This is a genomic window from Bradyrhizobium sp. 157, assembly GCF_023073815.1.
GTDB lineage: Bacteria > Pseudomonadota > Alphaproteobacteria > Rhizobiales > Xanthobacteraceae > Bradyrhizobium.
In genome coordinates this window covers 1-56,110 of sequence record NZ_JADPKF010000077.1, presented here as the reverse complement: position 1 = coordinate 56,110, position 56,110 = coordinate 1, and the positions used below count along the sequence as shown (strand labels likewise).

General features: G+C 62.7%; 54 protein-coding genes (1 of these 54 cut by a window edge). 29 read left to right on the top strand and 25 right to left on the bottom strand.

Features of this window, described 5'->3' with window-relative positions:
* The 6 genes from IVA95_RS19790 to IVA95_RS19765 form a co-directional block, all read left to right on the top strand.
* On the top strand, window positions 1-531 hold the end of the coding sequence (locus IVA95_RS19790; RefSeq protein ID WP_247511978.1) for an amidohydrolase family protein. The gene continues 639 nt to the left of window position 1, outside the view; 531 of the gene's 1,170 nt are visible here — the last part of the coding sequence; its start codon lies beyond the left edge, outside the window; the stop codon is at window positions 529-531.
* Complete coding sequence (locus tag IVA95_RS19785) at window positions 464-877, top strand: Rieske (2Fe-2S) protein (protein WP_247511977.1); 414 nt, start codon at window positions 464-466, stop codon at window positions 875-877. Before IVA95_RS19790 ends, IVA95_RS19785 begins: the two co-directional genes overlap by 68 nt.
* A 626-nt stretch (window positions 878-1,503) precedes the next feature.
* Entirely contained in the window at window positions 1,504-2,493 is a 990-nt protein-coding gene (locus tag IVA95_RS19780) for a C4-dicarboxylate TRAP transporter substrate-binding protein (protein ID WP_247511976.1), read from the top strand.
* Window positions 2,494-2,503: 10 nt separating this feature from the next.
* Complete coding sequence (locus tag IVA95_RS19775) at window positions 2,504-2,998, top strand: TRAP transporter small permease (protein ID WP_213248707.1); 495 nt, start codon at window positions 2,504-2,506, stop codon at window positions 2,996-2,998.
* Window positions 2,999-3,014: 16 nt separating this feature from the next.
* Entirely contained in the window at window positions 3,015-4,307 is a 1,293-nt protein-coding gene (locus IVA95_RS19770) for a TRAP transporter large permease (RefSeq protein ID WP_247511975.1), read from the top strand.
* A 175-nt stretch (window positions 4,308-4,482) separates the two neighbouring features.
* Window positions 4,483-5,088 carry a DedA family protein gene (locus tag IVA95_RS19765; protein WP_247511974.1) on the top strand — a complete coding sequence of 202 codons (606 nt, stop codon included), beginning with the start codon at window positions 4,483-4,485 and terminating at the stop codon, window positions 5,086-5,088.
* Between the two features lie 49 nt (window positions 5,089-5,137).
* Here the strand turns inward: IVA95_RS19765 and IVA95_RS19760 are convergent, their stop codons facing one another.
* The 8 genes from IVA95_RS19760 to IVA95_RS19725 all read right to left on the bottom strand — a co-directional run bounded on the left by IVA95_RS19760 (window position 5,138) and on the right by IVA95_RS19725 (window position 15,405).
* Window positions 5,138-7,114, bottom strand: a complete 1,977-nt coding sequence (locus IVA95_RS19760; RefSeq protein ID WP_247512136.1) for a cellulose synthase catalytic subunit — start codon at window positions 7,112-7,114, stop codon at window positions 5,138-5,140.
* On the bottom strand, window positions 7,114-8,307 hold the full coding sequence (locus tag IVA95_RS19755) for a hypothetical protein (RefSeq protein WP_247512135.1): 1,194 nt from the start codon (window positions 8,305-8,307) through the stop codon (window positions 7,114-7,116). The genes IVA95_RS19760 and IVA95_RS19755 overlap by 1 nt, the downstream gene beginning before the upstream one ends.
* A gap of 35 nt (window positions 8,308-8,342) precedes the next feature.
* Window positions 8,343-9,812 carry an HlyD family secretion protein gene (locus tag IVA95_RS19750; RefSeq protein WP_247511973.1) on the bottom strand — a complete coding sequence of 490 codons (1,470 nt, stop codon included), beginning with the start codon at window positions 9,810-9,812 and terminating at the stop codon, window positions 8,343-8,345.
* Between the two features lie 306 nt (window positions 9,813-10,118).
* Window positions 10,119-10,391: a hypothetical protein gene (locus IVA95_RS19745; RefSeq protein ID WP_346658026.1), complete on the bottom strand. Its 273-nt coding sequence runs from the start codon at window positions 10,389-10,391 to the stop codon at window positions 10,119-10,121.
* A 282-nt stretch (window positions 10,392-10,673) separates the two neighbouring features.
* Window positions 10,674-11,789 carry a tricarballylate utilization 4Fe-4S protein TcuB gene (gene tcuB / locus IVA95_RS19740; RefSeq protein ID WP_247511972.1) on the bottom strand — a complete coding sequence of 372 codons (1,116 nt, stop codon included), beginning with the start codon at window positions 11,787-11,789 and terminating at the stop codon, window positions 10,674-10,676.
* Between the two features lie 33 nt (window positions 11,790-11,822).
* Window positions 11,823-12,854: an esterase gene (locus tag IVA95_RS19735; protein ID WP_346658025.1), complete on the bottom strand. Its 1,032-nt coding sequence runs from the start codon at window positions 12,852-12,854 to the stop codon at window positions 11,823-11,825.
* Window positions 12,855-12,918: 64 nt separating this feature from the next.
* Window positions 12,919-14,310, bottom strand: coding sequence for an FAD-dependent tricarballylate dehydrogenase TcuA (gene tcuA, locus IVA95_RS19730; RefSeq protein ID WP_276577701.1), 1,392 nt, complete (start codon window positions 14,308-14,310; stop codon window positions 12,919-12,921).
* A 195-nt stretch (window positions 14,311-14,505) separates the two neighbouring features.
* Window positions 14,506-15,405 carry a transcriptional regulator GcvA gene (locus tag IVA95_RS19725; RefSeq protein ID WP_247511969.1) on the bottom strand — a complete coding sequence of 300 codons (900 nt, stop codon included), beginning with the start codon at window positions 15,403-15,405 and terminating at the stop codon, window positions 14,506-14,508.
* A gap of 114 nt (window positions 15,406-15,519) precedes the next feature.
* Here IVA95_RS19725 and IVA95_RS19720 point away from each other — a divergent pair, with 114 nt between their 5' ends.
* A complete protein-coding gene (locus tag IVA95_RS19720) occupies window positions 15,520-15,723 on the top strand; it encodes a DUF1127 domain-containing protein (RefSeq protein ID WP_028351757.1) in 204 nt (67 codons plus the stop codon).
* 73 nt (window positions 15,724-15,796) lie between these two features.
* Window positions 15,797-16,417, top strand: a complete 621-nt coding sequence (locus tag IVA95_RS19715; RefSeq protein WP_247511968.1) for a GNAT family N-acetyltransferase — start codon at window positions 15,797-15,799, stop codon at window positions 16,415-16,417.
* A 62-nt stretch (window positions 16,418-16,479) separates the two neighbouring features.
* On the opposite strand, the gene IVA95_RS19710 is transcribed toward IVA95_RS19715, so the two are convergent.
* Window positions 16,480-17,310 (bottom strand): enoyl-CoA hydratase, encoded by an 831-nt coding sequence (locus IVA95_RS19710; protein WP_247512133.1) that lies wholly within the window; start codon window positions 17,308-17,310, stop codon window positions 16,480-16,482.
* Between the two features lie 115 nt (window positions 17,311-17,425).
* Window positions 17,426-18,127, bottom strand: a complete 702-nt coding sequence (locus IVA95_RS19705) for an SDR family NAD(P)-dependent oxidoreductase (RefSeq protein WP_247511967.1) — start codon at window positions 18,125-18,127, stop codon at window positions 17,426-17,428.
* 244 nt (window positions 18,128-18,371) lie between these two features.
* On the opposite strand from IVA95_RS19705, the gene IVA95_RS19700 reads away from it, so the two are divergent.
* Both IVA95_RS19700 and IVA95_RS19695 read left to right on the top strand, forming a co-directional pair.
* Complete coding sequence (locus tag IVA95_RS19700; RefSeq protein WP_247511966.1) at window positions 18,372-20,153, top strand: acyl-CoA dehydrogenase family protein; 1,782 nt, start codon at window positions 18,372-18,374, stop codon at window positions 20,151-20,153.
* Window positions 20,154-20,201: 48 nt separating this feature from the next.
* A complete protein-coding gene (locus IVA95_RS19695) occupies window positions 20,202-21,290 on the top strand; it encodes a Zn-dependent alcohol dehydrogenase (RefSeq protein WP_247511965.1) in 1,089 nt (362 codons plus the stop codon).
* Between the two features lie 155 nt (window positions 21,291-21,445).
* Here the strand turns inward: IVA95_RS19695 and IVA95_RS19690 are convergent, their stop codons facing one another.
* From IVA95_RS19690 to IVA95_RS19665, 6 genes are all read right to left on the bottom strand, one after another.
* Window positions 21,446-21,799 (bottom strand): nuclear transport factor 2 family protein, encoded by a 354-nt coding sequence (locus tag IVA95_RS19690; RefSeq protein WP_247511964.1) that lies wholly within the window; start codon window positions 21,797-21,799, stop codon window positions 21,446-21,448.
* A gap of 38 nt (window positions 21,800-21,837) precedes the next feature.
* A complete protein-coding gene (locus IVA95_RS19685) occupies window positions 21,838-22,347 on the bottom strand; it encodes a hypothetical protein (protein WP_247511963.1) in 510 nt (169 codons plus the stop codon).
* Window positions 22,348-22,474: 127 nt separating this feature from the next.
* Window positions 22,475-23,947 carry an amidase gene (locus IVA95_RS19680; protein WP_247511962.1) on the bottom strand — a complete coding sequence of 491 codons (1,473 nt, stop codon included), beginning with the start codon at window positions 23,945-23,947 and terminating at the stop codon, window positions 22,475-22,477.
* Window positions 23,948-24,164: 217 nt separating this feature from the next.
* Window positions 24,165-25,352 (bottom strand): alpha/beta hydrolase, encoded by a 1,188-nt coding sequence (locus IVA95_RS19675; RefSeq protein WP_247511961.1) that lies wholly within the window; start codon window positions 25,350-25,352, stop codon window positions 24,165-24,167.
* A gap of 349 nt (window positions 25,353-25,701) precedes the next feature.
* Window positions 25,702-27,246 (bottom strand): acyl-CoA synthetase, encoded by a 1,545-nt coding sequence (locus IVA95_RS19670; RefSeq protein ID WP_247511960.1) that lies wholly within the window; start codon window positions 27,244-27,246, stop codon window positions 25,702-25,704.
* 156 nt (window positions 27,247-27,402) lie between these two features.
* Window positions 27,403-28,575, bottom strand: coding sequence for an acetyl-CoA C-acetyltransferase (locus IVA95_RS19665; RefSeq protein WP_247511959.1), 1,173 nt, complete (start codon window positions 28,573-28,575; stop codon window positions 27,403-27,405).
* A 145-nt stretch (window positions 28,576-28,720) separates the two neighbouring features.
* On the opposite strand from IVA95_RS19665, the gene IVA95_RS19660 reads away from it, so the two are divergent.
* From IVA95_RS19660 to IVA95_RS19625, 8 genes are all read left to right on the top strand, one after another.
* Window positions 28,721-29,386 carry a TetR family transcriptional regulator gene (locus IVA95_RS19660; RefSeq protein WP_247511958.1) on the top strand — a complete coding sequence of 222 codons (666 nt, stop codon included), beginning with the start codon at window positions 28,721-28,723 and terminating at the stop codon, window positions 29,384-29,386.
* Window positions 29,387-29,462: 76 nt separating this feature from the next.
* Window positions 29,463-30,221, top strand: a complete 759-nt coding sequence (locus IVA95_RS19655; RefSeq protein ID WP_065731824.1) for an SDR family NAD(P)-dependent oxidoreductase — start codon at window positions 29,463-29,465, stop codon at window positions 30,219-30,221.
* A 223-nt stretch (window positions 30,222-30,444) separates the two neighbouring features.
* Window positions 30,445-31,251, top strand: coding sequence for an enoyl-CoA hydratase/isomerase family protein (locus IVA95_RS19650; protein ID WP_247512132.1), 807 nt, complete (start codon window positions 30,445-30,447; stop codon window positions 31,249-31,251).
* 42 nt (window positions 31,252-31,293) lie between these two features.
* Complete coding sequence (locus tag IVA95_RS19645; protein ID WP_247511957.1) at window positions 31,294-33,165, top strand: AMP-binding protein; 1,872 nt, start codon at window positions 31,294-31,296, stop codon at window positions 33,163-33,165.
* A 110-nt stretch (window positions 33,166-33,275) separates the two neighbouring features.
* Entirely contained in the window at window positions 33,276-34,403 is a 1,128-nt protein-coding gene (locus IVA95_RS19640; protein ID WP_247511956.1) for an acyl-CoA dehydrogenase family protein, read from the top strand.
* Window positions 34,404-34,549: 146 nt separating this feature from the next.
* Window positions 34,550-35,797: an acyl-CoA dehydrogenase gene (locus IVA95_RS19635; RefSeq protein ID WP_247511955.1), complete on the top strand. Its 1,248-nt coding sequence runs from the start codon at window positions 34,550-34,552 to the stop codon at window positions 35,795-35,797.
* Window positions 35,798-35,942: 145 nt separating this feature from the next.
* Window positions 35,943-37,187 (top strand): acyl-CoA dehydrogenase, encoded by a 1,245-nt coding sequence (locus IVA95_RS19630; protein ID WP_247511954.1) that lies wholly within the window; start codon window positions 35,943-35,945, stop codon window positions 37,185-37,187.
* A 172-nt stretch (window positions 37,188-37,359) separates the two neighbouring features.
* Window positions 37,360-38,058: a nitroreductase gene (locus IVA95_RS19625; protein WP_247511953.1), complete on the top strand. Its 699-nt coding sequence runs from the start codon at window positions 37,360-37,362 to the stop codon at window positions 38,056-38,058.
* Window positions 38,059-38,200: 142 nt separating this feature from the next.
* Here IVA95_RS19625 and IVA95_RS19620 read toward each other — a convergent pair whose 3' ends face one another.
* From IVA95_RS19620 to IVA95_RS19610, 3 genes are all read right to left on the bottom strand, one after another.
* The gene (locus IVA95_RS19620) at window positions 38,201-39,835 is read right to left on the bottom strand and encodes a hypothetical protein (RefSeq protein ID WP_247511952.1); all 1,635 of its coding nucleotides are present in this window, start codon (window positions 39,833-39,835) and stop codon (window positions 38,201-38,203) included.
* A 230-nt stretch (window positions 39,836-40,065) separates the two neighbouring features.
* On the bottom strand, window positions 40,066-40,320 hold the full coding sequence (locus IVA95_RS19615; protein ID WP_247511951.1) for a hypothetical protein: 255 nt from the start codon (window positions 40,318-40,320) through the stop codon (window positions 40,066-40,068).
* Between the two features lie 297 nt (window positions 40,321-40,617).
* Window positions 40,618-41,403: an enoyl-CoA hydratase/isomerase family protein gene (locus IVA95_RS19610; RefSeq protein ID WP_247511950.1), complete on the bottom strand. Its 786-nt coding sequence runs from the start codon at window positions 41,401-41,403 to the stop codon at window positions 40,618-40,620.
* A gap of 272 nt (window positions 41,404-41,675) precedes the next feature.
* Between IVA95_RS19610 and IVA95_RS19605 the strand changes: the two genes are divergently transcribed.
* Window positions 41,676-42,341 (top strand): cyclic nucleotide-binding domain-containing protein, encoded by a 666-nt coding sequence (locus IVA95_RS19605; protein WP_028351732.1) that lies wholly within the window; start codon window positions 41,676-41,678, stop codon window positions 42,339-42,341.
* A 17-nt stretch (window positions 42,342-42,358) separates the two neighbouring features.
* The gene (locus IVA95_RS19600; protein ID WP_247511949.1) at window positions 42,359-43,237 is read left to right on the top strand and encodes a DUF6537 domain-containing protein; all 879 of its coding nucleotides are present in this window, start codon (window positions 42,359-42,361) and stop codon (window positions 43,235-43,237) included.
* 57 nt (window positions 43,238-43,294) lie between these two features.
* Here IVA95_RS19600 and IVA95_RS19595 read toward each other — a convergent pair whose 3' ends face one another.
* On the bottom strand, window positions 43,295-44,692 hold the full coding sequence (locus IVA95_RS19595) for a TAXI family TRAP transporter solute-binding subunit (RefSeq protein WP_247511948.1): 1,398 nt from the start codon (window positions 44,690-44,692) through the stop codon (window positions 43,295-43,297).
* A gap of 417 nt (window positions 44,693-45,109) precedes the next feature.
* Here IVA95_RS19595 and IVA95_RS19590 point away from each other — a divergent pair, with 417 nt between their 5' ends.
* Together IVA95_RS19590 and IVA95_RS19585 are read left to right on the top strand one after the other, a co-directional pair.
* Window positions 45,110-45,463, top strand: a complete 354-nt coding sequence (locus tag IVA95_RS19590; protein ID WP_213248848.1) for a DUF3307 domain-containing protein — start codon at window positions 45,110-45,112, stop codon at window positions 45,461-45,463.
* Window positions 45,464-45,644: 181 nt separating this feature from the next.
* Window positions 45,645-46,049 carry a hypothetical protein gene (locus IVA95_RS19585; protein WP_213248649.1) on the top strand — a complete coding sequence of 135 codons (405 nt, stop codon included), beginning with the start codon at window positions 45,645-45,647 and terminating at the stop codon, window positions 46,047-46,049.
* Between the two features lie 118 nt (window positions 46,050-46,167).
* Here IVA95_RS19585 and IVA95_RS19580 read toward each other — a convergent pair whose 3' ends face one another.
* Together IVA95_RS19580 and IVA95_RS19575 are read right to left on the bottom strand one after the other, a co-directional pair.
* A complete protein-coding gene (locus IVA95_RS19580; RefSeq protein ID WP_247511947.1) occupies window positions 46,168-46,482 on the bottom strand; it encodes a YkgJ family cysteine cluster protein in 315 nt (104 codons plus the stop codon).
* A 59-nt stretch (window positions 46,483-46,541) separates the two neighbouring features.
* Complete coding sequence (locus tag IVA95_RS19575) at window positions 46,542-47,240, bottom strand: YafY family protein (RefSeq protein ID WP_213248645.1); 699 nt, start codon at window positions 47,238-47,240, stop codon at window positions 46,542-46,544.
* A 102-nt stretch (window positions 47,241-47,342) separates the two neighbouring features.
* Between IVA95_RS19575 and IVA95_RS19570 the strand changes: the two genes are divergently transcribed.
* Both IVA95_RS19570 and IVA95_RS19565 read left to right on the top strand, forming a co-directional pair.
* Window positions 47,343-47,591 (top strand): hypothetical protein, encoded by a 249-nt coding sequence (locus IVA95_RS19570; protein WP_247511946.1) that lies wholly within the window; start codon window positions 47,343-47,345, stop codon window positions 47,589-47,591.
* A gap of 61 nt (window positions 47,592-47,652) precedes the next feature.
* Window positions 47,653-48,381, top strand: coding sequence for a glutathione S-transferase family protein (locus IVA95_RS19565; RefSeq protein ID WP_247511945.1), 729 nt, complete (start codon window positions 47,653-47,655; stop codon window positions 48,379-48,381).
* Here IVA95_RS19565 and IVA95_RS19560 read toward each other — a convergent pair whose 3' ends face one another.
* Window positions 48,382-49,014 (bottom strand): pyridoxamine 5'-phosphate oxidase family protein, encoded by a 633-nt coding sequence (locus IVA95_RS19560; RefSeq protein WP_247511944.1) that lies wholly within the window; start codon window positions 49,012-49,014, stop codon window positions 48,382-48,384.
* A gap of 119 nt (window positions 49,015-49,133) precedes the next feature.
* Here IVA95_RS19560 and IVA95_RS19555 point away from each other — a divergent pair, with 119 nt between their 5' ends.
* Window positions 49,134-50,027 carry a LysR family transcriptional regulator gene (locus IVA95_RS19555; protein WP_247511943.1) on the top strand — a complete coding sequence of 298 codons (894 nt, stop codon included), beginning with the start codon at window positions 49,134-49,136 and terminating at the stop codon, window positions 50,025-50,027.
* Window positions 50,028-50,115: 88 nt separating this feature from the next.
* Here IVA95_RS19555 and IVA95_RS19550 read toward each other — a convergent pair whose 3' ends face one another.
* Together IVA95_RS19550 and pobA are read right to left on the bottom strand one after the other, a co-directional pair.
* On the bottom strand, window positions 50,116-50,541 hold the full coding sequence (locus IVA95_RS19550; protein WP_247511942.1) for a PaaI family thioesterase: 426 nt from the start codon (window positions 50,539-50,541) through the stop codon (window positions 50,116-50,118).
* A gap of 226 nt (window positions 50,542-50,767) precedes the next feature.
* Entirely contained in the window at window positions 50,768-51,937 is a 1,170-nt protein-coding gene (gene pobA / locus IVA95_RS19545; protein ID WP_247511941.1) for a 4-hydroxybenzoate 3-monooxygenase, read from the bottom strand.
* Window positions 51,938-52,201: 264 nt separating this feature from the next.
* Between pobA and IVA95_RS19540 the strand changes: the two genes are divergently transcribed.
* The 4 genes from IVA95_RS19540 to IVA95_RS19525 all read left to right on the top strand — a co-directional run bounded on the left by IVA95_RS19540 (window position 52,202) and on the right by IVA95_RS19525 (window position 55,733).
* Window positions 52,202-53,218, top strand: a complete 1,017-nt coding sequence (locus IVA95_RS19540) for a TRAP transporter substrate-binding protein (RefSeq protein WP_247511940.1) — start codon at window positions 52,202-52,204, stop codon at window positions 53,216-53,218.
* A 215-nt stretch (window positions 53,219-53,433) separates the two neighbouring features.
* Entirely contained in the window at window positions 53,434-53,943 is a 510-nt protein-coding gene (locus IVA95_RS19535; protein ID WP_247511939.1) for a TRAP transporter small permease, read from the top strand.
* 5 nt (window positions 53,944-53,948) lie between these two features.
* Window positions 53,949-55,265 carry a TRAP transporter permease gene (locus IVA95_RS19530; RefSeq protein WP_247511938.1) on the top strand — a complete coding sequence of 439 codons (1,317 nt, stop codon included), beginning with the start codon at window positions 53,949-53,951 and terminating at the stop codon, window positions 55,263-55,265.
* A 9-nt stretch (window positions 55,266-55,274) separates the two neighbouring features.
* A complete protein-coding gene (locus IVA95_RS19525) occupies window positions 55,275-55,733 on the top strand; it encodes a DUF3237 domain-containing protein (protein ID WP_247511937.1) in 459 nt (152 codons plus the stop codon).
* Window positions 55,734-56,110 lie beyond the last annotated feature (377 nt).

Sequence of the window (56,110 nt, the reverse complement as noted above, 5' to 3'; positions counted from 1 at the left end):
ACCCCGTCCGGCTGGCCAAGCTTCTACATCGAGGAGATGGTCGGCCATTCTCAGTGTCAGCAGAGCGCGCTGGCGAGCCTCGTACTCGAAGGCGTGTTCGAGCGCTTCCCGAAGCTGAAGATGGTCATGATCGAGGCCGGCTTCGGCTGGGCGCCGTCACTTAGTTGGCGGCTCGACAAGACCTTTGAGAGACTGCACGGCGAGGTGCCGCATCTCAAGCGAAAGCCGTCGGAATATATCCGCGACCACATCTGGTGGACGACGCAGCCGATGGAAGATCCGGAGCGCCGCGATCACCTGTTCCAGACGATCGAATGGATCGGCTGGGACAAGCTGTTGTTCGCGACCGACTACCCGCATTGGGACTTTGATGAGCCGTCGCGCGTCCTGCCGGCCGGCGTCAGCGATACCAACCGCGAAGCGTTCTATCTCGGCAACGCGAAGAAGCTGTACGGAATTCTTGATGGTTCGGCACGTCATTGCCCCGGTGGACGAATTGCCGCCGGGGACGCGAAAATTCCTCGACATTGATGGCCGGCCGATCGCGATTTTCAACATCAAGGGCGAGTTCTTCGGCCTGTTGAATCGCTGCCCGCATCAGGGCGCGGCCTTGTGCGAGGGCCCGTTGATTGGCCTCGCGCAATCCTCCGATCCCGGCGAGATCGAGTATACCAGGCTAGGCGAAATCATCCGCTGCCCCTGGCACGGCTGGGAATTCGACATCCGCACCGGGCAGTCGTATTGCGATCCCAAGCGCTTTCGCGCGCGGGCCTACCCGGTCAATGTCGAGCCGGGAGCCGCCGTGGTGAAGGGGCCGTACGTGGCGGAGACGCTCGCCGTGTCGGTCGAGAGCGACTATGTCGTGGTCGATTTGTAGCGGCCGTCATTCCGGCGCGTCGAAGGCGCGAACCTGGACGTGCAATTGTACGTCCGGAAATCCCAAGATCCTGCTCAGGCCCTTCGAAAACGTCCTGGCTCTTTGCTGATTCCATTGAGTAGATGCCAAGGCATTCAGCAACGGCCAAGGGACCACGTATCCCGGCAGAGGCTAAGGTTCAAACCGTCCTGAGCGAAGTGGCAAGGCAAGGAGCAGTGCGTTAACGGCCCATGGTTGCAATGCACAAGTCGGATGCCGCACATCGCGTCATTCGCTGCGCTGCAAGCCGGTGCGACGTAACGCTTCCCGAGGCTGATCAGCGAACCGGTCGGCCGCGATCGTCTCGAGCACCTGCAATCGAAGCTCGAGTCACTGATGAGTTCCCCTCTGCGGCGGCGGTTCTTCAGCCGCGGACAAAGCTCTGGTCCGCATCTTTCTCGGAGCATTGACCGGCCGTGGAACGGACTTCGCCTTGGCGGAATTTACCCTCGAAAGCAAGGTCAACCTGATTTTTCATTTGGTTCAAGCATCGGCCTCGGCGACAAGCCATCGTGAGAATGGCCGCCGCAAGAAAAAGACGTGAGGCACGGGGCGGCACGCCGGCACGAAGCCGCAGGGAGGATGTGATGAAGAAGTTGGCTGCAATCACGTGTGCTGCGCTCGGCCTGTGGGCGCTCGGCTATTCGAATGTTTTGGCTCAGGCACCGAAAACATTCACGCTAAAATTCAATCACGTGCTTGGCCCGAAGGAGCCATACCACGACGGCTTCCTGAAGTGGGCCAAGGCCGTCGAGCAGCGCACCAATGGCCGTCTCAAGATCGATGTCTTCCATTCCGCGCAACTGGGTCTTGAGGAAGACATCATCGAGCAGATCAGGCAGGGAGCCAATATCGGCCAGAACACCGACGCCGCGCGTATGGGAAACTACGTTCCCGGCATAGCTGTGATGAACGGACCATATTTCGTCGAGACGCTGGAAGAGGTTGCCAAGCTGCGCAAAGCGCCGACTGTAGCAAAATGGCAGGCAGAACTCGCGACCAAGTTCGGGCTCAAGGTGGTGTCTTTCAACTGGGTGCAAGGCTATCGACACTTCTTTACGAACAAGCCGATAAAGACGCCGGATGATCTGAAGGGCCTGCGCATCCGCACGCCGCCGGCGCCAATTTGGCAAGAGTCGATACGCGCGCTTGGTGCCGTGCCGGTAGCGATGGCATTCGGCGAGATGTACCCGGGACTGCAGCAGCGGGCGATCGATGGTGTCGAGCTGGTTTACAACAACATTCCGGGTGGCCGCTTCTACGAGGTGCTTAAAGTCGCGAATGAAACAAGGCACATCATGCTGATAAACTTCGAAGTCGTCAGCGCCAAATGGTTCGACAGCCTGCCGAAGGAGTATCAGGACGCGTTGGTGGAAGAGGCCGATCGAGCCGGAGAGGAGACATCGCATCAGATCCTGAGGCTGGAAGCCGAAGTCGAGCAGCAATTGAAGTCTCGCGGCATGACGATCAACAAGGATGTCGATCTCGCCGCTTTCCGGAAGGCCGGCGAAAAGGCGTACGAGGTCCTGAAGATCACCGACGCCAAGAACGCGGTGCATAAGGAAATCGGTAAGTAGGTTCCGCCAAATGCAGAAAATCTACCAGCGTGTATGCGCCGCCGAGGCATGGATCGCCTCCGTGTTTCTCATCGTGATGGTAATCCTTATCTTTCTTGGCGGCGTTATGCGGATGCTGGGCCATCCGATCAACTGGTCGACGGATGTCTCGACCGCCCTGTTCGCCTGGGCCTGCTTTCTGTGCGCCGATATTGCCTGGCGGAAGAATAGCATGATGGCCATCGAAGTTTTCGCCAGTCGCCTGCCGGACAAGCTCCAGACCGCCCTCCGTATGGTGAACTACGCATTGATCACCGCGTTCCTGTTTTACCTACTCGTGATGGGCGCCTATTTATCGTGGATCAGTCGGGTACGCAGCTTCCAGGGCATTCCGGAAGTCAGCTACTCCTGGGTCACAATGAGCTTGCCGGTCGGCGCGGCGCTGCTGATCGTGACAACCGCGCTCAAGGTCCGCGGAGAACTCCGGGGCGAGCGCGCCGAATATCGCGCCGTCGACGTCATATGATCCGACGCGCATAGCCATGCTGATCGTAATCATTGCGTTCACGGTACTGCTGCTGATCGGAATGCCAGTTGCCTTCGCGATTGGAATTGCCGGCGCGCTGTTCTTCATCCAGCATCCGGAACTGCCGGCAACAATCCCGATACAGGTAACGGTAACCGAGACGCAGAATTTCGCGCTGCTTGCGGTTCCGCTGTTTATCCTCGCCGGCAATTTTCTCAACAACTCCGGCATCACGACCAACCTGCTCAAGCTGGCCACGGTACTGACAGGAAGGATGCACGGCAGTCTGGCGCAGACCTCTATTGCACTCTCAACGCTGATGAGCGGGGTGACCGGATCCTCGATTGCGGACGCCGCCATGAATGCCCGCATCATCGGTTTGCAGATGCTCAAGCGCGGCTATGCCCGTGGCTACGCGGCCGGCGTGATTTCGTACGGTTCTCTGCTGGCGCCAATCATTCCCCCCGGGATTGGTTTCATACTGTATGGCACAGTCGGCCAGGTCTCGATCGGACGGCTGTTTGCCGCCGGCATTATTCCGGGCCTCATGCTGTGGGCAGCTCTCGCCGTTGCGATCGCCATCACCGCCCGCCGCCGCGGCTACGGGCCGGAACGCGAGACGCGAGCGACTGGGCGTGAAATCCTGCTGGCGTCGTGGGGTGGGATCTGGGCGATCCTGTTTCCCATCATGCTGTTGGCGGGATTGCGCTACGGCGTCTTCACGCCATCGGAGATTGGAGCCTTCGCGGTCATCTATGCGGTGGCGGTGGGGTTCTTCGCTTACCGGATGCTGACGTTCGCGGGTTTCCGTGAAGCCATCGAGGGCGGCCTGGTCGATGTCGGGGCCGTGATGTTCCTGCTCGCGCTCTCGGCGATCTTTGGTTACGGCATCGTGTTTGAGCGAATACCCGAGGTGATTTCGGATTGGATGCTGGGTGTGACGGAAAACGCGCACGTTGTAATGGTGCTCATCGTGCTCTTCATCCTGATCGCTGGCACCTTCATGGAGGGCTCGGTGCTCATCATCATGCTGACGCCCATCTTCCTTCCGCTGGTGACGAATTACGGCATTGATCCGGTCCATTTCGGGCTCGTGTTCATTATTGCTGCCACGATCGGAAACTACACGCCGCCCGTCGGCGCCGCCATGTTCGTCACCTGCCAGGTGCTGCGTTGTCCCATCAGTGAGTACACCCGGGACTCGACGCCGTTCTTGATCGCCGTCACCGTGGTGACCTTGATACTGATCTTTGTCCCCTCACTGGTCTTGCTTGTCCCTGATATGATCTTCGGTGCCGATTTGCGATGAGATCGAACGGACGGTCGCTCCTGGCACATCGCGTCATTTCGCTGGCGCGCGTCACTTGCAAACACGCTCGGCGTGCAAAGCTGGCGCCTGCGGGCGTGCCTATTGGCTTCCCTGTGCTGCCGGGGAGTGATAGCGTTCCGACCGAACCCACTCATCTGGGGGAACTTTCACATGAGTGGGTGCGCTTACATTGCTGTTTCCGACCGATCTGACCTCGTTCCTCGACCTCATACGCCAGCACGGCGATGTGGCCTACAGCCTGATGTTTGCCTATGCGGCCTCGCATAGCCTGCTGCTTGCGCTCTTTGCGGGCTACGCGGCGCACTCGGGCGCGCTGGGTCTTGGTACGCTCATCGTGGTCTGCTGGTTCGGCAGTTTCGCCGGTGACGTCATTCGCTTTTGGATCGGGCGGCGTTACGGCGCCCGCCTGCTCGATCGTTTTCCGCGGTTCGAGCGGCCCGTGCAGACCGTTGTCCGCCTGACGGACCGCCATTATCTCTGGATGATCCTGTTTCACCGCTTCCCGCATGGCATCCGCGGGCTCGCGGGGTTTGCTTACGGGATATCGCGGCTGCCTTGGTCCACTTTCCTTGCGCTCAACTTCGTCGCGGCGGGCTTTTGGTCCGGAGCCGTTGTCTCGGCCGGCTATGCCTTCCGTCAATTCTCGGAGGCGTCCATCAACAACGCCTCTTCGGGCCTTGGCATCGTGATGTTGGTCGCGTTCCTCGGCCTTTCCTGGTTGCTGAGCAGGAAGCTCGATCAGATCGCAGAGCGGTACTGAAGCAAGATGTGCTCGCCTGTACTGACGTCGATGGGGCGTGCATACCGCCTCAGGCGCCGAGGAGTCCGCGGCGCAGCAACCCGGCCAGGGCGCCATGGAGGCTGGCTTTGCTTGCGATATTGCCGTGGGATGCGCTGAAAAGCCGAACTACCAGCCGCTGATATTGTTCGGTAGTAGGTTCAAGGCGCGCCAGCACTGTCTCGCGGAATCGCGAGACCATGGATATGTCTGTCCATCCCAGCCCCTCCAGATGAATCTGATACCGCCAGCCCGCAAGCTCGAGCTCGTCACCGGCCGGACCCGAAAAGCGCACCGAGGTCGGCGACACCGCAAGCAGGCGACACGACAGGATTTTACCTTCGCCCAACAGCCAGGCGGGCTCATCCGTTTCGAACATGTCGCCGGCGCGAGGCAATTCGAAGCAGACAAGAAACGCGACGAAGGCAATCAGCATCGCGATGCCAGCCCACAGCAAATTGAAGAAGTCGAGCGAGGAAATCTCGTTGGCCGCATAGGGCGAGATGAACGCCCACGCGATGCTGGCGGCTGAGCTTAGGGTGATCAAGCCAAAGATCGCGGCGAGCTTCCAATGCACGCGTGGCGTCGAGCGGTCGCCGCCTTTGTCGGTGATCTTGAACGGGCGGCCGAACGGCTTGAAGATGGCGCTTAGCAGCGTCGCGGTCACCGCAAAGCAGGTGACAGCGTGGGTGGCCTCCATGAATAACGGCAGTGTCCGTCCGCGCGATATCCAGCCCATGTAGATGATTTGGCCGAGCAGCGCCGGCACGCCGTAGCGCAAGAAGGTGTGGTAGTCGGCTTCGAAGGCGGGCAGGCCGCCGAACCAGTAGATCGTCGGCGCGATCAGCAGCAGCACCATGAATGGTTTGGAGAGCCAGTTCAGCACCCCGTGACAATAGTGCCAGCGCTGGTTGAAGCTGAAGCCGCGGCCGAACAGCGGGCCATTGCGGAGCAGGGCGACCTGTATGGTGCCAAGGCACCAGCGCGCGCGCTGGGTGATGTATTCGGGGATGCCTTCGGCCGAAAGCCCGAAGCTGAGCGGTTCGTTCAGCCACCATGTACGGTAGCCGTGCGTGAGCATCGTGTAAGTGAGATTGATGTCTTCCGAAATCGCCTGCTGCGGGAAGCCGCCGATCTCGCCAAGCCGGTCGCGGCGAACGACAAAGGAAGTTCCGACGCAGAACGCGCAGCCCCACGCGTCCTTGGCGGGCTGAAAGACGTCGAAGAAGAAGCGTTGATCGTCGACCCAGCTCTTCCCGGCGAGCAGATTATGCTGGATCGGGTCGGCGTTATGATAAAATTGCGGCGTCTGCACGATCGCAACCTCCGGATCGGACAACAGCAGGCCGACCGTGCGTTTCAAAAAATCCCGCCGTGGTGCAAAATCGGCGTCGAGCACCAGGATGACGGGCGCATTGGTCTTGCGCGCGGTCGCCATGAGCCCATGATTGAGATTGCCGGCCTTGGCGCCGTTGTTGTCTGGCCGCGTCAGATGATTCGCCCCGACTTGTGCGCAATACTCCCGCAGCCAGTCGCGCCTGGTGTCGTCCAGCACCCAGACCGTTGCATTGGGATAGTCGAGCGCCAGCGCGCTGAGGATCGATCGTTCGAGGATTTCGAGCGGCTCGTCATAGGTGCAGATGAAGATGTCGACGGCGGGGTATCTACGCGATGCAGATAGTTCGCGTTGCGCCGCATCGGCCTGTGCGGAGCGATCGGTGCTGCGGAACAGGATGACGACAGACATCAGCGTGTAGAGAATGGCAAGAAGTTCAAACGAAATGAACAACCGCGGCCACAGGCTTTCGGCCGACAGCGCAAACGGCGGCAACGTATCATTCCATCGCCAGAGCGCATAAAGGATCAGAAGTGCTGAAGTCGTGATGCCGAATAGGGTACGGTCCTTGGCATGCAGCGGATCCAGCAGTCGCGCCATCACCAGAAGCCCAAGGAGGATTCCCATATCGATGGTGAGGATCGATAGGTCATCGCCGGCGCTCGGGAACATCATCGTATCTTTTCCCCGGTGAACGGATTCCAGCCCGTTTCGGCCAGCACCGCCCACGCCGTCGCGCCGAGATGCGGTCGGCGGTAGTAGAAGAAGTCGGGCACGGTGCCGGTGGGATCGATCGACAACCCCGTCGTTAGTCGCGCGGTGCGTGCGGCGTTGAGCAGGCCGGAGCGCGTTTGGTCGGCTTTCAAATTGGCCAACAGCCGATCGCTCTGCGGTGTGTTGCCGCTGATCCGGTAGGCCAATGCCGCCTGCGCCGTTCCCTCGACCCAGATGCCGTCGCGGTCGCCATTGAAATCGAAGCCGCCATCGACCGCCAGGTGAGTTTGCGCGAAATCAAGCGTGCTTCGCCAGACCGCAGGCGCATCCGGCACGGCCATCCATGGCCAAAGCTGAGCGTCGAGTGCGAGCAGGCCTTCATCCGCAAGACTGCCGTCGGGTTTTGTGCCGAGCAGGAAGTGATTTCCGCGGAAGGTACGATCGAGCAGCCGCCGGGCCTGCCCGGCCGCGTCGGCGTATTTTGGCTCGCCGGTCAGGCGGAACAGCCAGCGCGCGGCGGCGTGGACGTCGGCATTGTGCTCGGTCGACATCCAGGTGAGCGTGACCTGCTGCGGATCGTAGCCGTGAAAGCCGCCGCAGAACCCGTCGCCGCAGGCGGTCGCCGCGATAACCCAATCGATCAGGCCTTTGGCGTCGGCGAGATACTGCGGATCGTGCGTCGCCTGGTGCAGCGTCAGCAACGCCAAGGCCGCCCATGCAACGTTGCCGGTCGAGGTGCCGTCTTGCGCCGCATCCTCGGCCCAGATCCTGGCGTGCTCATCCCACCATCCCGGTAAATTCGGAGCCCCGTTGCCGACCGAGCCGGCGCGATAGGCATTGCGAATTCGATGATCGTTAAAGGTCCGGTCCTTGCGGGCCGCCCGGCTCAATGCGTTACCGATCGGTTTGGCATCCTGCGCGTTGCCGCAGGCGATCAGCGCAATGACGGCGAGCGCGTTGTCATAGACAAACGCCGTCGTGGCGATGCCCGCCGGCAGGCTTGCTTCGTCAGCACCAGGTTCATAGCTGCGGATGAAGACGGCGTCGGCCTCGCCGGTCAGCGGTGCCACCGCCTTGTTCAGCCCGGCACAAAACGGACCGCCGCTCTTTTCCGGCTGCTTGCTCGCAGCGGGCGTCGAACCCATCACCATTGCACAGAACGCCATTACGAATACGAACACGTGCTTCATCGCGATACGAGCGTGCTAGTGCCTGACCACCAGCTTTCATCGGCCTTCGATGCATCCGGCTGGGCCATGCCGGCACGGCGTGCATCTGTATCGATCGGGTGGTTCCGCGCGGTCTCGCCGTTGCGGTCATCATGCGTCCACGAGGCGATGAGATTGCCAAGCCGTCGCCAGGTGACCGACATCGACGGCACCATGCCGTTGTCGCGCGTGACGGTAACCCACTGGCCGACCGGGCAGGCCGCAGCATCCGAAGCCTGCGTTCCCCGCTCCGGCGCGCCAGCCTCGTTCGCGCCTTCAGGCGTAATGATCGCATAGAGCTCGCGCCGTTCGGTTTGCGGAAACGGCACGGCAAAGCGCTCATCGACTTTGTCGCTGGTCTTCGGCAACACCGCGCTGACGATTCCGGTTCGGAACGTACTCCCGTCGATGCGGACACGGGTGCCGGGCATCATGTTCTGGCCTTGCCGGTACGAGAAAATGGCAACCACGAAGCGCTTGTCGCAATCGACGACGGAGCTGATCGTATCGCCGGGGTTGACGTGACGCCCCATCGCGGCGCCGATGGTCAGCACCTTGCCGGGGCCGCGAGAAAGGACGTCGGCTCCTGCCAGGCTCGCAAGCCGCTTCTGCTCGGCGTCGATCAGGCGCTCCAGGTCGCTAAGGACGGCGGATTGCTGCCTCTCCTCGATCTCCATGCGCTGGGCGTCGAGATCGATGTCCCGGCGCTTTTGCGCCAGATTGTTCAGCACAACCAGCTCCTCTCCGACATAGACGCCCCTGTTCAAGGCATCGAGCTGCGCAATCTTTTGATTGAGCTTGGCGCCTTCCGCGTCCGCATTGTGCATGGCCGCGGCATATTGCTGCGTGGTCGGCCTGAGCATGTCCATACTCGCGGTATTGCGTGTCACCATGTTGCTTTGCCGTTCCACCAAGGCCTTCTTCTCGCCGCTTTGGGCATTGGATTGCGACACGCGGGCGCGCAGTTCCTCAATTTGCGACTGAAACTGCATCTTGAGCTGCTCAGTTTGGCTGGCGAGTTCGGTCTCGAGGGAAGCAACATAGGCGCGGTCGGACGCGGCCTTTGCCCGCGTCGCGTCGAGCTTCTGGCGCGCATCGGATGATTTTTCCTCTAACGAGATCAGCGTGCTGCGGTCGACCCTTGGATTGCTGATCTGCGCCAGCTTGTCGCCGTCGCGAACGTCGCGGCCGGGAAGCGCAGTCATCGCGTCGATTTCGCCGCCGATCGGTGCGGTCAACAGCGTCACCGGCGCGTTGACAACGGCGCGGTCGGATTGATCGGCGGTAATCGGCGGAGCCACGGCCGTCACCATCAACGCCGACAACAGCCCGGCGACGCCGATGGCGGAAACTCTCAGGATGGCCGGGTGTCGCGGGGCTCTCGGTGGGGGGCCATGGCCCAACCCGGAGGAACGTTCAGTCGCACCGGTGTTGAATACATTGTTCATCAACTCTCTCTCGGTTGGTGGCGCCCGAAAGAGCGTTTCCTCACGGACGGCTCCGGTTCCTCCAGCGCCATGTTAATGCACTGCAAACAACGCAAGGCGCGATTGGTTCGAGGCAGTTCGGGAAAAAGCTGCAGAAAATTTCGGCGAGGAAATGCTCAATGAACCTGCGTTACAGCGATCACATCTGCGACATCATCATCAACCAACGCAAAGCGCAGCGAGCCCACCATTCCAAGATTGCTGTGTGGAGAAATGGTGGGCACGCTGTCGCTTTGCCCATCGTACGTTCTGCGACTTCAATCTTGGTTATCGACCACCACCGCCACCGCCGCCGCCGCCACCACCTCCGCCGCCGTCACGCATCGCCTGGTTTTCGCGCGGATCGAGATTTTTCATGTAGTTCGGTGAAGTGTCGCGGCGAGTGCGAAGCTGCGCCACATAGTTCATGTGGTCTCCGCAAGCCTGCCGTGATACCGCCTGATCGCAGTATGGCGACGCCACGAACACGGGAGCGGCCATGGCGCTGGTCGCACCGATCGCGACCAAAGCTGCCGCGGACAATATTAACTTCATCGACATCTGTACTCTCCATTCCTGTTGGGCGAAGCCGGAATGGCTCGCACAGGAGTTCGACGGCGCCAGACGAAAACCGGTTCGCAAGAGTGCGTGATGTGGGTCACTCGGATAACCTGATCGTGAACGATCTCCGGCATCCCAGGCCGTCGTCCCGCGAAAGCGGGTGACCCAATATCCCAGAGACGCCCGTGATTGAATCGAGAAGCCGCAACGTGCTGGATCCCCCGCATGCGCGGGGATGACGATCTGTAAGTGGCGCTCGCAATGATGGGGAAGGCGGCGGCCTTACTCCGCCGCCCCCTGTGCCATCGCTCTTCGCTCCATCGCATAGCGCACCAGGGCGGTGAAGCGATAGATGCCGTGCACGAACTTGCCATAGGGCATGGTGACGAACAGCGAAAACACCACGCCGAGATGCAGCGCCAGCAGCGGTCCCATCGCTGCTGTCTCGCGCAAGATCAGCAGCACCATGCCCGTGAGACTGGTCAAGAACAGCATCGCGATGAACGCGACATCCATGCCGTAACGCGCTTCATCGACCAGGATGGAATCGCGTTTCCATCGTTCAGCGAGCAAGCCGATCGGCCCGATCAACAGCCCGATGCCGCCGACCGTGCCCAGCACCACGGGCAGATCCCACCACGGATACGGCGCCTCGCGCGCCAGCAGATAGTGATAGAGCGTTGCGACGCAGGTCGAGGCAAAGCACAGCACAAAGCCGTAGAAAGTGAAGTGGTGATAGAGCCGGCGGCGGTCGGTCGGGCGGTCGTCCTCGTTGAAGCAGCCGACACCGCCGCCGTCGAGATAGCGCAGCTCGCCGGCATCTCGAATGGCCTGCAACAGCGCAGAAGCATCGGTCTTCATGCCGACGGGTTCGCCGATATCGCGCCAGAACGCGCGCACGCCCATCATCAAAGCGACGATAGCGTAAAGGAACGCCGCGCTGAACAGGGCTGCCATCGCATTGTGCGGCATCAGTTTGTAGAACGCGCCCGGCCCGGTATGGATGCCAAACAGAATTTGTCGATCGTTCATCGCAGCAAAGCCGAAGATGAACGCGGCGACACTGAGCGCGGCAACGAGGCTGATGACAAGCCCATTGCGCGCGAACGTCCCCGCGAAGGCGCGTGGCCATGCATAGGCCGCATAGGATTCCGCACGCGCCACCGCAAACGTCCTCGGCACATTGACGTTGAATTCGTGCGGCGGCGAGAACTGGCAATCGGTGTAGCAGGCGCCGCAGGCGTGGCACAGATTGGCGAGATAATTGAGATCGCCGTCGGAGAACGCGCGGCGCATTTCCATCGCCGGAAACACCGCGCACAGCCCCTCGCAATAGCGGCAGGAATTGCAGACCGTCATCAGGCGGTCGGCTTCCTCCAGAATCTTCGTTCCATGCATGATGCGCTGCTTCCTGCCTTCGCGCCAACCCGGTTACTTCGTAAGCCCCTTGCCCTCCAGCCACTTCTGGATCAGGGCGGCGACCTCGGCGTTGTTTTTGTCCATCATCACCATGTGCGAATTGCCCTTGATGCCGACCTGCGGCAGGTCGACGACATCGACGCTGCCGCCCGCCGCCTTGATCGCGTCCGCAAACGCAAGGCCGTTGGCGCGAATCTTCGGCCAGCGCGAATCCTTCTCGATGTAGTCGCCATAAACGATCAGCGTCGGAATGTTCTTCAGCACGTCGACCTTGGCGGGATCGCCGACGCCGGCCGGCTCGATCGCAATCAGCGCCTTGACCTTGTCGGGCCGGGCCTGCGCCACCTTGAAGCCGAAGCTGCCGGCTTGGCTGTGGAACAGGATGATGGCAGGGCCAACGCGGTCGATCTCGGCGATATAGGCGGCGATGATCGCATCATCGGTGGTGGTCCAGCGCGGCACGTTCTGCTTGACGAAGTTCTCATAGCCCTCGTTCGGAAACTGGCTGCCCGGCATCAGCTTCCGCTTGGCTGGATCCGGATTATAGGAGCCGGCGCCGTCGCCGATCCGAAACCGCTCGAACGGATTGGCGGTCGTGAGAAATACCGGCTCGCCCTTGAAGATATCTGGATATTGCGCCCAGCCGGCGCGGCCGCGCTCGACTGCGTCGGAATTGTAGACGGCCCAGCCCTTGCGCAGAAAATAGTTCAGCCAGCCCTCGCGCCCGTCGGGCGTCGTTTCATACGTCACGCCGGTGAGGCCGCCGCCGTGCCACATCAAGAGCGGATAGGCACCCTTCTCGTTGGCGGGCAGAAAATACTGCACATACATCTGCTCGACCTGATAGGTGCCGTTGGGATCGACTTTTGCCGGCACGCCGCCGGGGGTGAAGGTCACTTCCTTCACCGGCTTTCCCGAGATTTCCACGAGCCGTCCGCCGATGTGGAAAGAACCCATGTCGCGTAGCGCGATCGGCTCGGCGGCGTCGGCCAGTGTTGCGCTCATCAGAATGACTGCAGCAGTAGTGATCGCAAGCCGCATCATAAGTCCTCCCTGTTGCCTCTCCCTCTCCCCGCCCTTCGCGGGGAGAGGTCACTCAAGTGCCATCCTAATTCCTCGCATTCTTCGCCGCTTCCCGTCCCGCCACCCGGCCGAACACGCTGCCGATGGTCATGCCGATGCCGGCGGCGTAGCCCTTGCCGAGCACGTTGCCGGCCATGATCTCGCCCGCCGCAAACATGTTGGCCGACGGCTTGCCGTCCTTCATCACCATGCGCGACTGCTTGTTCACACGGGTGCCGAGATAGGTGAAGGTGATGCCGGGTCGGACCGGATAGGCGAGAAAAGGTGGCGTCTCGATCTTGCGCGCCCAATGCGTCTTTGGCGGCGTCACACCTTCGGTGCGGCAATCATCGAGGATGGTGTGATCGAATGTGCCGGGACGCACCGCGGCGTTGAACTCGGTAATCGTTTTCTCGAGCGCTTTCGGATCGAGTTCAAGCTTGGCAGCGAGTTCGGCGATGCTGCCGCCCTCGATCGGTGGGAACAGCGTCGGCATGAAACTGTTGCGAACCGACGCATCGAAGATGATATAGGCGATCTGGTCCGGTTGCGCGGCTACGAGCCGCCCCCAGATCGCGTAGCGCTTCGGCCAGATGTCTTCGCCTTCGTCATAGAAGCGCTGGGCGTGCTTGTTGACGACGATGCCGAACACGACCGAGTCATGCCGCGTGATGATGCCGCCGTCGAATTTCGGTGCGCGAGCGTCGATCGCAACGGCATGGCATTGGGTGGGATCGCCGATGTCCTGCACGCCCTTGTCGAGCAGCATTTTCAGGATTGAGCCGCGGTTATACGGCGTGCCGCGGATCAGGAAATTATCCGCCGCCTCGCCCCAATACTGCTTCAGCCATTCGATATTGGCTTCAAAGCCGCCGGCGGCGGCAACCAGCGCGGAAGCGCGGATTTCACTCGTGCCGTCGATCGGCTGCTTCAGCTTCGCGGACAGGAACATGCCGTCCTCGATTTCGAGGTCGATCACCTCGGCATCATAGACGATCTCGACGCCAAGTTTTTCCGCGGTGAGATAGAGCGCATTAAGCATCGCCCTGCCACCGCCGAGGAAGAACGAGTTGGTGCGGCCGAGACTCAGAGTGCCGCCCAGCGAAGGTTGCCAGCGCACGCCCTGTTCGACGATCCAGTTCAGGATGTCCTTGGACTCCCTGATCATGAACTTAGCGAGCTCCTCGTCGGTCTGCCCGTCGGTCAGCCGCAATAGATCGTCCCAGAATTCCTCTTCGGTATAGGGGCCGGTAAGAATATCGGTCGCGGAGTCGTGCGCGCAACGCATGTTGCGGGTGTGGCGGGTGTTGCCGCCGCGATAGAATTTCGGTGCGCCTTCCAGCACCAGCACGGAAGCACTCGCGCGCCGGGCGCTGATGGCGGCGCAGAGAGCGGCGTTACCGCCGCCGATCACCAGCACATCGAACTTCTGACTCAAATCGGCCATGCGCTCTTGTTGTCGTTGTTGGCCTGGAAATCAAACCGGCGCTCGGCCAGGCAAATCCACCCGCCCCGCGATTTTCTAGCCTGATGCAACGGCCGCGTCACGCCTCTCGTGCGCCTGCATCAGCAATCAGCATGGCCGCATGCGACGATGTCGCATGCACCTGGCTGTGTTGGAATATCAGCGCGGTCAGGGACGGTTCTGAACGGAGGCGAGCAGCCATTGCCGGAAGGCCGCGAGCTTTGGCGGATCGGCTCTACCCGCCGGCGAGACCAGATAGAATCCGGCATCGACCGGGAAAGCCATCTTGAAGGGAACGACCAAGCGTCCCTTGGCGATGTCCTCCTGCACATAAGCGGTGCGGCCCATGGCAACACCGAGGCCGTCGATCGCGGCCTGCACCGTCATGAAGATCATGTCGAAGGTCACGCCGGGCTGTTTTGAAAAATCGGCCGGCAGCCCGGCCGCCGTCAGCCACAGCCGCCAGTCGTCGCTATTGGCGTTGCTGGTATGCAGCAGCACGTGATCCCGGAGGTCTTCGGGGCATTTCAGCGGCTTGTTCCCCTTGAGCAGCGCGGGGCTGCACACCGGAAAGAGTTCGTCCGCCATCAGCCAGTCGGCGCGAACGCCAGGCCACTGGCCGCGGCCGTAGCGGATCGCGGCATCGACCTTGTCGCGCTGGAAGTCGACGAGGCTGATCGAGGTGGTGATGCGAACGTCGATCCCCGGTTGCGCTTCCTGAAAGGCCGTGAGGCGCGGCAGCAGCCATTTGGCGGCCAGCGAGGCCAACGTCGACACCGTCAGCACATGGTCGTCATCTTTGCGCAGCAGGCGATCGGTCGCGAGCCGGAGATCGTTGAAGGCGGCGCGAATGCCGGGAAGGTACTCCTGCGCTTCCGCGGTCAGCGTCAGCGAGCGGTTCTGGCGGACAAAGAGGCGAACACCGAGCTCTTCCTCGAGCCGCTTGATCTGGTGGCTGATCGCGGTCTGCGTGACATTCAGCTCGGAGGCGGCCTGCGTGAAGCTCAGATGCCGGGCGGCGGCCTCGAAGGCGCGCAGGCCATTCAGCGACGGCAGCCTGGCGGTCATTCCGCGATCTCCCAATGCATGAGTTTATATCATCCGAAGCGGTACAAAGTGTCGTTTGTGAACGGTCGCGGGAGCGCAGATATTAGCGCCAACAGACTACTACAGGAGCCGAAAATGTCCACTTACACGCATGAATCGATGATAAATCATCATGGACCGGGGATTTTGAGCCAATTGGCCGAGACCCTCCATGTCTGGCGGCAGCGCTACCAGTCGCGCCGCGAACTGGCCAAGTGGTCGGAGCGGGAACTCCACGACATCGGCGTCTCCTGGAGCGATGTCGCCTACGAGGCCGAAAAGCCGTTCTGGCGGGCTTGAGTAGCAGCCAGGCCGGCGCCGCCTCAATAGAGGGGCGCTGGCCATTTCATTGAGGACTGACGGGGAGCGCGCCATGACCGCCCTGCGTTTCGACGATCTCAGGCAATATTCCGACGTGCTGCGTTCGCGGCAGGGCCAGGCCGTGACCGTGCGCTTCGTCGAGCCGCGCGATGCCGAGGCGCTGCAGAACTATTTCCGCGCGCTCTCGACGCGCTCCCGTTACAACCGTTTCCTCGGCGCGGCCAGCGAACTGCCACCGTCCGAACTCGATCGCTTCATCCATGTCGGCGAAGCGGACCGGTTCAGTGTGGTCGCGACCATGCTGGTTGACGGCCGCGAGACCATCGTCGGCGAAGCGCGCTATGCCTTCGACAACGAGACTGCCTCGATCGAGTTTGGCCTCTCGATCGACGACCGCTGGCAGGGCCACGGCATCGGCAAGGCGCTGCTGAGAAATCTCGAATGCCGCGCGGCTGCGTTCGGTGCCGGGCGGGTCTTCGGCGACACACTGCGTTCCAACGATGCCATGATCGCGCTCGCCCGCGAGTCCGGTTACGCCTTCACCAATACACCCGGCGACTGGAAGTTGACGCGCTTCCAGAAAGAGATCCACGTCGAACCGCAGGAAATCCCATGCGCCAGTTGGCGGCTCGCCGCCGTCTCTCCCAGCGCAATGTCCTCGCTTGCGGTTTGACCACTGAGCCCGGTTCTGGGCCGCACCAGAACCGGGCCATTTTGCTGTTGCGGAAAAGGAACTCAACTCCCCCTAAACACCGGCTTGCGCTTGTCGATGAAGGCTTGCACCGCCTCCTTGTGATCGGCGGTGGTGGTCAGGCGGACGAGGCGCTCGGCCTCGTGGTCGCGCGCGGTGGCGAAGTCGAATTGGAGCGCTTCGTCGAGATTGTCCTTGATGTAGCGCAGCGCCAGCGTCGGGCCTTCGGCCATGGATTTGGCAAGCGCGAAGGCTTCAGTCTGCAGCTTGTCGTCGGGCACCACGCGGTTGACAAGGCCGATCGCCTCGCATCTGGCGGCATCGACCTTGTCGCCCGTGAACATCAGTTCGCGCGCCCGCGAAGTGCCGACCAGCCGGGTCAACAGCCAGGCGATGCCGTAGTCGCCGGAGAGCGCCACGCGGACATAGCCGGTGGAAACGAACGCCGTTTGCGCCGCGATTCTGATATCGCAGGCCAACGCGAGTGCGAGGCCAGCGCCGACCGCGGGGCCGGGCAGCGCCGCAATCGTTGGCTTGCGCACGGAGGCCAGCGCGCCGGTAAGCAGGTGCTGCCGCTCCTGCAGGTCGGCGACCTTCTCGTCATACGACATTTCGAGCTTCTTCTTGTCGCGGTGTGCGCCCATGCCCTTGACGTTGCCGCCGGCGCAGAACGCGGTGCCTGCGCCGGTCAGCAGGAGCGCGCCGACTTCCGGGTTCTCGCCGCAACTCTTGATCATGCTGCGAAGTGCCGGCGTCAACGTATCCGAGAACGCGTTGCGCGCTTCGGGGCGGTTCAGCGTGATGATGGCGACGCGGTCGCGGATCACGCAGAGCAGTTCGTCGGTGCCGGTGTCGATCCTGGTTTCGGTGGTCATTGTTTTCCCCATTCTTGGCTCCGTCATTGCGAGGAGCGAAGCGACGAAGCAATCCATTCTTCCCTTATGCGGCGCTATGGATTGCTTCGCTGCGCTCGCAATGACGGCGATGGCTTCAAAACCTCTCCACCCACGGCCGCAGCTCCACCTCCCAACTCCAGGCGCTGCGCGGCTGCTGCAGCACGTTCCAGTAGCTCAGGGCAATCGCGTCGGGATCGAGCATCGAGTCCGGCCGATCGGCAGGTTCGGCGCGCGCAGCGCTGCGGATGCCGCCGTCGATAACGAAATGCGCGACATGGATGCCCTGCGGCGCGAATTCGCGCGCCATGCTCTGGGCCAGCCCGCGCAGTGCAAACTTTCCCATCGCGAACGGCGCCGATTGCGGATAGCCCTTCACGCTGGCGGAGGCGCCGGTGAACAGGATCGCGCCGTGCTTGTTCGGCAGCATGCGTATCGCCGCCTGCTGGGCCACCAGAAAGCCTCCGAAGGCGGAGACCGCGATCGCGTTCGCAACTTCGGCCGGAACCAGGTCCGTGAAGGCGCCGCGTGCGCGGGCGCTGGCGTTATAGACGACGATATCGGGCGTGCCGATCTCGCGCTCGACCATGCCGAACAGTCTCTCGACTTCTTCGGCTTCGGTAGCGTTGCAGGCAAAGGCGCGGGCGCCGGTCTCGGTGCAGAGCGCGCCGAGCTTCTCGATCTTGCGCGCGGCAAGCGCAACCTTGATGCCTTCGCGCGCGAACAATCGCGCCAGGGATGCGCTCAATCCCTCACCGACGCCTACGATCAGGGCAATCTTGTAGCTGGGAATTTCCATGGGCGCTCTCCAGAGAAGGCGGGGACCTGGTATCTAGGGCCGCAATCCCGAAGGGCAACCCACAGGAACGAGCATCGGGTCGATATCTTCTCCGTCTGTCTCGCCCGAGCAGGACAGCATCTCGGCGCCGATGATGCGGTATCCGTCCGTCATGGGCGGGCCCTCCAATTATGCTTGTTGACGGCTTGAACGCCTGCGCTATCGGTAGATGATCAATATCGGGCGGAACGAACAAGGGCTAAAAATGCATCCACTCATGCAAAACCGTGCAGTCGAGTCAGCCAGTCAGCCGGGATTGCTCGCACCTGATACGACGGGGATGAACTTTTACCGCGCCGATCCGGTGTTGACGGATCTGCTGCGGCTGCATCTTCCAGATGCGCTGTTTCGCCATATCGAGCCGCATCTCGACCGGCTCGGCGAATTGGCCGGCGGCTATCTCGACGAATGCGCGCGGCTTGCCGATCGCCACACGCCGGTGCTGCACCAGCGCGACAAATTCGGCCGTGATATCCAGTATATCGAATATCACCCGGCCTATCGCGAACTGGAGAAAGCCGCGTTCGGCGAGTTCGGCATTCATGCGATGTCGATCCGCAAGGGCATCATGGGCTGGCCGGACAAATACCCCGTCGTCGCCAAGCACGCCTTTACGTTTCTGTTCAATCAGGCCGAGTTCGGGCTTGGATGCCCGATCAACGTCACCGACGGCTGCGCAAAACTGCTCAACAATTTCGGCAGCGAAGAACTGAAGGCGAAATATCTCGACGGCCTGACGCAGACCGACATGAGCAAGCTGACCCAGGGTGGCCAGTTCATGACCGAGAAAGAAGGCGGCTCCGACGTCGGCACGCTGACGACGAGGGCCGTTCAGGAAGGCGAGCATTGGCGGCTCTATGGCGAGAAATGGTTCTGCTCCAATGCCGACGCCAAGGTGGTGATGCTGCTGGCGCGCCCGGAAGGCGCGGGTCCCGGCACGCGCGGCCTCGGCCTGTTCCTGATGCCGCGCTTCCTCGACGACGGCTCGCAGAACCACTACCGGATCGTGCGCCTGAAGGACAAGCTCGGCACCCGCTCGATGGCCTCAGGCGAAATCAAGTTCGAGGGCGCGATTGCGTACGCGGTCGGCAAGCTCGACCGCGGCTTCGTGCAGATGGCCGAGATGGTCAACTCGTCCAGGCTCTCCAACGGCGTCAAGTCCACCGCGCTGATGCGGCGCGCGCATCATGACGCGATGACGGTGGCGAAGAACCGCGTGGTGTTCGGCCAACGCATCGTCGATCTGCCACTAGCGCGGAGACAATTGATGAAGATCATGTTGCCGACAGAGCAGGCGCTGTCGATGAGTTTCCTCACGGCCGACGCGCTCGATCGCGCCGAGGCCGGCAGCCAGGACGCGGCGGCGCTGCTACGCATCCTGACGCCGACGCTGAAATTCCGCGCCACGCGCGATGCGCGAAAAGTCTGCGGTGATGCGTTGGAGATGCGCGGCGGCATCGGCTATGTCGAGGAGTTTGCTACCGCGCGGCTGCTGCGCGACGCCCATCTCGGCTCGATCTGGGAAGGCACCGGCAACATCGTCGCGATCGACGCGCTGACGCGCGCGGTCGGCCGCCACGGCGCCGATGCCGCGCTATCAGCCGACCTGCACGCCCGCCTCGACGACAGCGCCAACGTGCCGCAGGCCTGGCGCAATCGCCTGCGTGAACTGACCGACCGCGCCATCGGCTTCGCCCGCGAAGTGGCGAGCCGGACCGATAATGAGGGCGACGCGCGGCGCGCGACCAGCTTGCTCTACCATGTCGCCAGCGCCGTTGCGCTGGCCTGGGAGGGCGGGCGGATTCATGAGATGCGCGGTGACGCCAGGCGGTTGTTGCTGTCGCGGATGGTGGTCGACCATCGCGTCGCGCCGGGCGATCCGTTCCGGCTTGCGGAAAATGCCATCCAGCGCGCGATCACCGGCCATCTGCTCGGCGAACGCAGCGTCGGTATGGACGAGGTTGGCGAATTGCTTGTCGCAGCGTAGGCTATCGCCAGTCCAAGTCAAAAGAACAGAATTGAAGGGGAAGCACCGATGAAGGCCGCCGTCCTGCATGAAGTCAACAAGCCGCTGGCAATCGAGGAGGTCAGCGTGCCGAATCCTGGCCCGCGCGAAGTTCTGATCCGCACGCGCGTCGCCGGTCTCTGCCATTCCGACCTGCATTTTATGGAAGGGCTGTATCCGCATCCGCTGCCGGCCGTGCTTGGGCATGAATCGGCCGGCGTGGTCGAAAAGGTCGGCTCCGACGTCACGTATGTGAAGCCAGGCGATCACGTCGTGACCTGCTTGTCCGTGTTCTGCGGCACCTGCGATAACTGCACCACCGGCCGCACCGTGCTCTGCACCGATACCACTGTGAAGATGCTGCCCGGCCAGTCAAACCGGCTGTCCTGGGCGCGTGAGGAGAAGCTTCATCAGTTCCTCAATCTCTCGTCCTTCGCCGAGCAGATGCTGGTGCACGAAAACGCCATCGTCAAAATCCGCAAGGACATGCCGCTGGAGCTCGCGGCTCTGATCGGCTGCGGCGTCATCACCGGCTATGGCGCGGTCGTGAACACCGCAAAGGTTCAGGCCGGCGAAACGGTGGCCGTGATCGGCTGCGGCGGCGTCGGCATGGCCGCGATCAATGGCGCGGCGATCGCTGGCGCCGGCCGCATCATCGCGATCGATACCAATCCGGCCAAGCTGCAGTTGGCCACCAAGCTTGGCGCCACCGATATCGTCGATCCCGCCCGCGGCGATGTGGTGCAGCAGGTGCGTGAACTCACCAATGGAGGCGTGCATCACTCCTTCGAGGTGCTGGGCCGCAAGGAAACCGCCGAGCAGTCCTTTGCGATGCTGGCGGCCGGCGGCACCGCGACCATTGTCGGCATGATCCCGTTCGGCCAAAAGATCGAGCTGCATGGCTTCGACTTCCTGCGCGAGCGCCGCATTCAGGGCTCGTCGATGGGCTCCAACCATTTCCGCGTCGACATGCCACGCCTCATCGAGTTCTACATGCGCGGCAAGCTGCATCTGGAGGATTGGATCTCGGCCAAGCTGAAACTCTCCGAAATCAACGAAGGTTTTGCCAACATGAAAGCCGGCAAGACGCTACGCAGTGTGATTGTGTTTGATGCGTGAGGCCAGTCGAACGTACCGTATTTCGTCGTCCCGGCGAACGCCGGGACCATACGCCGCGGCCGATCGTAGTGGCACGAGGGGGGACGGCTTCTCTCGCAACACCCGTCAGTGATTATGGGCCCTGCTTTCGCAGGGACGACGCGGTGAAGCTCGGCTTACCGCGTCACATGTGCCGACACGGCGAGCCATTTCCCGTTCCGCTTCGCCCAGCAGTCGGTATAGCGGCCGTGGACCTGTTGGCCGTCCGGCGTGGTGTAGCTCGTCGCTGCGTGGATGATGGCGAAATCGCCGAGGATTCGGATCTTCACGTCTTCCGCGCGCAGGTTCTTGATCGCGACAGGCTTTGCGGTCTGTTGCAGGAACGTGGCGCGATCGACCAGCGACTTGTCGGGATTGGAGCAGTAGAAATCGGCTGCGAGGATTTCGTCAAAGCGCTTGACGTCGGAATTCTGCACGGACGCGACATAGTCGCGGTTGAGCTCTGTCAGCTCGGCAAGGTCGTTGTTCATGATTCCTCCGGTTCTTGTTCGTCACTGCAGAGCGGCTATCACGCTGTTCTCGGCGAGCGTTTGATCACGACACGGGCGAGCGAGCCAAGCACGTAACCCGCGAGCGAGAAGGCGACGGGCGGCAAGAGCTGCTTGAGATCAAAGATGGCTCGAGACACGAGTTGTTCAAGCGCCGGCGGCGCCAGCAGAAGATCCAAGTTCAGGAAAACAAGCGGCGATACCACGAGCAGCGCCAAACGGAGCCGGTGTTTGGCAAAGATGCATAGTACTGCAACGATAACCGCCGTGGCGCTGAACAGGCCATAGGCAATCTCAAAGCCGAGAGCGTGGCGGATGTTGAAAGCAGTGGCCAGCAACAGACCCCAAACAAGACCGGCGATCAGAAGCGCTGCGTCGTCGATGCGCGGGAAAAGCGGCAGATACCCCAGTGCCAGGAATGCCAGGATCGACAGGGTAGGCCACGCAGCGACAAAGGTGCCATGCATCAGCCCGCACAAGTGAAACGTTGGCCAGCCGAGCGCGGCATAGGCATAGCCAAGCGGCCACATCAGCAGGAAGCCGGCGACGACGGCGATGACGCTTCGAATGAAAGTCCGCATGGCGCTTTCAACGATACCGCTTCATCCTCCCGGCGAGGAGATGCGCTTGCGCGCAACTCCCCGGCACGAGGGATCTTCAATCATCAAACATCGGCGGCGGCTTGAAGCCGCCGAATTCGCGCTCGATCAGTTCCGCCAGCTTTAGCGTTGTGCGATCCTCCAGCCACGGCCCGACGATCTGCACGCCGACCGGCAATCCGTCCGGCGAAAAGCCGGTCGGGATCGCGGTCGCGGGCAGGCCGGGTAGTGTCGCGATGCCCGGCCACGAAAGCTGATCTGGATAGACGTGCTCCTTGCCGTCGACCTTGATGCGGCGTTTCTCCTGGTCATCGGAGTGATCGTGCGGAAAGGCGGGTGTCGGCATGATCGGACAAATTACGGCATCAAAGGTCTTGAACAGTTCGCGCCATTGCGCCCGCAGGCGTGCGCGCGCGACGTCGTCCATCAGCCAGTTGCGGTGGCTTTGCGCCATGCCCCGCAGGCGTTCGGCAGCGAGGCTTACATCGCTCTGCGGCAGGGTGGCGGCGGCGGCCTGCGCGCCGGCATAGACTTCCGGCGGGAAGGAGGCGGCGAGGAACGACATCAGCATCCGCATGTAGAGCCGGGACGTCTCGGCAAAGTTCGGCAGCAACGGGCTATTGCGATCGATCTTGATACCGGCCTTTTCGAGGTTGGAGGCGAGCTTGTGGATCGTGCCGCGCACCACCTCGTCGGTCGGCATGACAGGGTCGGTATCGACTACCAACACGCGAAAATCCTTCAGCGCGCCGTGGCGCGGCGGCGGCAGGGCGAGTTTGTAACCCTTGCCGGCCTCCAGCGGGTCCGGACCGGCAATGGTGTCGAGCAGCAGCGAGAGATCGGCGGCGCTGCGTGCCATCGGACCAATCACGGCAAGGTCGCGGTCGAACGGCAGCGGCTGGAATGGCGGCGGCGTGTGGCCGCGCCCCGGTACCAGCGCAAAGGTCGGCTTGTGCGCATAGACGCCGCAATGAAAGGCGGGCACGCGCAACGAGCCGCCGATGTCGGAGCCGAGCGAGAGCGCGCCATAGCCTGCCGCGAGCGCCGCCGACGAGCCTCCGGACGAGCCGCCCGGCGTCCGGCCGAGATCGAACGGGTTGTTGGTGGTGCCGTAGATCTCGTTATAGCTCTGCCAGTCGCCGAGCCCGAACGGGACGTTGGTCTTGCCCAGGATGACGCCGCCGGCGTCTTTGACGCGCGAGATCGACAGCGCATCCTCCGTCGGCGTGAAATCCTTCTGCGCCGGAATGCCCCAGGTCGTCGGCAGGCCCGCGATATTGTAGGATTCCTTCACCGTCATCGGAATGCCGAGCAACGGCTTCTTGACGCCGCGCGCCAGTTCGGCGTCGGCGGCACGGGCGGCAGCAAGGCCGCGCTCGAAATCGCGGACACAAATCGCGTTGATCTTTGAGTCATGCCGCACGATCCGGCTGATCGCGTCCTTCGCTAGTTCAACCGCTGAGACTTTCCTGTCAACAAGCGCAGATGACAGTTCGACGGCGGTCTTGAAGCTCCATTGCGATTTGGCCAAGGCTTACGCTCCGCTCTGTTTTTCGAATGCGGCGCGGATGATGCTTAGTTTGGAGGCGCGCGGCAAGAGCAATGGCTGTACAGCGGCGGTCCTCTCTTGCCGGTACGCTACTGGCGAACGCGTCATTTGCGCGGTAGTCTCCTGTACCGCCCACAATTCGAAGAAAGCCACGACGCAAGCGATGGCAGTCGCGGCGCCGCAAAGTCTTCCGACGCGGTCAATTGCTGGACCTGTCCCGGCTGGCCTTTGTCTTTGCGCTGTCCTTTGCCCCTCGCAGGAATTGCACCAGCAACCAACTCACTTGGTTAGGCTGTTCCTGCTGCACCCAGTGGCCCGCACCATCGACGAGATGGCAGCCGATCATGTTGGTGCAGGCCTTCGATTGCATCGCTTCATAGACGCCGGGGCGTTGATAGGTGCCCCAGTCCTGCTTGCCCGAGATGAACGCAGAGCGCACGTCGATGGTGCGGCCCGACCATAACTGCAATTCCGGCGTGAACGCGCCCGAGGTGCCGCAGCGATACCATTGCAAGCCGCCCTGGAAGCCGTTGCGCTCGTACTCGGCGCTGTAGAAGGCAAGCTCACGGTCCGGCAGCCATTTGTTGGCGGCGATTTCGGCGGCCGACGGCATCTCCTCCGCGACGGTGGCGGCCATGTCCTTGGCGAGGTCCATCACATAGTAAGTCGGCAGCTTCGCGATCTCTTCCGCGGTCCAGGATTTGAGCGGGTAGGGCTTGTTGTCTTTCCAGTCCGCGCTCTTGTAATGGTAGTAAGCGCGCAGGAAATCATGCACGCCCTGCGGCGCGCGGTGCATGTCCTCGTTCGCCTCGCGTGTCGAGTAGTACCACTGGTAATGCTTGCGTGGCCGCGGCAGCGCCGCGAGCTCGCGATGGATGGGGTCCTCGGCAACAGGCTTCGCCGGCCCATCCACTGTGTTGAACGGTAGCGAGGGCGGGCCGCCGAACGGCGCGCTCATCATGACGACCGAGCGAAACACGTCGGGGCGGATCAGCGCGCACCACGCCGCCACCGACGAGCCGAAATCATGTCCGATCACGGCATCGACCTCGCGATACCCGAATGCCGATACCAGCCCGAGCATGTCGCGCACCAGATTGGGGAGCCGGAACGAGGCGAGGTCGCCATCATAATCCGCGTCCCATCCGGTGGTGCGGCCATAACCGCGCTGGTCCGGCGCGATCACGTGATAGCCGGCTTCCGCAAGGACAGGCATCACCTTGCGCCAGGAGAAGGCGAGTTCGGGAAAGCCGTGCAGCAGCAGCACGCAGGGCCGGCGGCGGGTCTCGAAGCCGGCTTCGAGCACATGCATGCGCAGGCCGTTGATGCCATCGACGTAGCGGGAGCGGATCGTGGAGGGGAGCGGGATATCGGGGAGGGTGGGCATGGTGGCTTCGCCTTTCTTCCCCTCTCCCCCTGTGGGAGAGGGTGGACGCGATGCGCAGCATCGCGGACGGGTGAGGGGTTGTCTCCGCGGAGAGAGACCCCTCATCCGCCTTCGCGTTCCGCGAAGACACCTTCTCCCACAAGGGGAGAAGGGAAGGAAGGACGAAAGAAAAAGACAAGCCGGGCATGACGTGCCGAGACTTGCGTGCCCCGGACGCAGCGCAGCGCTCTCGGGATCGCGCTTCGCGCGACTCCGGCGGTGCGCTGCTGAGCCGGGGCCTATCTGGCCGCTCGTGGGTCCCGGCTCTGCGGCACAGCGTCGCCGCTGCGCCGCGTCCGGGACAAGAGAATTACGCCTTCGCCGCCGCCTTCGGCCAATACCTGTCCCGCAGGTGCCGCTTCACCAGTTTCCCGGTTGGCGTGCGCGGCAACTCTGCCTCGAAGTCGACGCTCCTCGGGCATTTGATCGGCGACAAATGCTTGCGGCAGAACGCGATCAGTTCGGCCTCGAGTTCCTTGCCGGCCTTTGACATGTCGTGCGGCTGCACCACGGCCTTGACCTCTTCGCCCATTTCCTCGTTCGGCACGCCGAACACCGCGACGTCGGAAACGGCAGGATGCGTGATCAGGACGTCCTCGGTCTCCTGCGGGTAGATGTTTACCCCGCCCGAGATGATCATGTAGCTCTTGCGGTCGGTGAGGTAGAGAAAGCCTTCGGCGTCGAGATAGCCGACGTCGCCGAGCGTCGACCAGCCCTTGGCGTTGTAGGCCTTCTTGGTCTTCTCGGGATCATTGTGATAGGTGAAAACAGGCGCATCGGCGAAATAAACCGTACCGATTTCGCCGGTCGGCCTTTCCTCCTCGTTCTCGTCGAGGATTTTCACCTTGCCGACCACGGCGCGGCCGACGGTGCCGCGATGGGTCAGCCATTGCTGCGAAGTCGAAACCGTGACGCCGTTGCCTTCGGAGCCGGCGTAATATTCGATCAGGATCGGTCCCCACCACTCGATCATCTTGGCTTTTACATCGACCGGGCAGGGTGCGGCGGCATGGATAGCGCCCTTCAATGACGAGACGTCATAGCGATTGCGCACCTCGTCCGGCAATTTCAGCATGCGCACGAACATGGTCGGCACCAGCTGCGACTGCGTGACCTTATATTCCTCGACCAGCCTCAAGAATTCCTCGGCGTCGAAGTGCTCCATGATGATGGAGGTGCCGCCGAGCGTGATCGCCATCATGTTGAAGCGTAGGGGCGCTGCGTGATAGAGCGGCGCCGGCGACAGATAGATGCTGTCGGACGACATACCGCACATGTCGGCGCAGAGAATTTTCAGGAGCGGGTTTGGCACGTCGATCGCCTTGCCCTCGAATTCCTTCTTGATGCCCTTGGGCCGGCCGGTGGTGCCTGACGAATACAGCATGTCGTAACCGGCAACTTCATCCGTAATCGGCGTCACCGGCATCGCGATCGCTTCCCTATCCCAGGAGCGGAAGCCGGGCGCGGGCTCGTCGACCATGAAGAACAGCGGTTCGCCGGGTTCGCGCTTGATCAGGCCCTTGACCTTGTCGGCGCATTGCGGCGTGGTGATGAAGACCCTGGCGCCGCAATCCCTGACGATATAGGCGATCTCTTCCTCGGTGAGATAGCGGCTGATCGCGGTGTAATAGAGCCCCGAGCGCTGCGCAGCCCAGCAGATCTCCATGAACGCGAGGCGGTTTTCCATCAGGAAGGCAATATGGTCGCCGGCCTTCAGGCCGAGCGAACGGAACAGATGCGCGCCCTGGTTCGAAAGCTCGTCAAGCTCGCGATAGGTGATCGCCTTGCCGGTCGCCGCCATCTGGTAGGCGATCTTGTTCGGTGTGTTGCGGGCGTGGACGGACGGGTGGGTCATTGTGATGCTTCGGCTCCGCGCTTGATGTGGCGTTCCCCGGATGCTGCGCAGCGCGCAAGCGGTGCGCTGCTGATCCGGGGTCCATTGGGGCACGAATGGGTCCCGGCTCTGCGAAGCAGCGCTTGCGCGCTGCATCGCGTCCGGGACACGTGAGACTTACAGCCTTTCCACGATTGTCACGTTCGCCATGCCGCCGCCTTCGCACATGGTCTGCAGGCCATAGCGCTTGTTGTTCTGCTTCAGCGCGTTGACCAGCGTGGTCATCAGCTTGGTGCCGGAGCCGCCGAGCGGATGGCCGAGCGCGATCGCGCCGCCATTGACGTTGAGCCTGTCAGGATCGGCGCCGGTCGTCTTCAGCCATGCCACCGGCACGGCCGCGAAGGCTTCGTTGACTTCGAACAGGTTGATGTCGTCGATCGACATGCCGGCCTTCTCCAGCGCCCGCTTGGTGGCGTGTAGCGGGGCATCCAGCATGATCACGGGATCGCCGCCCATCATGGTCATGTGGTGGATGCGTGCCAGCGGCTTCACGCCGAGCGACTTCAGGCCCTTCTCGTTGACCACCAGCACGCCGGAGGCGCCGTCGCAGATCTGGCTGGCGCTGGCGGCGGTGTGCTTGCCGTTCTCGGCAATCAGCTTGACGCCCTTGATGCCGTCGAGGCTGGCGTCGAAGCGGATGCCTTCGTCGATATGGTGGGTGTCGGTCGAGCCGTCGGCGCGGGTGATCTGCAGCGGAACGATTTCATCCCTAAACTTGCCACCTTGCGTCGCGGCAATCGCGCGCTGATGGCTGTTATAGGAGTACTCGTCGAGCTGGTCTTTCGAGAGCCCGTACTTCTCCGCCATCATTTCCGCGCCGGTGAACTGGCTGAACACGATGTTCGGATATTTCGCCTCGATGCCGGGGCTCTTGTAATGACCAAAGCCGTTCTTGGCCGGCAGCGACGAAGCAAGCCCCATCGGTACCCGCGTCATCGATTCCACGCCGGCGGCGATCACGATGTCCATCGAGCCGGTCATCACCGCCTGCGCCGCAAAATGCAGCGCCTGCTGCGACGAGCCGCACTGGCGGTCGACCGAGGTGGCGGGCACGCTCTCGGGCAGCTTCGAGGCCATCACCGCGTTGCGGGCGATGTTGTTGGACTGTTCGCCGGCCTGCATCACGCAGCCCATGATCACGTCTTCGATCTGGGCCGGGTCGACGCCGGAGCGGTCGACCAGCGAATTGAGCACGGAAGCGGCGAGATCGGCCGGGTGCCAGCCTGCGAGACGTCCGCCCTTGCGGCCACCGGCAGTGCGTGCGGCGGCGACGATATAGGCCTCGGCCATGTCTGTTCTCCCTGAATGTTGTTTGTGGCTTGGAAAGATGGGCCGGATTTAAGGGGGGCTGCGGGATTTAGTCAATCAATCAATTAACTCTTGAGTGCAGCCGCGGCATGCGCTTATGTGCGGCCCGGATCTCCGGCAGGCAGGAATGGGATCACCGTTGAATACCACCGTACCGACCAGGTTCCCGAGCGGCAAAAATACCACCGCCGAGAAGCTGCTTGTGGCGGCGAGCGAGCTGATGATCGAGCGCGCCTCGATCGAGGTGTCGCTGTCCGACATTGCGCAGAAGTCGGGCGTCAACGCCGCGCTGGTGAAATACCATTTTGGCAACAAGGACGGGCTGCTTTTGGCGCTGCTGGCCCGCGACGCCGCGACCGAGATGTCGCAGCTTGAATACCTGATCAGCCAGCCGATCTCGCCGACTGCAAAACTGCGCCTGCACATCGGCGGCATCATCCGCGCCTATCACCAGTTCCCTTACATGAACCGGCTGATCCACTATCTCCTGCACGAAAGCAGCGCCGAAGCCGCCGACGAAGTCTCGCAATTCTTCGTCGCGCCGCTATTGGACTTCCATCGCCGCCTGCTCGCCGAGGGCGTCAAGGCCGGCGAATTCCGCGATATCGATCCGGTGCTGTTCTACACCAGCCTGATCGGCGCCTGCGATCACCTGTTCTTCGGCCGCCACGCGATGTCGCGCGCGACCGGTGTCGGTCCGGTCACCGACGAAGTCTGCCGCGACTACATCAAGCACATGGAAGCGCTGATCTGCGGCGGCATGTTGAACGGGCGAATGGCGAGTAGCGAATAGCGAATGGATCCATTCGCCACTCGCTGTTCGCCATTCGCCAACTAGAGAAGAAAACACCCAAGGAAAGGTTCTCAAAATGCAGTTGAAAGACGTTGCCGTTCTCATCACCGGCGGTGGCTCCGGCTTAGGGGCCGCGACCGCCCGCGCCATGGCCGCCAAGGGCGCCAAGATCGGCGTGCTCGACCAGAACAAGGAGAATGCCGAGAAGGTCGCGGCCGAAGTGAAGGGCGTAGCCCTTCATGCCGACGTCACCAGCGAGGAACAGATGAAGGCGGCGATCGCCAAGGCGGAAGCCGCCCATGGTGTCGCGCGCGTGCTGATGAACTGCGCCGGCATCGGCGGCTCGCAGCGTGTGGTCGGAAAGGACGGCGTCTATCCACTGGAGAAGTTCGTCCGCATCATCAATGTCAATCTGATCGGCACCTTCAACGCGCTGCGCCTGTTCTCCGAACGGCTCGCCACCGCGGCCCCGGTCGGCGAGGAGCGCGGCGTCATCATCAACACCGCGTCCGTTGCGGCCTATGAAGGCCAGATCGGCCAGATCGCGTATTCTGCTTCCAAGGGCGGCATCGTCGGCCTCACGCTGCCGGCGGCGCGCGATCTCGCCAGCCTGAAGATCCGCGTCAACACGATTGCGCCCGGCATCTTCTTCACGCCGCTGCTGATGGGGTTGAACGAGGAAGCCCGCAAGAGTCTTGGCGCCCAGGTGCCGCATCCGGCCCGTCTTGGCGAGCCCGACGAATACGGTGCGCTCGCGGTGCACATCGTCGAGAACGCGATGCTCAACGGCGAGACCATCCGTCTCGACGGCGCCATCCGCATGGCGCCGCGGTAAAGCGAAGCGCTTCTTCCCTTCTCCCCTCTTGTCCGCCGAAGCCTTCAGGCGAAGGCGGATGTGGGAGAAGGTGGCTTCGCGAAGCGAAGACGGATGAGGGGTTCTCTCCGGCAGGCAACCCCTCACCACATCGAATGCACGGCTGATGCCGGTGTGGCCCTCTCCCACAAGGGGAGAGGGCGCAGCAATGAGCGCCGCAATCCGCGGATGTAGGGAGCACCTCGTGACTCAGCCGCTGCTGATCGAACATCATGACGGGGTCGATTGGGTCACGCTCAACCGGCCCGACAGCCTCAATGCGCTCGATCCCTCGCTGATCGACGCGCTCAACGCCTATTTCGAGGGCCTGCAGCGCAACCGGTCGACGCATGTCGTGGTGCTGAAGGGTGCAGGCGCATCGTTCTGCGCCGGGCTCGATCTCAAATACACCATGCAGCGCCGCGCCGGGCAGCAGGAGCCGCCGGGCGTGACCGAGTCTCTGGACTCGCAGCGGCGGATTGCCGACATAGTGATGCTGATGCGGCGCTGCCCGCAGCCGATCATTGCGCTGATCCAGGGCGCGGCGGCCGGGGGCGGCTTTGCGCTGGCGCTCGCCGCCGACATCCGGATTGCCACCAAATCCGCGCGGATGAACTGCGCCTTCATCAAGCTCGGTCTTGGCGGCTGCGACATCGGCACCTCCTATTTCCTGCCGCGCCTGGTGGGTGTGTCGGTCGCCTCCGAACTAATTCTTACCGGCCGCTTCATCGGCGCCGAGCGCGCGCTCGCGGTTGGCCTCGTCTCCGAAGTCGTCGAGGAAGGCGGGCTCGATGCCGCGGCCGAGCCTTACGTCGAGGCAATGATGACGGCCTCGCCCGTGGGCTTACGGCTCTCCAAGGAATGCCTCAACATGAGCGTCGATGCCGGCTCGATCGAAGCCGTGATTGCGATGGAAGACCGCAATCAGGTGCTGTGCAGCCGCTCGGAAGATTTCAACGAAGGCATCAGGGCCTTTCTCGAAAAGCGAAAGCCTGTCTATATCAGGCGGTGACGACAAGATCCGCAAAAGGACAAGAATTCCGGGAGACGCAATATGAGTGGGAGTGCAGCGAAGGTGCTGACAAAGCCGGCCTTCCGCAAGATCGAGTGGCTGCCGCGCGACATCGCGGTCGAGCGTCGCCCAGACGGCGTCATCATCCTGAAGTCGCGCATTCCGCTGCAGCCTTACGAGAAGCATATTCCGGCATCGCTGGCAAAATGGGCCAAGCAAGCGCCCGAGCGCATCTGGCTGGCGCAACGCGGCGGCCCGGAGCGGCAGTGGCGGAAGGTGTCTTATGGCGACGCCAAGCGTATCGTCGACGGATTGACACAGGGCCTGCTCAATCTCGAGCTCGAAGAAGGCCGTCCCGTTGCGATCCTGTCAGGCAATTCGATCGAACACGCGCTGATGACGCAAGCTGCGATGCAGGCGCGCCTGCCGGCAGCGCCGGTGTCGCCGGCTTATTCGCTGATGAGCCAGGATCATCTCAAGCTCAAATACCTCTTCAACCTGATCAAGCCGGCGGTCGTGATGGTGCAGGACGGGCCGGCCTTCGAGAAGGCCTTGAAGGCGCTCGATCTCACCGATGTCGCCGTCGTCCATGTCTTGCGTCCTTGCGACGGCATCAAGAGCGTGTCCTTTGCCGACCTTGCGGCCACGCCGGTGACGAACGCGGTCGAGGAGTCAGTTGCCAAGATCACGCCGAAGACCGTCGGCAAGCTCTTGTTCACCTCGGGCTCGACCGGCATGCCGAAGGCCGTCATCAACACGCAGGAGATGATGTGCGCCAATGCGGCGATGATGATGCAGGTGCGGCCGCGCGATCCGAACGGACCGACCGCGACCGTGCTCGACTGGATGCCGTGGAATCACACCATGGGCGGCAACGCCGCGTTCAATCCGATTCTGATCGACGGCGGCACGCTCTATATCGACGACGGCCGGCCGATGCCCGGCCAACTCGAAGAAACCATCCGTAATCTGCGTGAGGTGTCGCCGACCTATTATGCCAACGTACCCGCCGGCTATGCCGCGCTCGCCGCTGCGATGGAAAAGGACGACGCGCTGTGCCGCAGCTTCTTCAAGAACCTGACCGTGATGGCCTATGGCGGCGCGCGGCTGCCTGACGATCTCTACGACCGCATGCAGGCGCTGGCGGTGAAGACCACCGGCGAGCGCATCGTGTTCTACACCGGCTGGGGCTCGACCGAGACCGCGCCGACCTCGACCGGCACCTATTGGGACACCGAGCGCGTCGGCCTGATCGGCCTGCCGTTTCCCGGCGTCGAATTGAAGATGGTGCCGTGCGGCTCCAAATACGAATTGCGCTTGCGCGGCATCAACGTCACGCCGGGCTATTTCGGACAGCCCGAGTTGACGAAGAAGATGTTCGACGAGGAAGGCTTTTACTGCATCGGCGATGCCGGCGTGTTCGTCGATGAGAACGATCCGCTGCAGGGCATCATCTTTGCCGGCCGCGTGGTCGAAGACTTCAAGCTCACGACCGGCACCTTCGTCCATGTCGGCTCATTGCGCACCGATGCCATCGCGGCCGCGACGCCGGTGGTGCATGACGCGCTGGTTACGGGGCAGGACCGTCCCTTCATCGGGCTCTTAGCCTGGCCCAATCTGCATGCCTGCCGGCAGATCGTCGGCAACCCCAATGCGACGTTTGAAGATGTTGTCAGGCATCCCGAGGTGATCGCCTGCTTGAAGCGCGGGTTGGAAGCGCACAACGCCTCCGCCACTGGCAGCAGCATGCGGATTGCCCGCGCCATGCTGATGGCCGAGCCGCCCTCGATCGACGGCAACGAACTCACCGACAAAGGCTACATCAACCAGCGCGCCGGCCTCGAACGCCGCGCCGCGCTGGTGGAGAAGCTTTACGCCGACAAGCCGGGAGACGACGTAATCATTTTGAACTGATCGTAGGATGGGTAGAGCGCAGCGAAACCCATCATTCGAAGCCAAAAATTGATGGGTATCGCTTCGCTCCACCCATCCTACAGAGCCATTACCAACGCGAGTAACACGCCATGAACTTCGATTTCTCCGATGAACAAAAACAGATGCGCGACGCGGCGAGAAAATTTCTTGCCGAAAAGTGCCCGCCGAAGGCCGTGCGCGAGGTGCTCGACGGCAAGGCGACCTATAACAAGGAATTGTGGAAGGGGCTCGCCGATATGGGTTTTCTTGGCGTCGCGATCCCGGAAGAATTCGGTGGCGCCGGTGCCGGCCATCTCGAGCTCTGCGTGATCGCGGAAGAGATGGGCCGCGCGAATGCGCCGGTGCCGTTCTCCTCCACCGTCTATCTCGCCGCCGAGGCGCTGCTGCTGGCCGGCTCCGATGCGCAGAAGCAGAAATGGTTGCCGAAGATCGCCGCAGGCGAGGCGATCGGCACGCTGGCGCTGTTCGAGGGCAAGGGGAATCCGTCGCCGAAGGCGATCAAGTTGCAGGCCTCCGGCGGCGCGCTCACGGGCGTGAAGAAGCCGGTGCCGGATGGCGCGATTGCCGATTTCGCCGTGGTCGCCGCGCGCGGCGGTTCGACCGGGCGCGATGCCGACATCTCGCTGTTCCTGGTCGACCTCAAGGCCGGCGGCGTCGAAGCCAAGCCGCTGACCAATATCGATCCGACCCGCGGGCAAGCCGAACTCATCTTCAAGAATGCCAAGGCCGAGCCGCTTGGAGCGGCTGGCGAGGGCTGGAGTATTCTCACGCAAGTGCTCGACCGCGCCGCAGTGCTGCTCGCGTTCGAGCAGGTCGGCGGCTCCGACCGCGCGCTCGAAATGGGCCGCGACTACGCGCTCGACCGTATCGCGTTCGGCCGGCCGATCGGCTCGTTCCAGGCGGTGAAACACATGCTGGCCGACATGTATGTCTCGGCAACGCTGGCGCGCTCGAATTGTTATTACGGCGCGTGGGCGCTCTCGACCAACGCGTCGGAATTGCCGGAAGCCGCTGCAGCCGCGCGCATCAGCGCGACGCAGGCGTTCCAACACTGCTCCAAGAACAACATCCAGGTTCATGGCGGCATGGGCTTCACCTGGGAGTTCGACTGCCACATGTACTACCGCCGCGCCAACGCCACCGCGCTGACGCTCGGCAGCCTGTCGTACTGGGAAGATCAGTTGATCGACCGCATGCGCAAGAAGAACGCGGCGTAGGATTCTCGTGTCCCGGACGCGGTGCAGCGTGCAACGCTGCTCCGCAGAGCCGGGACCCACAAGGGACCAACGATGGACCCCGGATCAGCAGCGCACCGCTTCGCGCTGCGCAGCATCCGGGGAACGCGAGAGGAAAGAGAGGCGCCATGAACTTCGACGACACCCCGCAGGAAGCCGCGTTCCGCGCCGAGGCCCGCGCATGGATACAAGCCAACGCGCCCAAGCAGTACGAGGAAGAACTTCGAAAATCCTCGCTCGGCCGCACCGTGCTCAAGGGCGCCAACATTCTCGAGGTCGCAAAGGCCTGGCAGAAGAAGAAGGCCGATGCCGGCTGGGCCTGCCTGCACTGGCCGAAGGAGTATGGCGGCCGCGGCGCCTCGCCCATCGAGCGGGTGATCTGGCAGCAGGAAGAGGGACCGTTCGGCAAGCTCTCCGGCATGTTCATCATCGGCCATGGCATGTGCGGGCCGACCATGATGGCCTATGCCGGCGAGGAGCAGAAACGCAAATATCTGCCGCCGCTCGCTTCCGGCGAAAAAATCTGGTGCCAGCTCTTTTCCGAACCCGCCGGCGGCTCCGACGTCGCAGGGCTTCGCACCCGCGCCGAGAAGAAGGGCGACGACTGGATCATCAACGGCCAGAAGATCTGGACCTCCGGCGCGCATTATTCCGATTACGGCATCCTGCTGACGCGCACCGATCCCAATGTGCCCAAGCACAAGGGCCTTACCATGTTCTTCCTTGATATGAAGAGCCCGGGCGTCGAGGTGCGGCCGATCAAGCAGGCCAGCGGCCAGTCCGACTTCAACGAGGTCTACTTCACCGACGTGAAGATCCCGGACTCACAGCGGCTTGGCGCCGTCAATGACGGCTGGAACGTTTCGCTGACCACGCTGATGAACGAGCGCATGTCGATCGGCGCGGGCGTTGCAACCGGCTTCCCGGAATTGTTCGAGTTCTGCAACAGCCTGATGCTGGAGGACGGTCCCGCGATCGAGGATCGCAACGTGCGTTCAAGGCTTGCGAACTACGCAGTGAAGGCGAGCGGACTGAGATACACCAGCATGCGCGCGATCTCGGCGCTGTCGAAGGGCGAGCGCCCCGGTCCGGAAAATTCCATCGGCAAACTAGTTGCGGGATCGATGGTCCAGGAAGTCGCAATGTATGCGCTCGACCTGCAGGGCGCCGCCGGCGTGCTGAGCGGGCCTGACGACGCCGAAGTCGGCGGCAAATTCCAGGCGATGCTGCTGCGCGCGCCGGGCACCCGCGTCGAAGGCGGTACCGACGAGATCATGCGCAACATCATCGCCGAGCGCGTGCTTGGCTTGCCCGGCGATATCAGGGTCGACAAGGACGTGCCGTTCAACCAGATCCCGACCAAGGGAAGAAACTGACCTTGTCCCGGACGCGGTGCAGCGTGCAACGCTGCGCCGCAGAGCCGGGACCCACAGAATGCCAATTGAGAGACCCCGGATCAGCAGCGCATCACTTCGTGCTGCGCAGCATCCGGGGAACGCATACGAGACAGGAGAAGCCGCCATGAACTTCGACGATACGCCACAGGAAGCGGAATTCCGCAGCCTGGCCCGCAGATGGATCGACGCCAACGCCCCGAAGCAATATGAGGCGGAGCTGTCAAAATCCTCGCTCGGCCGGATCCGGCTGGAGAAGGAAGATATCGTCGATGTCGGCAAGGCCTGGCAGAAGAAGAAGGCCGAGGGCGGCTGGGCCTGCCTGCACTGGCCGAAGGAGTATGGCGGCCGCGGCGCCAGCCCGATCGAGAAGGTGATCTGGCAACAGGAAGAGGGCGTCTACGGCAAGCTGACGCAGCCGTTCCAGATCGGCGAGGGCATGTGCGGCCCGACCGTGATGGCGTTCGGCAGCGAGGAGCACAAGCGTCACTATCTGCCAAAGCTCGCGTCGGGCGAGCATATCTGGTGCCAGCTTTTTTCCGAACCCGCCGGCGGCTCGGATGTCGCGGGGCTGCGCACGCGCGCGGAAAAGCAGGGCGACAACTGGATCGTCAACGGTCAGAAGATCTGGACCTCGGGCGCGCATTATTCCGACTACGGCCTGCTGATCACGCGCACCGATCCCAACGTGCCCAAGCACAAGGGCCTGACGATGTTCTTCCTCGACATGAAGAGCAAGGGCGTCGAGGTGCGGCCGATCAAGCAGGCCAACGGCATGCAGGAATTCAACGAGGTCTATTTCACCGATGTCGTGATCCCCGACAGCCAGCGGCTCGGCGCGGTCGGCGATGGCTGGAACGTGTCGCTGACCACGCTGATGAATGAGCGGATGTCGATCGGTTCGCGGCTTGCGACGGGTTTCCCCGAGATGTTCGAGTTCTGCTCCAATCTGATGACCGATGACGGGCTCGCGATCGACGATCCCGCGACGCGCTCAAAACTTGCGAACTGGGCGGTGAAGGCGAGCGGGCTGAAATACACCAGCTACCGTGCCATCTCCTCGCTATCGAAGGGCGAGCGGCCGGGCCCGGAAAACTCCATCGGCAAGCTGGTGTCGGGTTCGATGCTGCAGGACATCGCGACCTTTGCGATGGACCTGCAGGGCGCGGCCGGCGCGCTGACGGGCGCCGATGAGAACGCGGCGCGCGGCCAGTTCCAGCAGATGCTGTTGTCCTCGCCCTCGATGCGCATTGCCGGCGGCACCGACGAGATCCTGCGCAACATCATCGCCGAGCGCGTGCTCGGCCTGCCCGGCGACATCAGGGTCGACAAGGACGTGCCGTTCAACAAGATCCCGACCAAGGGGCGGTAGTTCTCGGCCCGGTAAACTCTCGCGTCCCGGACGCGGTGCAGCGTGTCCCGGCGATGCGAAGCATCGTCCGGTGCGCTGCTCCGCAGAGCCGGGACCTACACGCAATTGGCCCCGGCTCTGCAGCGCACCGCTCCGCGCTGCGCTGCGTCCGGGCACGAAAGTGAGCAAGGCCATGGATACTGCCGTGAACCAACAAGATCGCATCGACGTGCTCGAGGACCTCCTGAACGAGCGCTACTCCGTTCGAGCCTTCCTGCCGCAGGAGGTGCCGCGCGAGACCATCGAGCATATTCTGAAGGTCGCGCAACGCACGGCGTCATGGTGCAACAGCCAGCCCTGGCAGGTGCTGATCGCCAGCGGCGGTGCCAAGGAAAAGTTTCGCAAGGCGATCTATGCCGAAGCCGCCTCCGGCGCCAAGGACGATCATGACTTCACGCCGCCGCGCGAATATCTCGGCGTCTATCTCGAACGCCGCCGTGAGAGCGGTTTTCAGCTCTACAACACGCTCGGCATCACCAGAGGCGACAAGATGGCCTACGCCAAACAGGCGCTGGAGAACTACAATTTCTTCGGTGCCCCGCATGTCGCCATCATCCACACCGACGAGCCGCTCGGCATCTATGGTGCGGTCGATTGCGGCGCTTATGTCTCTAATTTCATGCTGGCGGCGCAGGCGCTGGGCCTCGGCACCATTCCGCAGGCCGCATTGGCGCGGCATTCCGGATTGATCCGGCGTCACTTCAAGCTGGCGGATGACCGTCGCGTGGTCTGCGGCATCTCCTTCGGCTATGCTGACCACGCCCACAAGGTCAACAGCTACCGCACCTCGCGGGCGAGCGTCGCCGATACGGTCACCTTCGTGGACGAGTAGCTGCCCTTCTCCCCTTGTGGGAGAAGGTGGCGCGAAGCGCCGGATGAGGGGTATGTCTCCGCGGAGAGAACCCCTCACCCGTCTCGAATGAGCTCTGCTCATTCGATCCACCCTCTCCCACAAGGGGAGAGGGGACGAGCCCTCAAACTTCGTGCCGCAGCAGCTCCTCGACCACTTCATCCGAGAACCGCTTTTTAGTTCCTGCAATCATCACCCATTCGGGATCGCCCGGAATCGCCGTCGCACCCGGCATGCCGTGATCGAGCAATGCGCGTGCGCAGCCGACCCAATCGCCACCTTCGACCGGCTCGTTGCAGGACGCCCACCCCAAGGTGCCGCAGGCATTGTCACCATGACCATGCTGCTCGGTCCACTCAGCGCCGTGTTCAAGCAGGAAGCGCGTCAGCGCCGCATCGCCCCGGAACACCGCGAGGTTGAGCGCAGATGCATCCCAGTCGCCGCCGCGCACGGCGATCGGCCAGCGGAGCCGGACCATCAGCTTGACGACGTCATCGGCACCGGCCGCGGCCATGTCGGGCAATAGCCGCAACTGTGCCGGCGGCAACGAGGCCGGCAGGTCGGGCCGCCGCGAGCGGATCGCCCGCGCCTCCGTTTCGTCGCCGCGCGCACATGCGGCGACAAAGCGTTCTTCGTCGGAGATATCAGGTTCGCCCTCGCGCAGCAGGGCTGCGACCTCGGACAGTCCGAACTGCAGTGCCAGCCTGTAGGGACTGATGCCGTCAGCGGTTGGTCGCAACCGGTCGGCGCCGGCCTCCAGCAATGCCTTCACATGGCGCGGGCGCCGGCGGTAGATCGCCCATGCCAAAGGCGAGCCCCAATTGGTCAGCGGTTTATTCCGCGCCGGCTCGTTCGGATCGCCGCCATGCTGCAGCAACAGTCTTAGCGCGCTGTCGTCTTCGAGATCGATCGCGCGGTAGATCGCGTTACTCTCTGCAATCCGCGCGCCGTGCTCCAGCAATAGACGCGTGCACGCCGGATTCCCCAGTGAATGATAAAGCGACTCGCCGTCATTCGGATCCGCTCCCGCCTCGAGCAGTAATTTGGTCATCGTCGGATCATGGTTGCTGCCGGCCGCGCCATAAAGCGTCGAGAGCGGATAGCGTTGGTCGGGCGCGTTCAGCGATCCAGGCGGCCAGCGGCTGTAGATGTGCTGGTTGGCGTCGGCGCCTGCCGCGATGAGCAATTGCGCGCAGCGATGCAGGCGCTCGCGAAATTCTTCCACGCGCAGCAGGCTCGAATGCGCGACCGCGAACAGCGGCGGCAATCGCAGCGGGCCGCCGGAACCGTTGACCCAGGCCGGATCGGCCTGTGTCGCTCGCCGCAGCGCGCTTTCGTCGCCGATCGTACAGGCGAGATGGGGATCGCCGTCAACGAGTTCGGGATCATCGGTCAGGATGCGCAGCGCGACGCGCGGGTTGGCGCGGTTGATTGTGCCGCTGACGTCGCCGGAATAGAGAAGCTGAGCCCAGTACCGGACGCGGGCGGCGCGCTCATTGCGCACAGCCGTCTGTACGTCGACGTAACGCTTCAGGTCGGGCCAGGAAGCAAAGCCGTGCTCGCGCGCGATGCATGATTGCGCGTCGTGCAGGCGAAGATCGAGGGACGCAATATCCGCATCACTACGGCCGGCCGCCGCCGGCAGCGTATGCCGAAACCGCGCCATCGCCGCCGGGTCGCGGCTTCGATAGAGGCGGATCAATTCCTTGGCTTGTTTCTTCAGATGATCGAGATTCAATCGATCGGGAGACGGGTTCATCAGACACCTCCGTGCATGACATCGCCGACGGCCCGCAATACCGGCTGCACAAAGGCTCTAGATCTCGCTCGAAAGCTGCAAGTGGGTTCAACCCTTCCCGCGGGCCCGGGCACGGCTTGCACCGCAGGCGCCACAATATGGCTGCAGCGGGCAGGGTCAACGTACTCAGGCAAGCGGAAAAATCCCGGTCGCTGGCGCGGCCGGGATCTTTCTTACAGAACGCTATTCGATCAGTAGGCGCAGACGTTCACGGTGCGCAGGCGCATGCCACGGCGGGTTTCGACCCAGCGCTGCTGCAGGCAGCCGTTCAAACCGGTATTGACGTAGACGCCGCCGAAGCCTACGCCGATGGCGGGACCCCAGCCATGGCCCCAATGATGGCCCCAGTGATGGCCGTGGTAAAAGCCGCCGGCGGAAGCGGGTGCTGCAGCGGCAATGGTCAGCGAAGCGGCGGCAATCAGTCCGAGGGTAACCTTGCGAAACATACTCATTTTCTCCAGTTGCTTGGCACGAGGCCGTTGTTGCGTCCCTGCCCATCAGTCGGACCACAGGCGGATTGCGTTCACGCGCAAAGGGGGAGAATCGTGTTTCAGGAGTGTTTCGTGTCGCCAGATATCGCGGCCCGGACGCGGCGCAGCGCCATAAGCGCGTTCACGCGCGTCTTCGACGCGCTATGGCGTTGAGCCGCAACGCCGGGATCCACCGCCAGGGGCCCCGGCATAGCAGCGCATCACGCCGCAAAGTGCGGCGCGCTGCGCAGCATCCGGGGTACGCCCCCCGCTCTAGAACCGCGGCGGCCGCTTTTCGGCGAACGCCTCGATGCCTTCCTTGATCTCGGCGCTACGCATGCTCTCGCGATGACGCAGGTCGGCGGCCTCTTCGTCGAGCTTGCCGCGGGCGAATTCGTTGATGGCGCGCTTCATGCCACGCATTGCCAGCGGCGCGTTGCCGGCCAGGATAGCGGCGAGGCGATCCACTTCCTCGTCCAGCATCTCCATCGGCACCATGGCGGTGAGGTACCCGATCCGCAGCATTTCCGGCGCGGTAATTTTTTGCGCGGTGAGAAACAGCATTTTTGCGTTGTCGACGCCGAGCCGCGAGACGTAGCGCTTAATTCCGCTCTTGTAATAATGCAGGCCGAGCCGCGCCGCCGGCATGAACATTTCGGCCGTATCGACGCCGATACGGAAGTCGCAGGCCAGCGCCAGATCGGTCGAGCCGCCATAGACGCCGCCATTGAGCCGGCAGATCGTCGGCACCCCGAGATCCTCCAGCCGGTTGACGACGACCTCAAACGCCGATCCCGCGCTCTGTTGTTCCTTCTCGCTGGTCGCTCGATCCGCGACCGAATTGAGATCATAGCCCGCGCTGAAGGCGCGGCCGGTGCCGGTCAGCACCAGCACGCGGATCGCGGGATTGGCCTCGATCCGGTCGAACAGTTTCATGAGTTCGCCGAGGTCCTCGCTCTGCAACCGGTTCAGATGTTTCGGCCGGTTGAGGCGGATGGTGGCGCGCGGGCCGCTGATCTCGAGGACGGGCGCGCTCGCCGTCTCGGCTGTATCGGACATTATTTGCTCCATTGTTCAGCCGTCATTGCGAACGAAGCGTGCCTGCCGCCGCGGAGGGCGTCAACGATGCCGTCGCGCCCGCCCCGCCAGGCGGTCGGGTTCGGGCCGCGGGCGGGCTATATGGACGGGGAATTTTACCCGGGAATAGTGAGAATCCCGACAAAACGTCGCCTTTTCCTCGTATACCAAAAGGGCCCTGCGGGCATTACGATAGCGGGCGCCGCAGCAGAATCGCGAAAAATCAGTCCCTGAAGAAAATTGGTTGGCCTCCAATGGATACGTCTCATCTGGCACAACACGCGGGAACGGCCGGTGCGCTGTTTGCCACGATCTTCGTGGTTGCCACCACGACGATGAAGACCATGATCCCCTTGCGGGTTTTCGGCATTCTCGCCAACGTCATCCTGATCATCACCGCAATTCCCGCCCGAAACTACCTGGTCATGGTGGTGCAGTTGATCATGCTGCTGGTTAATTCCTATCGGCTGCACCAGATGTTGCAGTTGGTGCGCGACGTCAAAAAATCCGTCAACAGCGACCTGTCGATGGAATGGTTGAAGCCGTTCATGACCGAGCGCCAATGCCAGGCCGGCGAAATCCTGTTCTACAAGGATGAGAAGGCCGAGGACATGCTCTATATCGTCAGCGGCAAGTTTAAGCTGGTCGAATCCGGCATCGTGCTGCCGGTAGGCGCCATCGTTGGCGAGCTCGGTATGCTGTCGCCGTCGAACATGCGAACCCAGACGTTGGAATGCGTCGAATCCGGCCTCATCCTGAGCGTCAGTTACACCAAGGTTGAGGAGCTCTACGTGCAGAACCCGGCCTTCGGCTTCTATTTCCTGCGGCTGTCGAGTGCCCGGCTGTTTCAGAATATTGAAACGCTTGAGCGGCGACTGGCACAGCAGTCTGCGCCGGCAGCCGAGCCGAAACCCGCGTAGAGGCCGGAGCCCAAGGAGTGTCAGACCGCGGTATTCTGTCGTCGTTGCGTTATCTGTTGGCCGATTTCATCGGCGACGATGACGAGGAGCCGCCGTTCCTGCCCGAAGGACTACCGGAGCCGGTGATGGCGGTGGCGAGCGAGGCCATCCATCTTCTCATCGACTATCAGGGCCCGAGCTACGCCCGGCTCTACGTCGATCGGCTGCGGCGGTTCATCGGAAAACGAGGCGTCGACGACGTGATGCTCGGCGAAATTGCGCGGCTGATGGCGGTGCGCATGAGCTATCAGGACCCGATCCGGATCGCGCAGCTCAAGCTTGCCGAACTGCACGGCCCGGCCGGCGCGTCGGCCGGGTCTGTCGAAGTCAAAAAATTCCGGCTTGAAGAGCTGATCGGCGCACTGCCCGCCGTGATCGCCGAGTACGTGCTCGATGCGCTGGAATGGATGGGGTGGGCGCACAAGCGCGTCTCCATCCGCTTCAGCACGGCAAGCCGCTTTGGCATTCGCCGCCTTAAGATCGAGGCGGGGCTGCGGCGATGGCGGCTGCTTTCGGTGCGCTATGCCAAAGAGCGGGTCTGGGTCGAACGCTGGCTGCACATGATCGACCGCAGCCTGACCAAACAGCCCCAAGCCGCGCCCACGATCATCCAGACCGCGACCATGATCGAGGGCTATGGCGACGTCTATCGGCAGGGCATGGCCGATTGGCACGCGATCATCGACGGGCTTGCCAAGCCGACCTTCGATGGCGTGCTGGCCTTGTCGGATCTCGCCGGCGCGATAGCCGAAGCGCGCGCCGCAGCAACGCCTGACCCGCGGCAGACGGCGCTCAAGCGCAAGATCGCCGAGATAAGGGCGCGGGTATCGGCCGGCGCGGATGCGGCAGTTCGTTAGATTGTTGGGTGGGCAAAGCGAACTAGCGCTCCTTTGCCCACCCTACGGAGCTTTGCCTTACGCGCTCTGCGCAGTCTTCACGACCACGACCTTGTCGTCCTGCGGATGATGCCGCTTGAGATGTTCGCGGCGCAAGCCGATTTCGTCGCGCACGAATTCATAGCCGAGCTTGAAGGTATCCAGCCCGTCGCTACTGATGGTGCCGTCGCGCAAGCCGATCACCACGCCGCGCAGGGTCGCTTCCAACTCGTCCTGCAGTTCGTCGAGCGCGTCGAGAGAGTTGGCGTATTCGATGCGCTCGCCGATATCGAGAATCGCGGTCGCGAGCTGGCTGGCCTTTTCCGGTGCGATCCGGGTGATCTTGGCGTAGATGGCGGCAAAGATCGAGCCGATGATGCTGAGCGCCAATAGCGCCACATACATCAAATCGCTGTAGCGCTCGACAAAGGACTTGGTGTCGTCGTTGATGTATTCGGCAGCGCCCGGATGCGCCACGACGAAGGCGTCCTTGTCGGTCTCTGCGGGCTCGATCTTGGAGGCGAAGCCGTCGGCTAGCCCAAGCTCGGCCTTGTTCTCGTAGATGATCCGCGCAAGGTCGCCCACGGTGGTGGTCGAGAGCCTGGATTGGGCGACCAGCAGCCATTCGATCCCGATCGTCTCGACGTCTTCGGCAGGGACGGCGGGGGAGGCGGACAGCATGCCGGTCGCCACTGTTTCCTCTGAGATCGCCGGGTACTTCCTCGCGATCGCCTTTGCGGAGTCGATCGCGTTCAGCGTGAAGCCGCCGCGTCTGGCATATTGCTCGTAACTCTTGTCCTTCACGATCTGGGAAGCGTGCGCAATCTTGATCACGGCGCCGAAGCCTGCGGCGAACAGTTGGTCGAACGTCGCGCCCGGCGGTGCCATCTGCACCCGCGTCGCTGCCTCCGGGCTGTCCGACAGTTCGAGAATATTGCGCACCAGCGCAGCCCCGCTCTCGTTGTCGGCGATGACCGCGATCTTCTTCTTCTTCAGTTCCGCGATGGATTTGATTTTCTTGCCGTTCGGGCTGATCAACAGAAGCAGGTCGTGTTCGAGGATCGCCAGCGCGCGGGCGCGGGGCGGTATCCTGGCGTCGGTGCGCAAGATCGCAAGGTTGGCCTCCTTGCGATCGAACTGCGACAGCGCCCTGGCATTGTCGCCGCTGGGTACGATCTTGAGCCGCAGCCGCGAGGAATTGTTCTTCAGCACCGCCGCTAATCGGTCGGCGAAGCGTGCCTCGAGGCCATTGCGCTCGCCGACGGCAAATACCAGCGTCTCGGAATTGCGCAGCAAGGTCCGGCCGCCCCACACCACGGCGGCGGTCAGGACTAGCGTCAGGATGGAGAACAGCAGGATCTGGGTCCGGTTGCTCTTGACGGACCGCAACCGGGGACGCGGCATTTTCGGATGCGGCGTTGGGGTCTCAACTCGCATGGCTCGTACCCGGGGGTCAGGGGACGTGTTGCCGCCGGGCTGGGCGCCGCAGTCCGAATGGATTCGTAAATACCTAGAAAAGAACGATAATTTTGACCGTCGGCCAATGATAGCCCGCGCTTACGGGATTGCAAAGCACGCCCGCCGGTAACCTTACCCCGGGGCCACGCTGCGCGTCCTTGCCGCAGTATCGCAGTTCCGCCACACCGTGCGATTTTCAGACTACCCACAGGTGCATTCCGCCACAGGAGATGTCATAAATAAAGGCAACGTTCGAATAGTCCGGGTTTGACAAGAACATTGCGCTGACAGCCTAGGCCCCGGGTTTAGCCATCTCGTCAGTCCCAGCAAAGGGCGTCAGCTTTGTTGTTTCCTTCGATGTCGTCCTCGATCCCGGTAGGTGCGCTGGTCGGATGGATGCTGCTTCTCACTGTGAAGCACGTCATTGCCGATTTCGTACTGCAAACTTCCTGGATGGCGATCGGCAAGGATCAAAAGACCGGTTGGGCGCTGCCGCTGCTCGCGCACTGCCTCGTGCACCTTGCGGTATCGCTCGTGCTGATCCTGATCGTCGCGCCGCGATTCTGGTTCGTTGCCTTTATCGATTTTTTCATTCACATCACCGTCGACCGCCTCAAGGGGATCATCGCCTCCCGGTTCGGCGTGACGCTCGAGAACGAGCATCCGTGGTTCTGGACGCTGATCGGTGTCGATCAGGCGCTGCACCACCTCACCGGTTTCGGCCTGGCGATCTTCATGGCGGCGAACTGATCCCGCGACCGGCGGCGGCCTGATCCTTCTTCCGAAATTGGACGGCTACCCGCGCCGGCCCGAATCACGTTCGATTTCCGAACTGGGCGTCACTGGCAAGTCCTCCGGAACACTACTGGTGCGGGTGGTTAACTCTTCATTAGAGAATTGCACGGCATCTTCCGGATAGGGAGAACCCGCAATGTTTTCAAGCCGCGACGCCTTCGAGAACGATTTCTGTCCGGTCCGGGACGAGCTGCTGGGCGAGATGTATCGCGCCAATCCGCATGGGCTGTCGCTGCTGGTGGAAAGCGTTTCATCCGACGTCCGCGCCATGCTGGCACTGTTCTGCTACCGCCGCAGCCACCTCCACGCGTTGGCCGTCGCCATCGCGGCGAGCTGCACCGAACGCGAGTTGATCCATTTTGGCGGCCGGGTTGGTTCTACGCTCTATGCGCTGTCGCGCGAACCCGCCGCGCGTTCCGCCTCGTCGTCATCGCACGGCGGCCGCAAGCCGATCACCCTGTCGACCAAGCCGCTCTCGACCTTCAAGCCGATCGAGGATGAGATCGACGACGAAGATTTTGCGGAAGCCGTGACGGCCTGAGTTGTCCTGACGCGTAGCCCGGGTGAAGCGCAGCGTAACCCGGGGGCTCTCTCGCAACCGGCTCGAGTCGCCCTGGATTGCGCTTCGCTTCATCCGGGCTACTGTCAATCGAGATACGTTACGCCAACACCGGCAATCCGTGCCGCTTTCGCGCCATCGCGCATTCCACGTCACCGGGCATGCAGGTGCGGCACACTTCGGGCCGCATCGCGTAGATTTGGCACGACGTCGCCTCGCCGACCTTGCCTGACAGCGCCGAACAGCGCTCGCCGTCGCAGCGCATTCCGGACAGCCGTTCGTTGACGAATCGTTCCGGGATCAGGTCGAGAGCCGCGTCGTCCTCGGTGGTGAAGCGCGGCCAGTTCTGCGAGTAGCTGCAGCAGGCGCCGCAGGCCTGGCAGGGGTTTTGGTTGTCGGCGGCGAATCCTTGCATGCCTCGCGTTTAGCCCGGAATGACGGCCGCGGCCAGCCGCCCGGCGCCAGGTATCCTGTCTAGGTATCTTTGGGCGCTTCCCAGACCAGGCTGCGCCGCCATTTCGCCCGCAGGATATCGCGCCGTTCCGGATATTTTTCGTCGTGATAGACCGCGTCAACGACGCGGTCGGTGCGGAAGCTGCGAAAATCCTTCCGCAGTTCGCACCACGCCGCCAGTATCCGCACCGCCTCGTGATAGCCGACCGCGATCGGCCAGATCGTGCGCTGGCTGTCGCGGCCATGCTCGTCGCGATAGTTCAGCGTGATCTTCTTGCCTTCGTGGATTTGCGTCCGTGTCCGCACCATGTCGATGCGGTCGGGCTCCCTATTCCATGCCCGTCGGGCGCGGCTGGCCGGCTCCAGCACGAATGGCCGCAGCCGCTCCGGCACGGTCTCGGCGACTTTCGCCATCAGGTCCTGCGCAGCGCGTGCCAGCGCGGGATCGGCGTGGCCGACCACCCATTGCGCGCCGAGCACGCAGGCTTCGATCTCGTCCGGCGTGAGCATCAAAGGCGGCAGGTCGAAACCCTTTTCCAGGATGTAGCCGACGCCGGCTTCGCCGCGGATCGGCACGCGCTGTTCGATCAGTGTCGTTATATCGCGATAGATCGTTCGCTTCGAAGTCTCCAGCTCCGCCGCGATTGCGTCTGCGGTCAAAGGCTTCCGGGTGCGCCGAAGCACCTGAATGATCTGAAACAGCCGGTCGGCCCGTCTCATGGCTGGTCTCTTTTCCTGATCGATGGCCCACGATGCTGACAGCATGTTGGCAGCAGGGGCTTTGTATATCGGGACAACACCTCAATTAAAGGGAACTTGTCCATGACGATTTTCAGCGAATTCGGCTTCCGGCGCAGCCGCGGACCTCTCGTGAATGCACACCGATTTGCATTGGAACAGCTCGTTTCCATCCACTGCGTCACCACCGACCTGCGCTGGGCGATGGTTGAGCTGGCATGGCGTTCACTCATCGCCTTGTGCGCCCTGGCGCAAGAGCAGCTTGCGTCATGGGCGCGCAAGCCCCGTTCGCCCCGGCAGGAGGAAGCCGGCGGCCGGCATTGCTGCTGCTGACACCATGGTGGCAGCAGGGGGGCGCTAGCCTCGGACGCGTTTTTGAGATCGGGAGACTCGCATGATTACCCTCTACGGCTTCGGTGCCGGCTTCGGCCTGCCGGAGATCAGCCCCTTTGTGACCAAGACCGAGGTCCAGCTCAAGATGGCTGGTCTTGCCTATCGCAAGGAGAAGGCCAAGCCGCCGGCTTCGCCCAAGGGGCAGTTGCCCTACATCGTTGATGAGGCCGAGACGATCGCCGATTCCACCTTCATTCGCGCGCACCTGGAGGCCAAGTATGGTTTCGACTTCGATGCGCCGCTCAGCCTGCAGGCGCGGGCGCAGGCCTGGGCCTTCGAGCGGATGATCGAGCATCATATTTATTGGGCGCTGGTCGGCGCGCGCTGGGTCGACGGCGACAATTTTGCCAAGGGGCCTGCGCATTTCTTCGACAGCGCACCGGCGCACTTGCGCGAGAAGATGCGCGAGGACGCCCAGTTCCGTGTCGCCGAGAATTACCTGCTCAGCGGCCTCGGCCGCCACGCCCCGGACGAGGATATCGATCTGGCCGCCCGCTCGCTGTTTGCGCTGTCGGTCCAGCTCGGCGACAAGCCGTTTCTGATGGGCGAAACACCCTGCGGCATGGACGCCACCGCCTTCGGCGCGCTCGCCGGAATCCTGACGCCGTTCTTCGAGTCGGCCCTGCGGCAGCGGACCGAGCAGTTCGCCAACCTCACCGCCTATGTCGACCGGATGATGCTGCTGTACTATCCGGAATTCGCCTGGGCGCCGGTGCAGCAAGCGGCCTGATTACGACGTTGCCGCTGCGGGCTGGCCCTTCAACGCGGCCAGCTCCGCTTCAAGCTCGGCGATGCGGGCATCGCGCACCGCCAACGCCTGCGCGACGTCAGCGGCATCGAACTTCTGCGGGATGTGCTGCGGGCAATTGGTGTCCCACGCCGCAATCTTGAACAGGATGACCTGCTCGGGGCGTGCCTTGTAGCCCTGCGGCATCAGCGATTTCGTCAGGGCCGGATCGTCTTCCACCACGCGCGCCTCGCCCCAGATTTTTACGCGCCGGCGATGCGCGTAGTCCATCACGAAAATATGCGCCTTCAGATTCTCCGACAGATTGCCCTGGCTGATGTACTGCCGGTTGCCGCTGTAATCGGCGAACGCGATCGTGTTCTTGTCGAGGACTTTGACAAAACCCTTCGGCCCGCCGCGGTGCTGGATGTAGGGCTGGCCGTCCGCTGAGGCAGTCGCGAGATAGAAGCTCGTGGTCTCCGCGAGGAAGCCGGCGAGGTTTTCGTCGATCTCGACGCGCCAGCCGCCGCGCGCTTCGACGCTGGCATAGGCCTCGCGCGAGCCCTTGCGGGTTTGGATCGCCTTCACCGCCCGGGTAAAGGCGACGTCGCTGGAATAGGTGTGAACGTCAGACATCTGAGCCTCCCGTCATGGAGCGCCTACACGGTCGTCCTTCGGCTCCAAGATGGCCGTTTCTGAAGTATAAACAATCTGAGGAATTGACACTTCACTATTGCTGGATATGCAATAGTCGGATGGACCGGCTCGATGCCATGCAGGCCTTTGTCGCGGTGGCGGATCTGCAGGGCTTTGCTCCCGCGGCGCGCAAGCTCGGGCTGTCGCCTTCGGGCGTGACGCGGCTGATTGCGGCGCTGGAGGATCGTCTGGGCGCACGCCTGTTGCAGCGGACCACTCGACAGGTGACGCTGACCGACGCCGGCTCGCGCTATCTGGAGCGAGCGCGGCGAATTCTGGCCGACGTCGAGGAGGCCGAGGGCGCCGTCGCCGGCGAGCGTACGCGGCCGGAAGGGCAACTCGTCATCTCGGCGCCGGTTGGTTTCGGCCGGCTGCACGTCAGCCCGATCGTGTCGGCCTATCTGAAGCGCTATCCCGAGGTGAGTGTGGACCTCCGTTTGTCCGACCGCATGATCAACCTCGTTGAGGATGGTGTCGATCTCGCCGTCCGGATCGGCCATCTGCCCGACTCGACGCTGGTGGCGCGCCATGTCGGCGAGATGCGGCGGATCGTGGTGGCTTCGCCCGGCTATCTCCGGGCGCGCGGCGAGCCGCAGCGGCCACGGGACATCTCCGCGCATGACACGATCCAGTTCGGCGCCATGACCGCGGCACTCGACTGGCGTTTCGTCGAGGACGGCCGCGAGATCCGCGTCGCCAGCACGCCGCGCCTAGCCACCAACAGCTCGGATGCCGCGATCCAATATGCCGAGCAGGATGGCGGGCTGACGCGGGTCATGGCCTATCAGGCCGCCGAGTCGCTGAAAGCGCGTCGGCTCCGAATCGTGCTCGCGCCGTTCGAGCAGCCCGCGATGCCAATCCACATCGTCTATCCGACCTCCCGGCTGCTCTCGGCCAAGGTCCGCACCTTCGTCGATCTCGTGACCGAGATGGCCGACTGGCATTTTGGCTAGGTACCGTGCCCCGGCTCTGCGGAGCAGCGTACCGGACGATGCTTCGCATCGCCGGGGCACGCTGCACCGCGTCCGGGACACGCGGCGCCTACACCGGCTCCTTCTTCGGCACTACGCGAAACGTCGCATTGGCCCGCGCGATCACGGCGTCGTCGGCCTTGATCAGGCTCTGCGCGAAACAGATCGTCTTGCCGGTCTTGACCACCTCGCTCTCGACCGCGAGCCACTGCCCGACCTCCGCGGTGCCGACGAAATCGACCGCCAGCCCGATCGTCACCAGCGACGACACGCCGCCCATCACATGCGCGCAACTATGGCCCATGGCATTATCGGCCAGCGCCGCGATCAGCCCGCCATGAATCAGGCCGCGTCCATTGGTGTGCGGCTTTGCAAGCCGCAGCCCGATGATGACGGCCTTATCGGTCTTCTTCGAATACAGCGGCTCCCAGGGATCGGTCAGCGGGCTCTTGCGGGTGTGCGGCTCGAACCCTGTGGGGATATCGGATGCGGTCATTGGCGGCTCACCGTGTGATGATGTCTTTCGTCATTGAACGCGACGCGCCGGCTGAAGTCACCACCTACAAAGTTTTAAACGGCATTGCGACGGGTGTTTGAAATGCCGCGTTCTATCCTTCCGTCATTGCGAGCGGAGCGAAGCAATCCATGCTTCCGCGTATGCGGGACGATGGATTGCTTCGTCGCTTACGCTCCTCGCAATGACGGCGACATTATGCCTCGTCCTAAAACGGCAGCCCCACATAATTCTCCGACAGCGACGCCGAGGCCGCCTTCGAGTTGACGACGTAATCCAGCTCGGCGAGCTGAATCCGTGAGCCGAATTCGCCCTGGTCCGGGAATTTGTGCAGCATCGAGGTCATCCACCAGGAGAAGCGCACCGCCTTCCAGACGCGCGACAATGCCTTGGCGGAATAATTGTCGATCCCGGCCGAGGATTTCTCGTCGTAATATTCGCGCAACGCCTGCGAGAGGTAATGCACGTCGCTGGCGGCGAGGTTCAGTCCCTTGGCGCCGGTCGGCGGCACGATGTGGGAGGCATCGCCGGCCAAGAACATGCTCCCGAACCGCATCGGCTCGGCGACGAAGCTGCGAAGCGGCGCGATGCTCTTTTCGATCGAGGGGCCAGTGACGAGTTCGTCGGCCGCCTTCTGGTCGATCCGGCGCTTCAGCTCGTCCCAGAAGCGCTCGTCCGGCCACTGGTCAATATGGTCGTCGAGCGAGCATTGCACATAGTAGCGGCTGCGGCGCATCGAGCGCATCGTGCACAGTGCAAAGCCGCGCGCATGGTTGTTGTAGATCAGCTCCGGGCTGACCGGCGGCGTCTCCGAGAGGATGCCGAGCCAGCCAAACGGATAGATCCGTTCAAAGGTCTGGATCGCTGACGGTTTTACGCTGGCGCGGCTGACGCCATGAAAGCCGTCGCAGCCGGCGATGAAGTCGCATTCGATCTCGTGGGAAACGCCGTCCTTCACATAGCTGACGCGCGGGCGGTCGGTATCGAAATCGAGCGGTTTGACGTCGGCGGCCTGGTAGATAGTCGTCAGGCCGGCCGCCTTGCGCGCGTTCATCAGGTCGAGCGTCACCTCGGTCTGGCCGTAGATCATGACGGTCTTGCCGGTCGCGCCGTGCAAGTCGATTCGGTGCCGCACGCCGCCAAACGCCAATTCCAGACCATGGTGGACCAGCCCCTCGCGGTGGGCGCGCTCGCCGGCGCCGACCTCGTCGAGCAGCGCCACCGTGCCTTCCTCGAGCAGGCCGGCGCGGATCCGGCCGAGCACATATTCGCCCGTCTGGCGCTCGAGAATGACGTTGTCGATGCCGTAGCGGTGAAGTAGTTGCCCAAGCAACAATCCTGCCGGACCTGCACCTATGATTGCTACTTTTGTCCTCAATACCCGCTCCTCCCGGTATTATAGGTTTCAAGCCGGCGGTTGCCCCCAAGCTTGGAATAGTAGTTATATCATATAACGGTTTTGGCAAAGGACATTGGCGCGAAACAGTTTCAAGTGTACTTCGCGGCGGTGCATATGGCGACCGGGGGGAAGAGGAGACGCCGCGGCTGAATGCCCGCCTTGAAAACGCGGGCAAGCTAGATAACATGTTAATTAACGAGGTCGGGCGATCGAACAGCCCGCGTGCCAAGGGAGAGGATGCCGATGAGGAAAGCATTTCTGGCGATGCTGCTGGCCGCCAGCGTGACGCCTGCGCTGGCGCAGGAAAAAACCTTCGAGCTGAAATTGTCGCACTGGGTGCCGGCCTCGCATCCGCTGCAGAAGGCGCTGGAAGACTGGGGCGCCGCGGTCGAGAAGGAATCCGGCGGCACCATCAAATACAAGGTGTTCCCGGCGCAGCAGCTCGGCAAGGCATTCGACCATTACGACATGGCGCGCGACGGCATCGCCGATGTCACTTACATCAACCCGGGCTATCAGCCGGGGCGGTTTCCGCTCATCGGCGCGGGCGAATTGCCCTTTCTGATGTCGGATGCCAAGGGCGGATCGATGGCGCTCGACGCCTGGTATCGCAAATATGCCGAGAAGGAGATGAAGGACGTCAAGTTCTGTCTGGCCTTCATCCATTCGCCGTCGACGTTCCATTCCCGGACGAAGAAAATCGTTACGCCCGAAGATATCAAGGGCATGAAGATCCGGCCCGCCCACGCCACCATGGCGAATTTCGTCACCCAGCTCGGCGGCACCAACGTGCAGTCCTCGGCGCCCGAGGTCCGCGACATCATCGAACGCGGCGTGGCTGACGCCGTCACCTTCCCGTGGGGGTCGGTGGTGCTGTTCGGCATCGACAAGGTGACGAAGTATCACATCGAAGCGCCGATCTACGTCACGACCTTTGCCTTCGTGATGAATAAGGACAAGTACAACCAGATGTCCGACAAGCAAAAGAAGGCGATCGACAACAACTGCAACACGGAAGCCTCCGGCCGCGTCGGCGAACCCTGGGGCAAGTACGAGGATGCCGGCGTCGAGAAGATCAAGGCGATGTCGGGTCATGAGGTCTACAAACTGACGCCGGAGCAGACGGCGGCGTGGAAGAAGGCGGCCGAGCCGCTGGTCAAGACCTGGGGCGAGGGCGTCAAGAAGAACGGCGGCGACCCAGACTCGGCGCTGGCCGAACTCAAGGCTTCGCTCACCAAGTACAACGCGCTCGCGCAGTAAGCCAAAGCCGTAGCGAAGGAGCTGCGCTCCCTCTCCCGCTTGCGGGGGAGGGCTGGGGTGGGGGTCGTGCCGCATAACGCATGCTGGAGTTCGGGGAGACAGCCCCCACCCGCTGCGCTTCGCGCCGCGACCTCCCCCGCAAGCGGGAGAGGTTAAGTGAGTTCGCGGCCAGACTTATTCAATCAACTGGCATCAATCGATGGGGAGCTCCGCACATGAATCGCGCGTGGATGGATCGTTTCATCGATACGATCGAATGGATTGCCGCCGGCTTTGTCGGCATCGTCGCGCTCAACATCTTCATCGGCGTCCTGCTGCGCAACACGCTGAACTATGCGATCCCGGACTCTTTCGATATCGGGCGCATGCTGCTCGGCATTCTAATTTTCTGGGGTATCGCCGCCACCAGCTATCGTGGCGGCCACATCACCGTCGACCTGATCTGGGCCAATGTCGGTCCAAAGTACCAGCGCATGATCGACGTGTTCGCGACGCTGGTGCTGCTGTTCGTCGTGACGGTGCAGACCTATACTCTGTTCGACAAAGTACACGGCACCTACAACGACAACGTTCTCACCTTTGAAATGCACATGCCGACCTGGCCGTTCTTTGCGATCGCCTGGGCCGGTGACGCCGCCGCGGTGCTGCTGATCGCGATCCGCACCTGGCGGCTGGTCTTCCATCCGGAAGACATTCATGACGCCAAGATCAAGACCGTGGAGTAGGCGGCATGAGCACCGATACGGTCGCGGTCCTGGGATTTGTCGCGCTGTTCGTGCTGATGCTGTTGCGCGTGCCGGTCGGCATGGCGATGGGCCTCGTCGGCGTCTGCGGCTTCGGTTATCTGGTCGGCTTCACGCCGGCGCTCAAGATGGTCGGCCAGACCTCGATGCGCACGGTCACCGACTACACCTTCGGCGTGATTCCGATGTTTCTCTTGATGGGCGCGTTCGTCAGCAATTCCGGCATGAGCCGCGAACTGTTCCGCGCCGCCAACGGCTTTGTCGGCCATCTGCGCGGTGGGCTTGGCATTGCTACCGTCGGGGCCTGTGGTGGCTTTGCCGCGATCTGCGGCTCGTCGGTGGCGACCGCCGCCACGTTTTCGGCCGTCGCATATCCGGAAATGCGGCGCTATGGCTATCCGCAATCCTTTGCCACCGGCGTGATCGCGGCCGGCGGCACACTGGGCGCCATGCTGCCGCCGTCGACGGTGCTCGCCGTCTACGGCATCATCACCGAACAGGACATCGGCAAACTGTTCATCGCCGGCATCATCCCCGGCCTGCTGGCCATTGCCATGTACATGCTGACGATTTCGCTGATCGGCTGGTTCCGGCCGGATTTCCTGCCGGCGGGTCCGCAAACCAAATGGCGCGAGCGCTTGGCCGGCCTGAAGAACATCTGGGCGCCGGTGCTGCTGTTCATCTTTGTGATCGGCGGGCTTTATGGCCTGCCGTTTCTGCCGCGCTTTACGCCCACTGAGGCAGGCGGCGTCGGCGCCACCGGTGCATTCCTGATTGGCGTGCTGACGGGGAGGCTGGACAAGGAAAAGATCCTGGGTGCGTTGCTGCAGGCGACCCGCACCGCAGCCGCGGTGTTCACGGTGCTGATCGGCGCGCTGATCTTCGGCTACTTCCTGACGGTGACTCAGACCCCGCAGAAGGTCACCGAGCTGCTCACCGGCCTCGGGCTCGGTCCCTACGGTATCCTGGCCCTGATCATGGTGATGTATCTGGTTCTGGGCTGTCTGATGGATGCCATGGCCATGATCATTCTGACGGTGCCGATCATCTTTCCCGTGATCGTGCATCTCGGCTTCGATCCGATCTGGTTCGGCGTCATCATCGTGATGACGGTAGAACTTGGCCTCATCTCTCCGCCGATCGGGATGAACGTCTTTGTCATCAAGAGCGTCGTCAAGGACGTGTCGTTCTCCACGATCTTCCGTGGCGTGATGCCGTTCGTGGTGACGGACCTGATCCGGCTGGTGATCCTGATCGCATTTCCGATATTGGCGCTGTGGCTGCCGCAACGCATGGCCGGATAGGGTGGTCCGATGACCCCGCAGCTCGAGACCAGATACGTCTTCACCATCACCGCCCGGATCGGCGAGGTGACTTCGGCCGGCGAGATCGGCACCGGCGTGCGCCGGATCATTCCGATCATCGGCGGCGAGGTGAAGGGCGAAGTCAACGGCAAGATTCTTCCCTTCGGGGCGGACTTCCAGATCATCCGCCCGAACGAATTGATCGAGCTGGAAGCGAAATACGCCTTCGAGACCGACGACGGCGCCGTCGTCTATGTCGAGAACAAAGGCCTGCGCTTTGGCCCGGTCGAGTTGCTGCAGAAGCTCAAGCGCGGCGAGCCGGTCGATCCAAAACTGATCTATTTCCGCACCGTGCCGAAATTCGAGACCGGCGCAGAGAAATATCGCTGGCTGATGCAAAACCTCTTCATCGCCTCCGCCGCCCGCCACGCCGACCGCGTCGTCATCGATGTGCATCAGGTGTTGTGAGCAACCGTCCTAACCACCGTCATTGCGAGCCAACGGGTCGCGCGAATGCGCGCCCGATGACAGGCTCCGCGAAGCAATCCATCTATCCCCGCGTTGAGGCGTGGATTGCTTCGCTTTCGCTCGCAATGACGTGGAGAGAGAAGTCGCCGCAACAGAGCGAAGGCGGAAAGTGGGTGACCCAGTATTCCAGAGACAGCAGTGATCGAACGGATAGGCCGCGGCGTACTGGATCCCCGCATCCGCGGGGATGACAGTTGAGTGTTGCGTCGCCGCTTCCCCGTCATGTATGGACGGCCCCCTCTCGGCAAGGGCTTTTTGGTGCTTCGGCAACGGATCGGGGAGCGGTCATGTATACGGCCTCGAGAAGCGGCCATTGA

What these genes read in the sequence shown, in the direction of transcription:
- tcuB (WP_247511972.1), bottom strand. Translation starts at nt 11,789, where the DNA reads ATGCATGGAACGAAGATTCTGGAGGAAGCCGACCGCCTGATGACGGTC.
- IVA95_RS19605 (WP_028351732.1), top strand. Translation starts at nt 41,676, where the DNA reads ATGGATACGTCTCATCTGGCACAACACGCGGGAACGGCCGGTGCGCTG.
- IVA95_RS19690 (WP_247511964.1), bottom strand. Translation starts at nt 21,799, where the DNA reads ATGAACAACGACCTTGCCGAGCTGACAGAGCTCAACCGCGACTATGTC.
- IVA95_RS19725 (WP_247511969.1), bottom strand. Translation starts at nt 15,405, where the DNA reads ATGACCGCCAGGCTGCCGTCGCTGAATGGCCTGCGCGCCTTCGAGGCC.
- IVA95_RS19660 (WP_247511958.1), top strand. Translation starts at nt 28,721, where the DNA reads ATGGGATCACCGTTGAATACCACCGTACCGACCAGGTTCCCGAGCGGC.
- IVA95_RS19615 (WP_247511951.1), bottom strand. Translation starts at nt 40,320, where the DNA reads ATGTTTCGCAAGGTTACCCTCGGACTGATTGCCGCCGCTTCGCTGACC.
- IVA95_RS19685 (WP_247511963.1), bottom strand. Translation starts at nt 22,347, where the DNA reads ATGTGGCCGCTTGGCTATGCCTATGCCGCGCTCGGCTGGCCAACGTTT.
- IVA95_RS19670 (WP_247511960.1), bottom strand. Translation starts at nt 27,246, where the DNA reads ATGACCCACCCGTCCGTCCACGCCCGCAACACACCGAACAAGATCGCC.
- IVA95_RS19620 (WP_247511952.1), bottom strand. Translation starts at nt 39,835, where the DNA reads ATGAACCCGTCTCCCGATCGATTGAATCTCGATCATCTGAAGAAACAA.
- IVA95_RS19665 (WP_247511959.1), bottom strand. Translation starts at nt 28,575, where the DNA reads ATGGCCGAGGCCTATATCGTCGCCGCCGCACGCACTGCCGGTGGCCGC.
- IVA95_RS19695 (WP_247511965.1), top strand. Translation starts at nt 20,202, where the DNA reads ATGAAGGCCGCCGTCCTGCATGAAGTCAACAAGCCGCTGGCAATCGAG.
- IVA95_RS19645 (WP_247511957.1), top strand. Translation starts at nt 31,294, where the DNA reads ATGAGTGGGAGTGCAGCGAAGGTGCTGACAAAGCCGGCCTTCCGCAAG.
- IVA95_RS19760 (WP_247512136.1), bottom strand. Translation starts at nt 7,114, where the DNA reads ATGTTCCCGAGCGCCGGCGATGACCTATCGATCCTCACCATCGATATG.
- IVA95_RS19655 (WP_065731824.1), top strand. Translation starts at nt 29,463, where the DNA reads ATGCAGTTGAAAGACGTTGCCGTTCTCATCACCGGCGGTGGCTCCGGC.
- IVA95_RS19585 (WP_213248649.1), top strand. Translation starts at nt 45,645, where the DNA reads ATGTTTTCAAGCCGCGACGCCTTCGAGAACGATTTCTGTCCGGTCCGG.
- IVA95_RS19635 (WP_247511955.1), top strand. Translation starts at nt 34,550, where the DNA reads ATGAACTTCGACGACACCCCGCAGGAAGCCGCGTTCCGCGCCGAGGCC.
- IVA95_RS19705 (WP_247511967.1), bottom strand. Translation starts at nt 18,127, where the DNA reads ATGGAAATTCCCAGCTACAAGATTGCCCTGATCGTAGGCGTCGGTGAG.
- IVA95_RS19755 (WP_247512135.1), bottom strand. Translation starts at nt 8,307, where the DNA reads ATGGTGATGGGTTCGACGCCCGCTGCGAGCAAGCAGCCGGAAAAGAGC.
- IVA95_RS19590 (WP_213248848.1), top strand. Translation starts at nt 45,110, where the DNA reads ATGCTGCTTCTCACTGTGAAGCACGTCATTGCCGATTTCGTACTGCAA.
- IVA95_RS19555 (WP_247511943.1), top strand. Translation starts at nt 49,134, where the DNA reads ATGGACCGGCTCGATGCCATGCAGGCCTTTGTCGCGGTGGCGGATCTG.
- IVA95_RS19770 (WP_247511975.1), top strand. Translation starts at nt 3,015, where the DNA reads ATGCTGATCGTAATCATTGCGTTCACGGTACTGCTGCTGATCGGAATG.
- IVA95_RS19745 (WP_346658026.1), bottom strand. Translation starts at nt 10,391, where the DNA reads ATGTCGATGAAGTTAATATTGTCCGCGGCAGCTTTGGTCGCGATCGGT.
- IVA95_RS19780 (WP_247511976.1), top strand. Translation starts at nt 1,504, where the DNA reads ATGAAGAAGTTGGCTGCAATCACGTGTGCTGCGCTCGGCCTGTGGGCG.
- IVA95_RS19560 (WP_247511944.1), bottom strand. Translation starts at nt 49,014, where the DNA reads ATGTCTGACGTTCACACCTATTCCAGCGACGTCGCCTTTACCCGGGCG.
- IVA95_RS19750 (WP_247511973.1), bottom strand. Translation starts at nt 9,812, where the DNA reads ATGAACAATGTATTCAACACCGGTGCGACTGAACGTTCCTCCGGGTTG.
- IVA95_RS19735 (WP_346658025.1), bottom strand. Translation starts at nt 12,854, where the DNA reads ATGATGCGGCTTGCGATCACTACTGCTGCAGTCATTCTGATGAGCGCA.
- IVA95_RS19700 (WP_247511966.1), top strand. Translation starts at nt 18,372, where the DNA reads ATGCATCCACTCATGCAAAACCGTGCAGTCGAGTCAGCCAGTCAGCCG.
- IVA95_RS19720 (WP_028351757.1), top strand. Translation starts at nt 15,520, where the DNA reads ATGTCCACTTACACGCATGAATCGATGATAAATCATCATGGACCGGGG.
- IVA95_RS19625 (WP_247511953.1), top strand. Translation starts at nt 37,360, where the DNA reads ATGGATACTGCCGTGAACCAACAAGATCGCATCGACGTGCTCGAGGAC.
- IVA95_RS19575 (WP_213248645.1), bottom strand. Translation starts at nt 47,240, where the DNA reads ATGAGACGGGCCGACCGGCTGTTTCAGATCATTCAGGTGCTTCGGCGC.
- IVA95_RS19540 (WP_247511940.1), top strand. Translation starts at nt 52,202, where the DNA reads ATGAGGAAAGCATTTCTGGCGATGCTGCTGGCCGCCAGCGTGACGCCT.
- IVA95_RS19550 (WP_247511942.1), bottom strand. Translation starts at nt 50,541, where the DNA reads ATGACCGCATCCGATATCCCCACAGGGTTCGAGCCGCACACCCGCAAG.
- IVA95_RS19595 (WP_247511948.1), bottom strand. Translation starts at nt 44,692, where the DNA reads ATGCGAGTTGAGACCCCAACGCCGCATCCGAAAATGCCGCGTCCCCGG.
- IVA95_RS19570 (WP_247511946.1), top strand. Translation starts at nt 47,343, where the DNA reads ATGACGATTTTCAGCGAATTCGGCTTCCGGCGCAGCCGCGGACCTCTC.
- IVA95_RS19610 (WP_247511950.1), bottom strand. Translation starts at nt 41,403, where the DNA reads ATGTCCGATACAGCCGAGACGGCGAGCGCGCCCGTCCTCGAGATCAGC.
- IVA95_RS19675 (WP_247511961.1), bottom strand. Translation starts at nt 25,352, where the DNA reads ATGCCCACCCTCCCCGATATCCCGCTCCCCTCCACGATCCGCTCCCGC.
- IVA95_RS19775 (WP_213248707.1), top strand. Translation starts at nt 2,504, where the DNA reads ATGCAGAAAATCTACCAGCGTGTATGCGCCGCCGAGGCATGGATCGCC.
- IVA95_RS19785 (WP_247511977.1), top strand. Translation starts at nt 464, where the DNA reads ATGGTTCGGCACGTCATTGCCCCGGTGGACGAATTGCCGCCGGGGACG.
- IVA95_RS19565 (WP_247511945.1), top strand. Translation starts at nt 47,653, where the DNA reads ATGATTACCCTCTACGGCTTCGGTGCCGGCTTCGGCCTGCCGGAGATC.
- IVA95_RS19580 (WP_247511947.1), bottom strand. Translation starts at nt 46,482, where the DNA reads ATGCAAGGATTCGCCGCCGACAACCAAAACCCCTGCCAGGCCTGCGGC.
- IVA95_RS19630 (WP_247511954.1), top strand. Translation starts at nt 35,943, where the DNA reads ATGAACTTCGACGATACGCCACAGGAAGCGGAATTCCGCAGCCTGGCC.
- IVA95_RS19710 (WP_247512133.1), bottom strand. Translation starts at nt 17,310, where the DNA reads ATGACCACCGAAACCAGGATCGACACCGGCACCGACGAACTGCTCTGC.
- IVA95_RS19715 (WP_247511968.1), top strand. Translation starts at nt 15,797, where the DNA reads ATGACCGCCCTGCGTTTCGACGATCTCAGGCAATATTCCGACGTGCTG.
- IVA95_RS19525 (WP_247511937.1), top strand. Translation starts at nt 55,275, where the DNA reads ATGACCCCGCAGCTCGAGACCAGATACGTCTTCACCATCACCGCCCGG.
- IVA95_RS19535 (WP_247511939.1), top strand. Translation starts at nt 53,434, where the DNA reads ATGAATCGCGCGTGGATGGATCGTTTCATCGATACGATCGAATGGATT.
- IVA95_RS19530 (WP_247511938.1), top strand. Translation starts at nt 53,949, where the DNA reads ATGAGCACCGATACGGTCGCGGTCCTGGGATTTGTCGCGCTGTTCGTG.
- IVA95_RS19640 (WP_247511956.1), top strand. Translation starts at nt 33,276, where the DNA reads ATGAACTTCGATTTCTCCGATGAACAAAAACAGATGCGCGACGCGGCG.